Genomic DNA, 48990 nt, shown 5'->3' with positions numbered 1-48990 from the left:
CGACAGACTACATCCTTCGTGTAGATGCTACCAAATACTCCCTGGATGTTCCCGATGCTTTTTCACCCAATGGAGATGGCATTAACGATGAGATTTATCCGCAAGGATGGGGAGTGGAGTCCTACGAAGAGTTTAGAGTTTACAACCGCTACGGGGAGTTGGTATTTACCGGAACACCCGATAATCCTGCCTGGGATGGAACCGTTAACGGAGAACCTGCTGCGGTAGATACCTATTACTTTGTGGTAAGAGCCAAGATGTTTGATAAGCGCATAAGAGAAATCTTACACGGGGAGTTTAGGTTGATTAGATAAAAAAAGGGCGAAAGCCCTTTTTTGCTTATTGGCGAATTGGCTTATTGGCTAATTAGCACGCCCGATGCCCTGGTTTTTTCGTTGTAATCAAGGCGGTCATCCCGATTGCAGCGAAGCGGAAAGAGGGATCCCGTGTGCCATATTCGAATTCAGGGAAAAACCCTTCATCAATTTATCCATTCATCTTTTTCATCTCTTTCAGCAGTTCATCCATTCATCCCATTTCAGAATGCGAAGCAGAATGAGAATGAGGTATCTCGGAGTAGTCATCCCGACGTTAGGAGGGATCACGTTTGCCATATTCGAGGCTAGGAGAGCGCCCGCCAATTAGCCAATTAGCCAATACCTAATCAGCCATTAATCTCTATCGCAATTTCCGCCAGTTCTTGTTTGGTAAATTCCAACTTAGGTCTAGAGAAATCGATGTCCGCTACAGAGTTTATAGGAATCAAATGAATATGAGCATGTGGAACTTCTAAGCCAATAACGGCCACCCCAATACGGCGACAATTTACTTTAGCCTCCACCTTTTTTGCTACTTGCTTTGCAAAAACCATCATCCTTCCTAATAAATCATCTTCTACATCGAAAATGTAATCCACTTCCACCTTTGGGATAACCAAAGTATGGCCCTTTGCTAAGGGTTGAATGTCTAAAAAGGCCAGGAATTCTTCGTTTTCGGCTATTTTATGTGCTGGCAGTTCGCCATTTATGATTTTAGAAAAGATAGTTGCCATATAGGTAGTATTTGATTTTGCTTAAAAATAGAAGTAGATGCTAGATTTCCAAAAAATCTGTGTTTAGGATGCTCTTTAATTCTGACAACATCATTGCTGTTGCACCCCAAATAATTTTTCCTTGGAAGTTTATGCTCGGAGCGTTAATATAGGCCTTGTAGTAAGGCAAATAAATTCGTTCCGTAACAAAACTATCCTCATCGTACAACAAGCGCAAAGGAAAATGAAATGCCTCAGCAACTTCCTGCTCGTCTATCTTAAAACTTGGAGCCGCATTTAAAACACCCATTACAGGGGTTACTAAAAAATTGCTTGGAGGAATATATAAATCACTCATACGCCCAATAACCTCTATTTTACTGGGTTCAATTCCAACCTCTTCCTCTGTTTCGCGTAAAGCTGTAAACTCCAAATCAGGGTCTTCCTGTTCTTTTTTTCCACCTGGAAAAGCCACCTGACCACTGTGCGTTCCATCATAATCGGGACGTTGAATTAAACTGCAATGCAACAAACCAGATTTGTAATACATCCCTACCATTACAGCGGAAGCTCGTGCACCCAACCTTTTCCTCTTAACGGCATCAGCCGATGGACGCTTGTATGAAGCCATCTCCATATGAGCTTTTTCCCCCGGAAGTCCCGATTGTATTTGAGAAAGTAGAAATGATTTTAGTTCCTGTAATTCTTTCATCCGCTGTGAAAATAAGGAGGAATTGTTATTTTTCTAATATGATTTTAGACGCTCACAACATAAAAAATTGGGATTCCCACAGTATAAAATCCAAATGGCAGAGCTCTCTTTATTTAATGGAGAACGCGGCTTTATCACTTTCACAAATCATCCATGAAAATTACAGAAATAAAAACCTTGTTATTCTTTGTGGTTCGGGAAATAATGGGGGAGATGGCTACGCACTTGCACGAATGCTTTTTAAAGTGGGATGCAGGGTGGATGTAATCTCAGTTTTGGACCCAAAGAGGGGTAGCAATGAGTGCAATTCGAACTATCAAAAACTATTGGAAATTGGGGCGCCCATTAGCCAGAGAAATGAATGGTCTCCCGCAAAATTAAATCCCAAAACAATTATAGTAGACTGCATTTTTGGAACCGGTTTAAACCGGCCGTTGGAAGGTGAGTTACTTGCCTTTATCCAAGAAATTAATGATTTGCCTAATTATAAAATAGCGGTAGATCTTCCTTCGGGAATGCTTGCGGATGAATACCGCCAACCAGGCGTAGTTTTCAAAGCAGATAAAACCTTTACCCTACAGTGTTTTAAACGCTGCTTTTTGAACAGAGAAAACCTCTTATACACCGGAGAAATTTCTATGGTAGATATTGGATTGAGCAAGGATTTTAAACCAAGCCATATCGAAGGCCGTCTAATTACCGATTCCTACTTAAAAAACATGCTTTCTAAAAGGAATGTGAATAGCGAAAAAAGGGATTTTGGAAGCTGTTTAATTATCGGGGGAGCAAAAGGAATGGCCGGCGCGGTGATTATGGCAGGAAAAGCGGCCTGGAGAAGTGGATGTGGTTTACTTATGATATGTGCTGACGAGGATAACCGCCAAATAATACAGGCTGCATTACCCGAAGCAATGTTTATTTCTTTCGAGGAATTAACTCTTGAAACCATTCAAAAAGCAAGATCGATCGTAATTGGACCGGGGCTAGGTAAAAGCCAAAAAGCTAAGGAATTACTTATCACGACTTTAGAAAATGCCCCAGAAAACATTGTGGTAGATGCGGATGCTATAAACATATATTCAAGCTTGGAGGAGCCACCGAAACTACCAAGGAAATCTATAATAACTCCGCATAAGCGAGAATTGGAAAGATTAATTGGTCCAACCCATGGATATGAGGACTTATTGAATAAACAGAAAGCATTTTCAAAATTTCACGGGGTAATCCTGGTGTCAAAGGGGCCATACACTCAGATTACCGATAATTTGGGGTGTTTATTGGTAAACACTTCTGGAAATGCCTCATTGGCAAAAGGGGGGACAGGCGATGTGTTAGCCGGGATTATTGGAGGGCTTCTCTGTTTTGTCCCCAAAAATATAAGCGCCGCAGCTTTAGGTGTTTATATTCATGGTAAAGCTGCGGATGAATGGGTAAAATCAGGCTCCGATGGCAGTCTTTCACCATTAGACCTAATAAACCTTATTCCGACGCTATTAAAGACTTAACACGTTTTGATGGTTGTGTGGTGAAATCCAGGGAAACCGAGTTGATACAATAACGTAATCCTGTTGGAGCTGGCCCGTCGTTAAAAACATGTCCAAGATGGCCACCGCAAAAATTACACACTACCTCAGTTCGCATCATTCCATAGGAATTATCCTCTAATTCGCCTACAAACTCCTCTTTAATCGGCTCATAAAAGCTTGGCCAACCCGTTCCAGAATTAAACTTGGTTTTAGACGCGAATAGCGGGTTCTTACATGCATTGCACAAATAAATTCCCTTTTCCTTGCTGTTGTGATAATTACCTGTGAATGCTCTCTCAGTTCCTTTTTCTCGCAAAACGTAAAAGGCTTCAGGACTTAATTCCTTCTTCCATTCAGAATCGGTTTTAACTACCGTTAAACTGTCGGGTAGGGGGCTTATGAATTTAGACTCCTGAGATTGAGCACAGGAATTAAGTAATAAGGAGAGACAAAGAAAAATCGTTAACCGCATCTTTTTTTCTTCATAAACGAAGTGGTGGAAAGTCGGTTTTTAAAATCTTGTTAACGTTTCATAGCCCGATCCATTTCGCGCTTGGCATCTTTTTCTTTTAGGTCTTGTCTCTTATCGTGTAATTTTTTACCCTCCGCAATACCTATCTCAAGTTTGGCTAACCCTTTGTCATTTATAAACATCCGTAAAGGCACTATAGTAATACCCTTAACCTTTACCTGTTTATGAATTTTATCTAATTCGTTACGGTTTAAAAGAAGCTTACGAGGTCGAGTTGGTTCATGAGTTTTAAAGGAAGCTTTCTCATATTCTGCGATATGGGCATTTCTAAGAAATAACTCATCCTTTTCAAATCCACAGTACCCCTCGGTAATGCTGGCTTTGTTAAGGCGTATAGATTTTATCTCAGTTCCCTTTAATACAATCCCACAAACGTAGGTGTCAATTATGTTGAATTCGAAACGGGCCTTCTTATTCTTAATGTTAACCGAAGCTTGTAACTTCTTTTCTGCCATTTCTTTGTCGTTGCTTAAGTCTGGTAATAATTACGGTTGCAAATAAAATAAGTCCCGAAAAGGTAACCATAGAACCTGCTATCGAGACATTTAGTCTAATTGCCACCAAATAACCTAAAATCACAGCAGAAACCCCAAAAACGGAGGACCAAAGGATCATGGATTTTAAATTTTTTACAAACAAGTAGGCTGTGGATGCGGGGATAATCATAAATCCAACTACCATAATTGCTCCCACCAATTCAAAAGACATAACCGTGTACAACGAAGTTAGAGCCAATAAAATGCCTTGCCATCGCTTTACGGGCACCCCAATAGACATAGAAAACTCGGGATTAAAGGTGGATAGAAATAATCCCTTTTTACCAAATCCAACAAGAAGAGTGGTTAGAATAAAGGTGGGGACCTGGAGTAAAAATGCCCTTGGAATTGAACCAAAAATTGATTCGCTAACATCAATGGGTACAAAGGCGATTTCGCCAAATAAGGCGCATTCTGCATCAAGGTCCACATCGTTTAAATAAACGCTTAGTAGAAGTAGCCCGAAGGCGAAAAAAGCTGTATAACTCAAGCCCAGCGCGGCATCTTTTTGCATTTTAACCTTCTCTTGCAACCAATAAATAAGTTGACTGAGAATTATACCAGAAATAGCTGCTCCCAGTAACAAATAGATGGAAGCTTTACTTCCAGAAATTAAAAACGCAATAACGATTCCCGGTAAAACAGCATGGGAAATTGCATCTCCCAAAAGGGCGTTTTTCTGTAATAAAAGATAGCAACCAATCCATGCGCCATTCAAGGCTACCAAAGATCCAGCTAATATGATTAATAAGTCACTATTCATTGGGGATGGGGCTGTTATGTGGATCTCGAACTGGATAATCTAGCTCCTTTAATAGGGCAGCTTCTAATTCTGGACTTAAAATATGTTCTATTTGTTCGGCATTGTCATGGACGTGATCTGCAGGTATCTCTAGGCGTTTCAATAAATACAACTCCCATAAGCGGTGAAGACGCACTATTTTATTTGCTTCCGATTTTCCCTTTTCGGTTATTGTAATGTCCGTGCCACTGGTTATTAGAAATCCCTTGCGAGCCAATCTTTTTAATATCCTATTCGATCTGCTTTTTCCGGATTCTGAAAAAACTTTTAGTTCCCTGATATGATAAGTTCCGGTTTCATTTCCCTGTTCATTTAGGTAGAATAATTCCTTTAGTATATGATCGGCCTGGATTTTAAATCGGTTGGATCTTTCTTTGAAAAATCGTCGCAAAAGTCCTTTTTCAATTCCAAAAAACATGGAGAAAAAAGCAACAAAAGTTAGAATTAATACAATAAGAGGCCCGGTAGGAACATGGTTAAAATAATACGAAAATAAAGCCCCTAAAACGCCTGACAAACAACCGATTATAGTAGAAATAATCTGTATCCTTCTTAATGATATACTCCAGTACTTAGCTGCAATAACAGGAGCAATTAAGCAGGAAGCCATAAGTACCACTCCTACAGCTTGTATTCCCGCGACAATGGTTAAAACTAAAAGTAGGCGCAGTAAAAACTCTAACCTAGCAACGGGCAAACCTATGCTCTTAGCAAAGTCTTTATTGAAACAAATTAAATTGAGTTCCTTTCCAAGAAAAAGGAGGGAAAGGGCTAAAAATAATCCCAAGGCTGAAAAAAAGAAGATATCACTCTGCTGCATGCTGGCGGCATTTCCAAGCAACAATTGGGTAAGACCGCTTTGTCCTCCATAATTTCCAGATTGGATATAGGTAAGTAAAACAACGCCCAATCCAAAAAACAAAGACAAGTTAATACCTATTGCTGCATCTTGGTTGAGTTTTGTTTTTGCTACAAGCCAATCGGTGAGGTAAGCAGAAATAAGTCCGCTAATTGTTGCTCCCAAAGAGATTAATACGGGGTCTTTCTCCTTGGTAATAAGAAATCCCAGCATAATACCTGGAAGCAAGCTGTGAGAGATAGAGTCGGCAAGCAATGACTTTTTTTGCAAAACGGCATAAGTCCCTATGGCTCCACTAACGATGCCAATTAAGCCACAACTAACCAATATGCTGATTACATAGAAAGACATACTAGTTGTGAATAGAATATCCTTTGTTTTTCATTTCCTGTCTTACGGCATCCAAAATACTCAGCTTGGCACCATAGGCTTTTGCGAGATTTTCTTCCGTTAAGACGTCCTCAGCTTTACCTGCTGCAATTAATCGTGTATTTAAAAGAACGGCATAGTCGAAATACTTTACAGCAGACCCAATATCGTGATGCACCATTACCACGGTTTTACCTTCCTTTATTAACGATTGCAACACTCCAATTAAAGTTTCTTCAGAAAGCGCATCTACTCCCGTAAATGGTTCATCTAAAAGAAATAAATCGGCCTTACGGCACAAGGCTCTTGCCAAGAACACCCTTTGCTGTTGTCCGCCAGAAAGCTGACCAATTTGGCGATTGGAAAATTCAGTCATTTTAACCCGCTCCAGCGCTTCATCGATTATCAAATAATCCTCCTTTGAAAGGCGTTTAAATAGCTTTTTTGCGCCATAGCGCCCAGATTTAACCACATCGTACACAGTAGCAGGGAAATTCCAATCTACACTCTCTCGTTGCGGAACATAACTTACTCGGCCTCTAACACTATCAATAGATTTCTCAAAAACTTTTACATAACCTAGATCGGGGGGAAGCAAATCCATTATGCTCTTAAGAAGGGTGGTTTTACCCGATCCATTTGGCCCTAAAATTCCACACATGGTTCCAGAGGGAATAGTGAAATCTACATTCCACAAGACCGGTAAACGCGTGTAACTAACCGTTAAATTATGTGCTTCTAATGCTGTTTCCATCCTAATTTAAACAGTTAGCAATTTGTTTAGCATTGTTTCTAAACATGCCCAAGTAGGTTTCCGAACTACTTTGAGGTGCGCCCAAAGCATCGCTGTATAATGTGCCTCCTAATCTCAAATTATGGCCCTTCTGCCTACAAACAGAAATTAGCGTATTGATCGATTTTTTGGGTACTGAGCTTTCTACAAATGCGCAAGGAACCTTTTTCTCTACTATAGAATTACTCAATTCCTCTATTGTTTTTATGCTAAAATCTACCTGAGTTGATAATCCCTGAATAGTTAGGAGCTCGAACTCGTAACGCTTTGCGAAATAACTAAACGCATCATGCGCAGTAACCAGAACCCTTTGCTCTGGGGGAATTGAAAAAATAATATCCTCGGTAGCACTTATGGAGGTGAAGAATAACTTTTTGTAGGTATTTAGCTTATCATCAAATTTCTGTGCGTCTTCAGGGAAATACTCCTTTAATTTATTTGCTGTATACTCAATTCCTTGCCACCAAATGCAGGGATCGAACCATAAATGTGGATCTACGCCATCCTGAAATTCAGAGGTCGTTATGTAAGAAGAGTCTGAAATACCTTCGGCTACAGAAATAATCATTTTTTCTGCCCCCAAATTTTCCAAAATCTCACTCATTTTCCCTTCAAGGTGCAGTCCGTTTTTTACAATCACATCTGCGTCTTGTAAATCTCTGATATCCGAGGGTTTTGGTTTATAAATATGTGGATCAACTCCGGGGCCCATCATACAAACCACCTTGTAGTTATCGGGGCAAATTTGTTGCAGCAAATCCCCTATAATATTTGTCGTACAAACAATAGTGGTGTAGTCTTCTTGTTTCTGGTTATTACAAGAAATTTGAATGGCACAAAATAATAGCGAAAGGATGGTAATCTTCCTGGTCATAAATGCAGAAATATTGGCGAAAATATCAAAATTAATGGTGCTCTAAAACAAAATGTTAGACACGTCTAACTTCTTTAAGTGAAGCAAAATCGCTTCTTTTGTCAAAAAATTGCGGATGTACCCATTATTCAAGTCTTTCATATTTAGATTTCAACCTGAAAAAGCCCATTACATAACCTTTGATTTATTGCGAATAGTAAGAAAACTGGGCTTGGGATTCTTATTGAAAGTGGGGAAAGAAAATCGAACCGAGTTTATCGGTTTGAAATTCAGAAATAGAGTGGGAATTGCAGCAGGTTTGGATAAAAACGCTGATTTTATTCACGAATTAGCATTATTAGGGTTTGGACATGTAGAGATTGGTACCGTAACCCCAAAACCACAGGACGGGAACCCTAAACCTCGACTCTTTCGCTTACCTGAAGATAAGGCGTTAATCAACCGCATGGGTTTTAATAATAAAGGAGTTAAACATGCAGTCGAAAATTTAAAAAATCGGCCAAAAAACTTGATCATCGGAGGAAACATTGGTAAAAACAAGGTAACGCCAAACGAAAATGCAGTTGACGATTATTTAATCTGCCACAAAGAACTGTATCCATATGTAGATTATTTCACTATCAACGTGAGTTCACCCAATACACCTGGCCTTCGGGAGCTTCAGGATAAAGAGCCTCTTAAGAATATTTTAAATGCGCTCAAAACTCAGAGAGAACAGTACAACGAACACAAGCCGCATTTGTTGAAGATTGCGCCGGACATTACTGATGGACAGATAGATGATATCGCTGAGATAGTTGCTGAGGGCTGTGTAGACGGCTTAATAGTGAGTAACACAACAATAGACCGTAGCGGTTTAAAAACTCCCCCTACAGATGTAGAAAATATAGGAGCAGGAGGATTGAGTGGAGCACCGGTTTTAGAAAAATCCAATCGAGTTCTTAAGCAGTTTAGAAATAAGTTACCCCATACACCCATAGTTGGTGTTGGTGGGATATGCGACAAAACTTCAGCACAATCGAAATTCGAAGCGGGTGCAGATATGATTCAGGTATATTCTGGATTTATATATGCTGGACCCAATTTATTGAAAGAAACAAGCACATTATAATGGATATTATCGTTACTGAATGCCCGAGAGATGCCATGCAAGGAATCTCAGAGTTTATTCCAACCGAAAAGAAGATTGCTTACTTAAACAAACTGCTTGACGTGGGTTTTCCCGTTTTAGATTTCGGGAGTTTTGTCTCTCCCAAAGCTATCCCTCAGTTAGCTGATACTGCTAAGGTTTTAGAGGGATTAAAACTAAACGATAAAACCAAACTTCTAGCCATAGTTGCCAACGAAAGAGGCTGTAACGACGCCGTTCAGCACGAAGAAATAAGCTTTATTGGGTATCCTTTCTCGGTTTCTGAAACGTTCCAAAAGAGGAATACAAATGCAGGCATTGAAGAGAGCTTAATTAGACTAGAAGCTATAAAGACAATTTGTGATAAGCATCAAAAGAAGTTGGTGGTTTATTTAAGCATGGCTTTTGGCAATCCCTATGGTGATAAATGGCATCCAGACATTGTAACGGATTGGGCCTTTAAACTGAAGGATAAAATGGAAATTGCTTACCTAGCGCCTTCAGATACCATCGGTTCTGCTGATGAAGCTTCCATTAAAGGGCTATTTACAACTATGATCACAGAACTTCCGACCGTTGAAATTGGAGCACATTTACACGCCACCCCAGACGATGTAGTTAAAAAGGTTGCTTGGGCATACGAAGCGGGTTGTAGAAAATTTGATGGCGCTTTAAAAGGGTATGGAGGTTGCCCTATGGCCAAGGATGATTTAACAGGAAACATGGATACTGAAAAGATGCTTTCGTATTTTGATGATTTAAATTTAGATTTGGGGCTAAACAAAGATGCTTTGCACGAAGCAGCATTAATGACCAACGAAATATTTTAACCACCTCTTGAGCACTAAACTCAAATATTCTGAAGAACAGCTGGTAGAAGGTTTGTTGAAAAAGGATGTTACCTTTTTTAACTACTTATACGATAATTACAGCGCAACCATTAATGGGGTTATCTACCGTATTGTGAATGATGTGGAGTTAGCAGAGGATTTAACCCAAGAGGTATTTGTTAAAATTTGGGATAAAATAAGCTATTACGATCCTTCTAAAGGTAGAATTTACACGTGGATGCTCAATTTAGCTCGGAATAAAGCTATCGACCAGCTAAGAAGTAAAGGACATAAAAAAAATAGGAAAACCGATTTCCTAGAAAACTTCGTAAATCCAAGTGACAATAGCTTAACAGAAACCCTCGAAATTGATCATATTGGAATTGAGGCCATCTTAAAAAAACTACCCAAGGAGCTTTTACAGCTTATAGACCTGATGTACTTTCAAGGCTATACGCAAGCTGAAATAGCTGAAGAGTTAGAAATGCCCCTTGGAACGGTAAAAACAAGATTGCGCAAAGCAATTCTAGAGCTTCGAAAACAAATTGTAGAAAAAAATTGAATAAGCAAGAACTCATAGCATCTGGTCTTTTGGAACTATACGCCTTGGACGCTTGTACTACCGAAGAAAAAGCTTTGGTAGAGAAACTTTTGTCCGACCCCGATGTGCAAAAGGAATATGATGAAATTCAAGATTCCTTGTTTGCTGTGGCGCAAAGCCAGGCTAAAGCACCTTCTGCCGATTTAAAGAATAGAATCCTTTCCCAAATAGCTGAAGCAACTCCAGAAAAGGAAAAAAAACAGACTAAAGAAACTCCAGTTATCGACCTAAATACTGCAAGGCCAAAGGAAAATAAATGGAAGGTTTGGTTTAGAGCTGCTGCCATAGCATTGGTATTCTCCATAGGAGGGAATCTGTTGCTTTTTAACGGATGGGAAACCGCGAAAAAGCAAATCGCGCAGCTTAGAACCGCGAATTTGGTGCTGGCTCAAGAAGCCCAGGCTTCCAAGACTTCGCTAAACCAAATGGCAGAAATAAATAACGTTTTTACAAAAGGTAAAATCCATACCATTCATCTTGAAAGTCCAGCACAAGAAAAGCAAAGCGCTGTAGTTTTCTGGGATGAAAAGTCTGGAACTACTTTAATTAACGTAGCAGAGTTGCCACAAATTCCTGAGGATAAATCCTACCAACTGTGGTGCCTAATTGATGGTAAACCAATGGACATGGGGGTAATCCCTAATGAAATGGTTGGTAAACCAGAATTAACAGAATTAAAAACATCTACTATGGTTCCTGATGCGTTCGCGATTACTGTAGAACCATTTGGAGGAAGACCAGAGCCAACACTAGAACAACTCAAAGTGTTAGGAAATCTTAAAACCTAACTCAAACAATCTAATATTCCATACGTTTATTGGGTATGATTGGAATTTCCTTTTCCGAATATCAAGCACCCAAAGACAATAGAACTCAATTCGAGAAACTTAAAGATTTGTTTCTCGAATTGCTGCTTCATGCGAGTGGAGATGTTGATGAAGCCTTGGATTGGATGACAATGCTCGACGAAGAACACGGGCTTTTTTCTGATGATTACACCTTTGAAGATTTCAAAAAAGACCTTTTTAAGGAGAATATAATTCAGACTACTGGCCAAGGAAATTCGCCAACTCCAAAAACAGAAAAGGCCATACGTAGCAAGGCATTGGAAGATGTTTTTGGTAAGATAAAAAGGGCAGGGGTAGGAGATCACAACTCCAAGCAGCTTGGTAAAGGCGACGAAGCCTTACCTGAAACTAGGCCTTACCAATTTGGAGACGCCCCCCAACTTATTGATTATTCCAGTTCTTTTAAAAATGCGCTCACTAGAAATTACAATCAAGGCGATTTTAATTTAACCGAGGAGGACCTGGAGGTTCGTCAAACGGCATTTAAAGCACAAATGTCTACCGTGGTGATGATAGACATCTCCCACAGCATGATTTTGTATGGAGAAGACAGAATTACACCTGCTAAAAAAGTTGCTTTGGCTCTCGCGGAATACATTAACAGACGTTACCCCAAAGACCATGTAGAGTTTGTAGTTTTTGGGAATGATGCCTGGAAAGTCTCCTTAAAGGATTTACCCTATTTACAAGTAGGCCCATATCACACCAACACAGTAGCAGGGCTAGAATTAGCTATGGATTTGTTGCGACGAAAGAAGGAGTCCAACAAACAAATATTCATGATTACCGATGGGAAACCAACCTGTTTAAAGGAAGGAGACCAATACTATAAAAATAGCATGGGGCACGATCCTAAAATTATTTCTAAATGCCTAAACCTAGCTATTCAATGTCGTAAACTAAAGATTCCTATTACCACCTTCATGATTGCCAATGACCCATATCTACAGTCATTTGTAGAAGAATTTACAGAAGCCAATAAGGGAAAGGCTTTCTTCTCAGGGTTAAATGGTCTTGCGGATATGGTTTTTAAAGATTACGAAAATAACCGAAAGAAAAATACACGCTTTTAAATGGATATCAATAAAATAAAGACGCTAGGCGAGCTTAAAAAAGCTGGATATCAATACAAATCCATAAGAGACGAAATAAGGGCTAACCTAATCGCTTGTTATCAGGACGGAAAACCAAAGTTTGAAGGAATTCATGGTTACGAGGATAGCGTACTACCACAAATCGAAAACGCTTTATTGGCTGGACATACCATTAACTTGTTAGGTCTTAGAGGACAAGCTAAAACCAAAATTGCAAGATCACTTACACAATTTTTAGATCCATATATCCCTGTAATTAAAGGGTCTCCATTAAATGAAGATCCGCTTAACCCAGTTACTCAGTGGGCTCAAAATCAAATACAGGAAAAAGGTGATAAGCTGGAAATACAGTGGTTGGAAGCTGAAAAGCGATATGTAGAGAAGCTAGCAACTCCTGACGTTACTATTGGCGACCTAATAGGGGATATCGACCCCATAAAAGCGGCCAATCTTAAATTATCTTTTGCAGATGAGGAGGCCATTCACTACGGACTGGTTCCCCAATCGAACAGATGTATTTTTGTAATTAATGAATTGCCAGATTTACAGGCTAGAATTCAGGTAGCGTTATTTAATGTCCTTCAGGAGAGCGATGTTCAAATCAGAGGTTTTTCCCTTCGGATACCTGTTGATGCCTTTTTTATTTTTACCGCCAATCCAGAAGACTACACTAATCGAGGGAGCATTATAACACCTTTAAAGGACAGAATTCAAAGCCAAATTTTAACACATTATCCAAACGATATTGAAATTGGCAAACGAATTACCCAACAGGAAGCAAAAATCCCAAAAGAAGTTGGCCAGAAAATATATGTAGGAAACCTTATCGCAGATCTCGTAGAACAAATAGCTGTTGAAGCTAGGCAAAGTGAATTTATTGACACGAAAAGTGGAGTATCTGCACGATTAACCATCTCCGCTTATGAAACCTCGGTGTTTAATGCATACAGAAGGTTAATATCCAATAAATCTAAAACAGGACTGGTTAGAGTATCGGACCTTTTTCTAATAACATCAGCCATAAATGGAAAGGTGGAATTAGTATATGAGGGAGAACAGGAGGGGGCTCAGGGAGTTTCCATTCAACTAATAGCGGCGGCCATCAGAACCATTGCACCGAAGTATTTTCCAGGATTAGAAAAGAAGAAAGGCCAGGAGTCTAAATATCAGAGTATTATCGACTGGTTTGGTTCCAATTCATTGGAGTTAAATTTTGAGGATGACGAAAAGTTATATCAAAGTAAATTAAACGCAGTAACTGGATTGAAAGAGGCGGTTTCTGATTTATTTGCAGATAGCGATAAAAACGAAAAGCTACTGCTGATGGAATTATTACTCCATGGCTTATCACAGTATTCACAGTTGGATGCCAAATTAATTGGAGCAAGTACGTTTAAATTCAGTGATATGCTTTCGGGCTATTTTAATCTTGATCAAGGGCAGGTGAATTAACCTACCTTCCTAGATTGCTGTTAGATTTTCTAGTGCTACCTTGGTTGCGAATCCACCGATTTCTACGAAGGCCTTTTTCCCTTCTATTTTTGTCACCCTTCCCTTTGTAGCACTGCCCAAAACACTTACCTTACTTCCTACCTTAATTTCTTTAGGCTTGGCTATCTCTGTAGGTTTTTCTGATTTGTTCTTGCGTGCTCGCTTTAATAAATGCCCAGAAAATTCTGTTTCCTTTTTAGTCTTTTCCTCTTTAGGAGGAGTTTTCGGCTTCTGACTCTTTAATTCTTGTTTAAGCTTTGCTTGCTCTTTTAGAATGTATTTTACCAAGGTTTCGTACCATTCGCCATCTTTGTTTGGCCCAGGATAGGTAGAAATATAGGTTTTGAGCCTTCTTCCAAGGGAAATTTCCTTATCAGACTTTTGAAGTAAATCTTGAAGCTGCTGGTATTGCTTTTCGTAATATTCCGACCTGTCCTCAAAATCTCTCGTAGCCTTAGATTTAATTTGAGTCGCTTCGGCATATTTCTTTTTAAGCTCCTTTAATTCGCTTTCGTATGCTTGCGCCTTGGCTAAACTTTCATCAAGTTCAATCTTTTTTCGGTTAACCTTCTGGCGCGCTTGATTAAGAATCTTTTTGTCCAAACCTAATTTTTCAGCCACTTCAAAGGTGAAAGAACTTCCTGCGTTACCAACAGACAACTTATAAGTAGGGCTCAACTCCTTTAAATCAAATATCATGGAGGCATTTCTTGCCTCAGGGAGCTGATCTACCAATACTTTTATATTCCCGTAGTGGGTTGTGATGACCGCATAAGATTTTCGCTTGTAAAGCTCTTTTAAACATACTTCTGCCAATGCACCACCGAGTTCTGGGTCAGAACCCGACCCAAACTCATCAATCAATACCAAAGATTTGCTATTTGCATTTTCCAAGAAATGCTTAATCTGCTTTAGGCGATATGAATAGGTACTAAGTTCGTTCTCAATGCTTTGATTATCACCTATATCTGTTAAAATTTCTCCGAACCAACCCAGTTTCGAGCCTTCATCAACCGGTATGGGGATGGCAGATTGTGCCATAATTTGGTTAAGACCAATAGTTTTCAAGCTGATACTTTTTCCACCAGCGTTAGGCCCACTGATAACCAAAAACCTATTTTTTTGATCCAGCTTTAAACTTTGGGGCACCACATTAGATTTACCCGATTTCATAAGTAATACGGGATGGTACACATTGCGTAAATCTATATCGCAAGATTTGAGATCTATATTCGGAAAAATGCCACCTATCTTTTTGCCTAGCCTAGCTTTAGAACAACATAAATCCAACCAAGACAGCAGTTTATGATAGCTTATTAAATCCTCTCTAAAGGGTCTTATGTCTTCGGATAGTTGAAATAAAATACGAGCAATTTCATTCTGCTCCTTGGCTTCTAGAAACCTAAGTTCGTTGGTAACCTCAATGGTTTCTTCGGGTTCTAAATAGGTAATTTTACCCGTTTTAGAAATCCCTTGGAACCTTCCTTTAACAAACTTCTTTTGTTCACTTTTAATAGCCAGCACACGCTTTCCATCCCAAATAGACTCTTTTGTTTCCGCAAGTGAGTCCGAACCTCCGGCCTTAAGCAAGGCTTGCTGAAACAACCGGTTGAATTCTTGTTTTTTAGAGGCAAGTAATTGTCTTATCCTTCCCAGTTCTTCACTTGCAGATGACTTTACCTCGCCAGATTTGTCAAAAACATTGTTAATCTGGTCAATAATGAATTTCTCAACCGAAATAGCACCTATTTTTTCGTGGAGATTGGGAAAGAAATCGACTCGGGACTTTATAAATTTTTGAGTTCGAAGCAGGGTAGAAGCCGTGTCGGCAAAACCTAGGAAATGTTCTGCAGAAACCTGATATTCAGGTATTTTAAGTTGGGCTAATCCTTCTTCTATTTCTCCAACAAAAAAGGAGGGGATAGATTGGCCTTGAATTTCAAAGGAAAGGATCTCCGAGCAACAGTCGAGCTCCTTTTTAAAGGCTACTTTATTTTTGAATGGTCTTAATTTTAAGGCTAAGTCCTTAGATCTTTGGAAGGAACAAATAGTAGAGATTTCCTTCTGGATGTTATCAAAACCGAGTTCTTGAAGTGCCTTATCGCTTATCTTCATTTAACGCCTTAAATTCTGCCCATTTGGCTTTGGAGCATCTTTATTTGATCGGATAGCAGCTTTTTCTCATCAAGTTTCTTAGCTTGATTTAAGTAGTTAAGCGCCTCTCTTTTTCTTCTTTTGGCTGCATAAATTCCAGCAAGGTTTAGCTTTGCCATCGCCTGGTCATGCTTCATTCTAAGCCCTGTATTTAACGCTTTCACAAAGTATTTCTCGGCCTTGCCTATACCTTTAGATTGCGAGTGCAGTAATCCTTGTAAAAAATAGTAATACGCTTCTTGAGACTTAACTAATTTCTCAGGGTGCTTAATTTTTTCAATCGATTGAGCGGCCTTGTCCATGTCGTTTTTACGCAAGTGATAAAAAGCCATTAGAATTCGCTCATTTCTAAAAATCAAAAGAATAACAATAGCAGCCGCTAGAACTAACAGAATACCATAACCAATGTTTCCCTCGGCAAATTGTGCAACTGCCCAAACAGTTAAAGCTATACTAATTACTAATTTGATTTCCTTGTTGAACTTCCCCATAATTACTTGAAATAGGGGGCAAAAATAACAAGAACTTTTAGCCTGCGGATTTTAGTTTTAAAATATCCGCCTCAGAATTACATAAACCCCCTCTTCCTTTATATAATGCTATGGGTGCTTTAAGTAATTTAGGGTTCTTTAAAATGTGATTAAACCACTCTTCGTTAGACATTTCCTTACCCCTTAGTTCCCGCTGGTAGTCTTCATTAGCCTTGTTAATAACTTCCTTGGCGGTCATCCCTAGCTGATCTAATGCTTTTTCAAAAAGAGTGGAAGAGACACGTACTGAAGATAATTCTTGTTTATTAACTTTGGGCGCCATGCTTGTTGCGTATGCCAAGGTTCTTTTATCTCGTGGATCTTCTCCATTGTATATTAGTACCAATTCATCGTGACTAAAATGCATATCAAATAAAATTTACCATTATGACCATTAATTTAAAAAAACTCTCTCTTTACAGCTTAATCGCACTAATAACTATCATAGTTTCTTGTGATAAAACCAATTTGGGCCCAAGCAGTACCAACCAGTCTGCTGGTAAATTCGCCAATGAAATTCTAAGCGATAGTAAATACAAAAAATTGGTTCTGGAAGTGCTTTATCCAGAAGGCTTTTCTCCTAACCAACAAAGTCTTAACAACCTTACAGACTTCATTAATCAGTTTGCGAACAAACCAGATGGCATTACGGTAAAAGAACGAGTTATTCCCGCTTTCAGTAAAAGTGAATTAACTGTTACGGATATCAAAAATTTCGAGGATAAACAACGTGGTGAATATCCTTCGGGAGATAAACTCAGCATTTTTGTATTGTTCACAAATACGGGTTACTCAGAAGACACCGAAAATGCAAAAGTACTTGGAATAGCCTACAGGTCTACCTCAATTTGCTTGTTCCAAAAGACAATTCAGGACAATAGCAGTTCTTCAGTACTAGATCAAAAACCGTCTAAAACCACACTTGAAACAACAGTTTTAAATCACGAGTTGGGCCATTTGTTTGGGCTGGTAAACAATGGAACGGACATGGTAGATGATCATCAGGATAGAGAGCATGGAGCTCATTGTACGACTGAAGACTGCCTCATGTTCTTCCAAGCAGAAACATCGGCAAACCTAGGCAACCTAATGGGAGGAAACATCCCACAATTAGATGCTTTTTGTAGAAACGACATTTCCGCAAACGGAGGTAAATAAACGCTTTAGGCCGCATTATTTAAGGTTCGCATCAATAGCCTTTCTGCAACCGGAAGTAATGTGGCTTTAAAGGGTAGCCTTCTTTTGGCCACAACTAAAAACGTTGCAGGATTGGGTAATTCCTTATTTGAAGCTAATAGGTTTAGCTTAATCTGATGATAATGGTTGGCCACACTTTTCTCCTCTGTTTTTACAAGCTGGGTGTGTAATGCAAAGAATTTGTCCTTATCATTTTTTATGGATGACATCTTGTATTGATAAATCATAACCTCAGCCAATCCGTCGTATGTTAAAAACAGGTAGCCTTCCTTATCATACAAAGGTCTCAACCCAATAGGGTCCACCTCTATGTTATCTTCAACCCAATCGAATAGCTCTTTCCCGTTTCTAATTTCATTTTCCACACGAGGAATAGAAAACTCCACAAGCTTTTCTAATTCCTTCATGTTATTGTCATCCAGATCCACTTCCTCATAAACTAATTTCAATTTTTTGAGGTCTATACGATCTAGCTTTTTTGGAACCTGCGAACTAAGGAAATTCTTATTCTCTTTGAGTCGTAAAAGATTGTTGTAGTGAAAAACTAAATCGGAAAGTACTGGATATAAACTTTTTCGCTTGAAGGATCGTGATACCTTCTGAAGGTAATCGAGCAAAATATATTGCTTGTATTCAAAATCAATGTAGCCTTCGGTTAACCAATTGGGATCTAGTTTCTTCATAGGTAGATATTTTAACTTAGATAACGAATGACTAGTTAAAATATATGCATAATTCGATAAATCCCAATTTAATTTGGTTGAAATGGATGCATAACTTAAATGCCTAGCGCATTTAAAAGATCCTTTTTGCTAAATTCTGTCGTAGTATTTACATCTTCGATTCTTAAATTTCCAATGGCAGATCTAATCAACCTCAGTGTTGGATGTCCCACTGCCGCTGTCATTCTTCTTACTTGCCGGTTTTTCCCCTGATTTAGTTCAATTTTAAGCCAGGAGGTGGGAATAGCTTTTCTGAATCTTACGGGTGGATTTCGTTCCCATATCCAATCGGGTTCTGAAGTAAGTTCTGCACCTTTGGCTGTAACCAAATATTCCCGACCCTTTATCCGGATAGTTACTCCTTTTTTTAGTAGGTTGACAGCATCATAGGTCATCGCTCCATCCACTTGCACAGTGTACTCTTTCTTGGGGGACTTTGGAGAATCCAATAACAATTTATTCAAACTAGGATCGTTGGTTAAAACAAGTAAACCTTCCGAATCTTTATCCAACCTGCCAACAGGATATACATCCTTAGGAAAATTGAATAACTCGCTTAAATTGCGCACACCTTTCTCGGAGGTAAATCCCGTTAAAACATCAAAGGGTTTATTTATCACGTAGTATTTGAACATGAGACAAAGTTACTTCTCCACCATCATTATAGGTTTTATTTTTTTGGTGCTATGCCCTTTTAAGACCATAAAGGGGCAGGAGAAAGGCTTAATGATTGATCGCATAGAGGATCTTGAATGTAATGTAGATGGAATAGACTCCATTATTAGCTACATGCATGCAGATGGTTACAATACGGCTTATTTATATGTTTCAAAATTTTGGTTCGAAAATTTCCCTGCATTAAACGATACCTTAATAAACAAGTTAAAACAAGCAGGAATTTCACCCCATGCAGTCGTTTCCCCTAGTTCTTATGAACCCATGTCCTTGTTGCTATATAAGGATCTTTTAGTTGGATATGATGGGATATTTATTGAGTTCGAATTCTGGGATAATGGAGATGATTTTAGGGAGTTTAAAAGGTTTTGTAAACAATTAAAATCCTACCTACCCGATAAAATCATTACGCATTACATAGGTTGGCCGGGAAAACACTTTGCGGAAGGAGTAAAACGACTGCGATTCATGGGGGAAATATCAAACAGAATAGCCGTTCACATGTACCGACACGAAGTGGATCTAGACTTTGTTAGAAACCGTATAAAGGCTATTGATGTTGCCGGTTATGAGGAAGAGTCACCATTCGAAATTTTCGTTTTGTACAGCACAGAACCTGCATTTATGGCTAATAAACTAAAGGAAGCTACTACAGATGAAATCCACTCGAAAGTAACTCAAGAAATCTATAACAACATCAACTTTTTAAGTGGTCGTATATCTGGACAAATTTGGTTTAAATCCAGTGATCTGATTGAGTATTAAAAGCTGTGGTTTATTTGAATTGAACCCCAGAAAAAGTCATCGTAGATCCCAGGAAAATCCTGCATTTCCTGCTGACCGGCACCAATAGTTAACCTTGCCCACCAACTCTTGTTAAACGGCTGCTGATAGGAAACCCCAATTCTTCGAGTTCTATTTAAGTATATAGGAAGTCCAGACTCCGGATCAATACCAATATTGGTTGTATTTTGGAAGGTGCCGATTTCAGGAACAAACCCAAATGCAACGGTTAGCCCCAACCATTGCTCTGGATTCTTATAATAGTGTCGGAATAAGAATACGTACGAACGTGTTACTTTCGGTACCCCCGTAAACCCTAGGAACATTCTACCGCTAATCCAATTGCTTCCGAAATACTTCCCCAATTGCCCAGTAAGTAGAACTGGTCTAATTTCTTGATTAAACTGAAGATATCTAAACCCGATAGACCCTTCCCAAGCTTTTTCGAAGTTGTAATAGTACTCTGCACCCAAGCGAAGTGGCGGAAATAGATCGGAGGCAGAAAATCCTGCATTTAAGTACAGATACGACCTTTTGGTTAGTCGTGGATACCAGTCGGCTTCTAATTGAAACCCTGTTTTTCCTTGACGAATTGCTTGATTTAAACGAATGGTAAGTGGACCTGTCCCAGTTTTTCGTGTGTAGTAGTAGGAGAGGGCATTGGCGTTTCCTAGTATATTCTCATAAGAATCTAAATTGTAGATTATCCCAGCGTCATTTCGTTTAATCTCCTTTTTTAAACTTGATCTTAGTTTCTGTCCCGTGTCATTACTTGGATCGTAATAAAGTAATTTTTCAGCCGTCTCTGCCGATTCTGCAGCCTGACCTAATTCGTACTCCAACAAAGCCTTTTTCTCTAAAAGCTCCACGTTTGACGCAGAGAAATAAAGGCCATTTTTAACGGTATTTAAAGCCTGGGGCTTATTATCAGCCCAAATAAAAAGGTCGGATAGACATAAGTATGCAGGTACATAGCGGTGATCATCTCGAAGCACACCCTTTGCTACTTCAATACCCTCATCAAAATTACCTGTGAAACCATGTAACCTAGCCTTAAAGGTTCGCATTTCAAGATTGCTAGGACTTAAGTTTAAAGCGCGATTGAGATATACAAAAGCCGAATCGTAAGTTTTGGCGTAGGCATAAGTTTTGGAAATCTCAAAATACCTATTGGCTAAACGGTCTTTTCCATCTTGCGCTTTAAGCCCAGTTAGTGCTAGGATTATAAAGCATAGCGTAAGTCCTACAGTTAGATTCCAAGATTTACTTATTGAGGAGGAAGGTCTTTTTGTCATACAGAGGTTCCGGATTATCTACGAATTTGATTCCGGAATCTAAAATATGAATTGCTTTTGGTTTATTTCCATTCCAATAATGAATATCAGCTAAAACCAAGTATGCATCGGTATAATTCGGGGCAAGCATTAATGTTTTTTCCCCTTGTTCAATGGCTTCTGCAAAGTTGTTTTGCCAGGCTAATATTTGGGTTAGATTTAAATTATAGTCTGCACTTTCCGACTCCCGATAAAGAAGATATCTCGCAAGCTTCTCGGCCTCAAAAAAGTTCTTGTCATAGGCCTTTTCCCTCGATAGTTTGTACAACGATCCTGAGGATTTTCCCGCCAAATTATTTTCCTTAACGTAAGCGATAATCTCGTTGTCAACTTCTCCTAAACTCCCTTTAATGCTTGGAGTTGGTAAGTCTTCAGTTTTATTCTCAGAAAAAACCGATAAATCTGAGAATCCATCTCCTAAACTTGCTTTCTGGGTAAGTAATTCCACTCCATTTTGTTTTGAAGTCTCAACAACCATGTGCAATGCTGTACCTGACTTCTCAACAAAGGCTACACCCTTGTTAGCGGCCATAGAATAGCTTGCCGCCCTAGAATTTAGGTTGTCTACCACAAACATTAGCACCACAGTCATCGCGCCATAGGTTAACAGTGCTTTACCGTTTCTAAAATTGCTTCTTCTGAGACTAAGCAAGGAAAAAACCGCAGTAGCAAAGAAAAAGATAACGAAGTTATAGAAGGTGAAAATTGGTTTAAAGAAATCGGCAATAGTTAAGGTCTCACCACCTAATTCTCTAATTTCTGTAAAGTGAATAAACTGGTGATTACGAATAAAATAGAATGTACAAAGAGAAACAACCAGTATTAATGAAACCCCTAAAAACCTAAGCACCTTAGAGCTTAACCTTGGGATCAATGATTCAACTAAAAATAGGGGTATTGCCATTAAGATCGTAGTTAACAAAACGAACAACAAATCATTCCAGAAACTCAGAATAAACAAGTTGAACACACTGCCAATTGCACCACTCTCGACAATAGAAATGGCTTCAAATAATCTAACAATGATTACAGCCGCCCACATGGCCAAAAACCAAATCGAAAGACTAGATGAATTGAGGAAATTACGCACTTTCATATATTAAAAATACCTAAGTGTTGCCCTCGTTTTCTCAGATTACGAACAATGACCATATTTGCCCCTTGATAAGCGAAAACAATTCGATTACTGTAAAATATGGCTGACCAAAATCACCTTTTTCCCATCTTAAGTTTAAAAGAGCTCCATGGATTGGAGAAGGAATTCATACAATATCTAGCAATGAGTGGCATAGAGGCAAAAGAGTGGGAGACTATTAAAAAGGAGCAGCCAAAAAAAATGGGGGAGATGCTTTTAGATTTCTCGCAAGGCGTCTGGAAATCACGCTTATCCAAAATAAATTACATCAACCACCTAGATGAAAACCTCATGTACGCTATTCATTTCCTTAAAGAAGAGGCAATAATAATTGGGCTAAGAGGTGAGGTGGATTTTAAGCAATGGATGGATTATAATTTTAAACAGCTCTCTACCGCAATTAAGGACAACCTAGATAAATTGAGTATTTTTAAGGAGCTTAAAAAATTCCAACCCGACAATAGAGCTTTGGAAATATACAAGCATCTTAAAGCGGGGGCGCGTATTTCTGTGGAGGGTGACCTTTACGAAATACTCAAAACTTTGAGTAATGGAAGCTAAAACGGCATTGGTAATAGGTGGGACAGGATTAGTGGGACGACAGCTCATTAAGTTGCTGATTAAGAACCCTACCTATCAGAAAATCAAATATTTCGGAAGAAATCAGGTGGATTTGGATAGTGATAAATTAGAGTTTATCCCTACCAACTTTCAAATGCTACACAGCATTAAGGAAGAAATTTCTGGAGACGTGCTTTTTTCCTGTCTTGGAACTACAATAAAGAAGGCTGGGTCCAAAGAAGAGCAGTATAAGGTGGATTTCGACTTCCAATTAAACTTTGCAAAACTTGCAGCTGAAAAAGGAGTAGAGAATTACGTACTTGTTTCTTCGCTGGGAGCACACCAAAATTCTCATGTTTTTTATACCCGTGTTAAGGGGCAGTTAGAACAAGCCATTAAAAAACTGAAGTTTAGGCATTGTGTTATAATTCGTCCCTCGTTGCTTTCTGGTAAGAGAAAAGAAAAGAGATTGGGAGAACAGTTTGCCGCAAAACTTAGTTGGCTAATCGCTTTTATACCCTATCTAAAAAAATACCGTGCAATTCCAGCCAAAACAGTTGCCAAATCAATGATAAAGGCTTCAGACTTGAATTGTGATACCGTTGTTTTTGAGGCCGACGAACTATTTGAACTCGCCAAGGATTACACGTCCGACTAAAGCGTAGTTTTTAAATTAATCCCCTTAGCTTTGCAGAAATTTTTTCAGATGAAAGCAACAATAAAGACCGAAAAAGGTGACATGAAAGTGGAGTTTTACGAAAAAGATGCCCCTAAAACAGTGGCCAACTTCGTGAAATTAAGCAAAGATGGATTCTACAACGGACTTACATTCCATAGAGTAATCCCAGATTTTGTAATCCAAGGGGGCTGTCCAGATGGTACTGGTGCAGGCGGACCTGGTTATAGCATTGACTGTGAATTAGACGGAGAAAATCAATACCACGATAGAGGAGTATTGAGCATGGCGCATGCGGGAAGAAACACCGGAGGTTCACAATTTTTCATTTGTCATTCAAGAACAAATACCGCACACCTAGATCGTAACCATACTTGTTTTGGAAAAGTGGTAGAAGGCGCCGACATTATTGATGACATTAGAATGGGAGATAAAATTCTCCAAATCGACATCCATGAGAATAACTAAAATAATATTCATTCTTCTGACGGGACTGCTTTGGTCCTGTCAGAATGGTGATGAAAGTACTGTTTCGTATTCGGACGAACAGACGGCCCGGCAAATTGCTTATTTAGATTCCACAATTAATAAATGGCATTTGGATGCAGCCAATGCAGACCTGGAGTCTTATTTTTCAGTTTGTAGCGAAGACTTTGTTTTCCTTGGAACTGATTCCTCGGAGAGATGGAGTAAGGAAATGTTTTATTCCTTCTCAAAGCCATATTTTGACCGTGGAAAGGCATGGGCTTTTGAACCTGTAGCACGTTACTGGAATTTTAATCAAGACCACACCATTGCATGGTTCGACGAACAATTGGATACCTGGATGAAAGATTGCAGGGGTAGCGGGGTTATGGAATATTCGGTTGACAACGGCTGGAAATTAAAACACTACAACCTTTCTATGACCATTTACAATGAAATTGTAGACGACGTTTTGGTCCTAAAAAGCAGCTTTAACCAACCCGATAGCACAATCCACCAATGAAAAAAAAGGAGTGCCCCTCATGTGCGATGGAAATTGACGCTAACCTAGATGTTTGTCCGATTTGTCAATATGAATTTGCTGTTAGCAAAAGCAATAAGTGGGGAACCACTGCAATTGCTATTTTATTGCTGCTCCTATTCTTGGCCTTTTTTATTCTTTAGGTAGAAATTAATTCAGCTCCTATTAGCGCTTTTTCTAGCTCGTCTGGTTGAACCGGCTTTCCAATAAAATCGGTAAACCCATGGGCCAAAGCCTTTTCTCTATCCGATAAAAATGCATTAGCTGTTACCGCAATAAGAGGAACCGGATTGGATTGGTATTTATTGTTTGACCTTATTTGGCTCACAGCTTCCCAGCCATCCATAACGGGCATTTGCAGGTCAATAAGTAGCAAATCGTAATTGCTGACCTCAAATTCTTTTACAGCTTCTTTACCGTTTTCCACCATTTTCACATCAAAGTTGTACTGATCCAACATGATGGAAATTACTTCTTGGTTGACAAAATTATCTTCAGCTACTAAGACCTTTAATTTTTCACCTCTGGTTTCCTTCTGAACCGCTTTTCTTATTTCAGTAATTTTCTTTGAGGCCGCCAATTCCAATTTTAAGTAGAATGAAAATTTTGAACCTTTCTCTGGTTCACTTTCAATTTGCAGCGAAGACCCCATTAACTCCAGTAACTGATTGGAAATGGTTAAACCCAGTCCAGTACCTCCAAATTTCCGGGTTGTTGATTTATCACTCTGTTCAAAGGCATCGAGAATTCCCGATATTTTGTGTTCCGGAATACCAATTCCTGTATCCTCAACGGAAATAAAAATGTTAGCGTGATTATCCACTATTTCCACCAAATTAATATTCAGCGCGACCCTACCTTCGTTAGTGAACTTTATTGCGTTGTTTATTAGGTTAATAAATACCTGATGTATTCTTATGTGATCACCACTTACCCAAAATTCATCTGATAAATTGTCGTTTAACTCTAGTTTTATTCCCTTTTCATTTGCTGTAGGCTGGAATATCCCCACCACTTGTTCCACATTCGATTTTAAATCAAAATCTACGTGGTCCAATTCCATTTTCCCTGCATCGATTTTGGAATAATCCAAAATCATATTTACCAACGAGAGCAAATGGTCCGCAGAAAAGGAAATAACATCCATATACCGTTGCTGTGATTCGGTAAGATTCTCCTTTTTCATTATGTGAACCATCCCAACTATTCCATTAAGAGGAGTTCTGATTTCGTGGCTCATGTTGGCCAGAAACATGGATTTATAATTCGAGACTTGCTCGGCTTTTTCCTTTGCCTCTTCTAATTCTTTCAACATTTGTTGAAATCGTTGAGCTAGTTGGTCGAACTTTTTATTGATTTTTTCAACTTCTAAAATTGTAGGATTGATAGGAGATTCACTCTCATCGTATTTGAACCCGTTGTCCACAAACCCCGACATTTTAAAACTCAGTCGATTTAAATCCTTGGAAAGGATATCAGACATGATAAAACTGAACAGTACCAATGCTGAAAGGCCCAGACCAATTACAAGAGCTAAAAGATTCTTGTTGATCTTATTCTTTTCCTCAATTTTACTTCGCGAGATCCCAATTACCTCCGCTAAATCTGCCCGCAGTGATTCTATGGTATTTACCACTCGGTGGTACACCCCTTGATTAAATTTAACGCCAAGTGCCATATCAAGAGCAACCACTTTATTAAAAAGCTCGGCATAGCGATTTACGGTAAGCGATGCTCTTTCCTCTAGAATGTATTTTTGATTTATGGATTCAATCAGTTTATTAAACTTGGTTTGGTATACCGTATCCCCGCGAAGTAGATAATCTTTTTCGTGTCTCCTGAGGGACAACAAATCTTTGGGAGATATATATGCGTTATCTTCAATTTGGTGGGCGTAATTACGCATTTCACCCACTAATCCGTTATCCTGAAATCCTCTTTGAAGCAGCAGCTCCTTTAAAATTTTTAAATCTTTGAATATCGAATCATTAAAGGCATTTAATTCCTCCAACTTATCCCCAATGTCCAGTCCTAATTCTAGATTTAGTTTTTCGATTTGAAAAATGCGTCGCTGCATTTTTTCATAATGTCTGTCCAAAATCCAGTTAAACTGACGCCCCTTTCCCTTGAAAAAATTCTCCTCAGTATAACCATTGAGCACCATATCCTGAATATCTCTACTAAAGGCCAGGTAGTCATTTTCTATGTATATGAGAGAATTCTCGTAGCGTTGAATTTCCGTCTTGTTGGTTTGAATAAGACCAAAGAAACCCACACAGGTTAAAAACACTATGATTAACAAAAAGTACGATCCAACTAACCGGCTACCAAGGGACCGGTAGCTTAGTCTACCCAACTTCATAAAACGGAAATATGCTACAAATTAAAGGCTCTTTATTTAACTGGAGGTTAACAAGGTCGCATTAGGCTCAATAAAGTGTAGAGTTGATTATATGACATAAATATTTTGGGTGAACTTTTTAGAGACATTTACACGCTTATTATTCACTTTTAATGACATACTGCCGTCAAAATCTCTTTTTTCAAGAATTTCTATCGGTGCACTCAACTCCAATCCTAGTTCCGTTAAATATTGTAGGAATTGAACAGAACCATCTTTTACGGAAACCAGCTTACATACTGCCCCAGCGGTCATTTCGGATAAGGTCTTTTTTACTGGGATTTTGTAGCTTCCATCAGCACCAGGAATTACATCACCATGCGGGTCTGTACCGGGAAACCCCAGAAAAGCGTCCAATTCTTTCATCAGTTTTTCACTTTGGATATGTTCTAGCTGCTCTGCAACCTCATGTACTTCATCCCAACCAAAATTTAGGTGATTATATAAAAAGGTTTCCCAAAGCCTGTGCTTTCTAATAAGGTTAACGGCAATTTTAAACCCGTCTTCACTCAATTCTAGCTTACCGTAACGTTCGTAATTAAGAAATCCTTTTCCCTTCAGTTTTTTAACCATGCTATTAACCGAAGCAGGGGATAATTCAAGAAACTCAGCTAGCTTATTGGTTCCGACCTTTTCTTCCTGCTGTTCAGCCGTTAAATAAAATATGGCTTTGAGATAATCCTCTTCGTTTTTTGTAAGTCTATCCTTTTTAATTTTGTTAGTCATGTCTAACTTTATAATTTTGCCTCAGTTAACAAATTTATGAAGACACAATTAACCAGCCTATTTTATTTACTCTTTTGTCCCATTATCCTAATGGGTCAGATAGATATAACAGGAAAAGTTCTTTCAAATGGCGAAGCAATAGTTGGTGCCAATATTTACAGTAAAAAATTTAAGACTGGGACCACAACCGATAAAAACGGAGAGTTTGTCCTTAAGTTTGGGGAAATCGAATACCCCGTTGAAATATTAGTAAGCTTTGTCGGTTTTAAACCAAAGGAGATAAGGCTTAATAAAAACCAGTATTTAAATATTAATCTTGAACCCAACCTTGAATTAAATGAGGTGGTAGTCACAGGAACCCTAAATCCGGTTAAAAAACTGGATAGCCCCGTTCCGGTAGAAGTGTATACAAAATCAATCCTTACCAAAAATCCAGCACCAAATATTTTCGAATCATTGGAGCGAATTAATGGAGTTAGACCTCAAATTAACTGCAATGTGTGCAATACTGGGGATATCCACATTAATGGGCTTGAAGGGCCTTACACCATGATTCTCATTGACGGAATGCCTATTGTTAGCGGTTTATCTACAGTTTATGGATTAAGCGGAATACCCAATGGTATTTTGGATCAAGTGGAGGTTGTAAAGGGACCATCATCTGCCTTGTATGGTTCCGAAGCTTTGGGAGGTGTAATTAACATCATAACCAAATTGCCCAACGCCAAGTTTGGTGGGGAACTAGACTTTTATGCCACTTCATGGCTAGAGACCAATACCGATTTATCTTTAAATACACCAATAGGAAAAGGAGTGAACTTACTTACTGGAATTAATCATTTTCAATACAACAACCCAAAGGATAACAACGGGGATAATTTCACCGATATAACCCTACAAAATCGCATATCTTTATTTAACAAACTTGCAGTTGATCGTAAAAACGGAAAGCACTTTTCTGTAGCTGCAAGGTATTTTTACGAGGATAGATGGGGTGGAGAAATGAATTGGACACCAGAATTTGCAGGCGGTGATTCTGTTTACGGAGAAACCATACAAACTGAACGTATTGAGCTAGTATCTCTGTACGATATTCCATCCATTAAAAACTTACAATTACAAACTTCCTATAACCGCCATGAACAAAGCTCGTTTTACGGAACTACATCGTACAATGCCACACAACAAATAGGATTTGGACAGTTGGTTCATAATACAAAAGTTAACTCCATTGGGATTACAAGTGGGTTAACCTATAGGTTTAACATATACGATGACAATACCACCGCTACCGAAAAAGATTTTGGAGGTACTGTTAGCAACAATCCATCTGCAACATATATTCCAGGAGTATTTGTACAGGTTCAACAAGAGTTATCCAAAAAATGGAGTTGGTTAGCAGGAGCTAGGTTAGACCATCAATCTAATCATGGAAATATTTTCACCCCTCGGTTTGCAGTTAAGTTTAATCCTACCGATCAAAGTACAATCCGCCTTAACGGTGGTACGGGTTTTAGAGTGGTAAACATTTTTACTGAAGACCATGCCGCATTAACAGGTGCCAGAGAAGTTGTAATTGCTCCTAATATTAAACCTGAGCAGAGTAAAAGCTTAAACCTTAATTATGAGCAGCATTTTTACAGCCTAACGGGAGATCGATTTGGAGTGGATTTCAATTCATGGTACACCCATTTTTCTAATCAAATCATACCAGATTACGAAAGCAATCCCAATGAAATTAGGTATGAAAATCTAGATAACTACTCGGTTTCTAGAGGGATTTCGGCAAACCTCAATGCCGTTTTAAAATCGGGGTTATCCATCTTAGCAGGAGTGAGCTATATAGATGTTTTTCTGATGGAGCAGGAGGGTAGCAGCATGGTTAAATCTCGTCCGTTATTAAGTGAAAACTGGACAGGAACTTGGACCATTTCTTACCCTATAAGAAGTTGGAAGATGGAAATAGATTATACCGGTAATTTATATGGCCCTATGTTATTACCAACTCTTGGAGAACTAGATCCAAGACCAAAAGAAAGCCCTTGGTGGAGCATCCAAAACCTAAACTTTTCCTACAAGGGATTTAAGAACATTGAATTATATGGAGGGATAAAAAACCTACTAAACTTTACACCGGCAGCTAACTCAATAGCTCGAGCTTTTGATCCATTTGACAAAGGAGTAACCTTTGATGGCGAAGGAAATGCGGTGGCAACCCCATCCAATCCCAATGCATTAACATTTGACCCTAGCTATGTATACGCGCCCAACCAGGGTCGTAGAACTTATTTAGGGCTTAAATGGATTTTTTAAACAAAGAATTAGTCAAAACATCCGTTCTAAGTCCTATTATTGTAAAAAACAGGAAATGCAGGACGCCGATATTCTAAGATCCAAAATATCTGAATTAGATAGTGTTTTAAATACCCTCCTAAAAAACACGGAAGCCTACATTACAGTTTTAAATACTGATGGAATAGTCCTATACATAAATAAAGTTGCTCCAGGTGTCGATAGGGCCTCATTCCTCGGGGCTAGGCTTTATGATTTTTTAGATACGAAAACGGCGGAGGAACTCAAATACAATCTCAATAAAACCCTTACAGAAAGTCGAACAAACAGGTACGAAACTATCTACACCGACCCGGAGGGAAACGTAAGGTATTTTAAAAATATCATGAGTCCTGTATCCTTTGATGATAAAGTTGATGGAGTTATTATTATATCGCATGAGCAAACCGATATAGAATTAACTAAAAAAGAGTTGGAGACTAAGAATAGCCAGCTAAAGCAGCAGTATAAAAGGCTCAAGGACATTTCTCAAATCATCGCTCATGATTTTAGAGCACCGATGGCAAATCTCCTTATGCTGAACGAGTTGATGGATGCAACTCAATCCATGCATAGGATTAAAGATTACCTAGAACTTCAGAAAAAAACCATCAATATTTTGGAAGGCATTTTCGAAAATTTAGTCATGGATGCCTCCGCCACTTTATCTTCTAACGACTTTACAGAACAGTTTTTTTCAACTACCATAGAAAAAGTATCTCATTTGCTACAAGCTGACATTATGAAAATGAAGGCGGAAATCACACAAAAATGTGAAGTTCCAGGCCTTAGAGCTATGGTGGGTTTTCTGGATAGCATTCTGCTGAACTTAATTAGTAACGCCCTAAAATTTTCCAAGGAGAATGAAGCCCCCCGAATTCATGTTTCCTCTAAAATAGAAGGAAAGGATTTAGTCATTAGGGTGTCCGATAATGGGAGAGGGATGGATTTAGAAAAAAATCCTAACAAACTGTTTGGGTTACATCAAACCTTTCATCAACTTCCAAATGAGCGTGGGCTAGGTCTTTTCTTAGTTAAAAACCAAGTTCTTGCCGTTGGTGGAAATATTGAGGCCACTAGTAGGATAGGGGTTGGAACCGAATTTAAAATTTCCTTACCTTGCCAACTGGCTATATGAGTGAATTGGGCAAAAAAATTTGGTTGGTAGACGATGACCCCGTTTACCAAAGTCTTACCATACATCTATTCGAAATGGAAGGTTCTAACTCTCAGTTAGAAGTTTATTCTAACGGATTAGAAGCTATTCAATGTTTAGAATCTAGATTGAAATCTGGAGAAGAATTACCCAAGGTTATTCTTCTAGATTTATTTATGCCGGTGATGGATGGCTGGGGGTTTCTAGAGGAGTTCGACAATCAAATCACGCAAAGTCTAAAAGACCAGAACATTATCATTTACGTTATCTCGTCCACCATTGATCCGGATGATATTTCCAGGGCCAAATCCAACAAATGTGTAAGAGATTTCTTCATAAAACCCATAAGGAGGGAAGAGTTATTCAAGGTTGCAAATTGTGCCTAGAATAGAAGTCTTTGTTGTAATTAACCTTTGTCATTTTTATCCCCTTGATTTTATTTGAAATTGTACTCAAAAAGTAATCTTATGAGTACAGAAAAAGTAGCAAACAGACTAGTTGAACTTTGCCGTAAAGGAGATTTTGAAACTGCAATGCAGGAATTATACAGTCCCGAAATTGTTTCAATTGAACCAGAAGGAAGCCAAGCACCAAATGCAGAGGGAATACAGCAAGTAATAGAAAAAGCCAAACACTTTGCTGACTCGGTGGAAGAATTTCACAAAAACGAAGTTTCTGACCCAGTTATAGCAGAAGACTTTTTCTCGGTCCAAATGAAAATGGATGTCACTTTTAAGGGTGTAGGTAGGACACAAATGGAAGAGATTTGTGTTTATGGAGTCAAAGATGGAAAAATTACCTACGAACAATTTTTCTATACTCCAGCTCCCGTAAATGCAGGATAAATTTTGGCCTTTCACCTTGGTTTGAATTTTTATAAAGCTCGCGAATTAGCGGAGGGCATTAACATTCGCTTAATAAATCGTATCTTTGTAGGCAAAGCGCAACAGTCAGTTCTAATTACCAGCGACTAAGTCAACTACCACAGGGAAACTTCTTACTGTAATAGAGAATCAAGAAAGGGGAGCTATCCCAACACTGGCGCAATAAAACGGATAATATTTTTTATGGGTAGATCACAAGAAACTTTCAGCAAAAAGGAGAGAGAGAAGAAAAGAGCTAAAAAAAGACAAGAAAAGCTCGCTAAGAAAGAGGAGAGAAAAGCTAATGCTACTGGAGGTAGTTTAGATGAAATGATAGCTTACGTAGATGTAAATGGTAACATCGTTGATACTCCACCAGATGAGTCTGAAAAAGAAGTGATCAAGGCGGAAAACATAGAGATTGGAGTACCCAAAGCATCTGAGCGTGTAAATCACCTAGAGAAGAAAGGTAGACTTGTTTTCTGGAATGATGAAAAAGGATATGGTTTTATCAAAGATTTATCGAGCGAGAATAAGTACTTCGTTCATCAAACAGAATGTTTAGAGGACATCAAAGTTCACGACAAAGTTGTTTTTGAACTTGAAAAAGGCCCTAAGGGGATGAGTGCAGTTAGAGTGAAGTTATCCACTGGTGGTTAATCCTATGGTGGATTTTCTTCCACCTATATATACTTAACATAATATTAATTATAAGACAATATTATTAGATGATTTGAAGTCTAGGGTTCTATAAGCGGTTTCTCCGGGTAAACTGAATCAAACTACAGTTTATGACTTTTTACTAATGCAGACCTTAACGAAGAAGCTTCAGCTTAAAAACAATATTTCATTTACATATAAAAAAACCAGAACTCTGTGTGTAAAATGAAATCCTGTATTCTAATTTCACCTTCCTGGTGCTTATATAATAATATGCAGTAAAAATCTCTTTTTTACTCCTATTGTCGAGTGATCATAATTAATTCAAATTCCCAGCTAAACACTAATAAGTTATGTTAAGTTGTATTTGCTAATAAAGCATAGCTTCGCCAAAAGAAAATTCATCATGACCATTCCACCTTGCCCCAAATGTTCAAGTCCTCACGTTTACCCTTTAGACGCTTTATTAATTTGTCCAGAATGTGCACATGAATGGAATCCAGACGAAGCTGTCGTGGCAAACGAGGATCAGCAACCAGAGGTATTAGATACTAATGGCAATACTTTAACCGATGGCGATGATGTAATCGTAATTAAGGACCTTAAAGTTAAAGGCGCCTCCAACCCAGTTAAAGCCGGCACCAAAGTAAAATCTATCAAACTGGTTGACGGTGACCACAACATCGATTGTAAAATACCTGGTTTCGGTGCAATGGGGTTAAAATCTGAGTTTGTAAAAAAGGCTTAGTATACCTTGTAAACCGGATATTGTAAATAGGCTGATTCGCTATATTCACTTCTTTCGTAAATCCATTGCAACTGTTGATAATGGCTATTCCTAAACTCAATATCATCATTGAGCTTTTGATTAAATTCCTTTTCTAAGCCCTGATTCGTGTTTAAGATTTCCGCCGCTTTTTTGTCCCATACGTAAGGGGAAAACCCCTCTTTTCTTTGTAGAATAGCATCGAAAGCATTCCACTTAAAATACGAGTCAAAGGCTGTTGGTTCAAGGGTTTCAGCCAAAATTCTATCGTACTTCCCTCCTGTTTTAATTATGAAATCGTTTTGTTCTATTAAAAGGGTGTCGAAGGCACTTTCAATCGACACATTATAATGAGGAAAGTGCTTCTCGTATACGCTACTACTCGTTTCCCAGGAGGTTATAACCGTTTTCTCTGCCCAAACCTTATATTTTTCGGTAACACGATTTACAGATACCCCATGGGCCTGTAACTTGCTTACTATTTGATGGTACCCCGCTTTTATAATATAGCATGATGGTTTCTTAACATAATCATTTGGGGTGTAGCTATTGTAATAGGGTATTTTACCATTCCACAGGCTGTCTCTATCATAGATTTTAAAGGGAAATTTACCGACCCTACTCTCAGCATTAACATACTGATATCCCGCGTAATAGACACTATCAGCTATTGTTTTATTTAACTCCCAGTTTACAGGTATGGAGTCGGCATTTGCGTAAAAATCAACTTGTTGTTTTTGTGCTTTTACTAGATCATCCCCAAAACTTGCCAATTTCCGCATGCACACGTGCATAAAAGCTTTGGTGGCTAAAACCCTTTCTTTAAATGGCTTCAGCATATGCGTTTCAACAGTATATCCAGGAATATGGTGCAACGCAGCCATTCCAGTAGTGTACCTTGGCCAATCAAAAAATTGTTCTATCCCCCCATCTTGTGGAGCGCGTCCCCATACATTTACATAGGGCACCATGGGATAACCGGCACTTTCCATCTCAGGATATAGAGATTTGGTAAACTCCGAATAAACTGACTCCAAAGGTCCGCCTAACTTTTGCTCCTGTGTAGTTAAAAGTGTAATTACATGCTGATAATCTGCTCCGTTTGAAACATGATTATCTATGAAAAGAGTTGGCATTATGGAATCAAGTAATACTGCTAATAGGGCAGCATTTTTGCTGTCCATCTTTATGTTATCTCGGTTAAGATCTAAGTTTTGAGCATTACCTCTAAATCCATAATCCCTAGGTCCGGCTTGATTGGCTCTACTTGTACTATTTCTGTTTAACGCCCCGCCAATGTTATAAACCGGAATAATGTAAAGGGCAATATCCTTAAACTCCTCAATTAACTGTTCGTTTTGTTCTATCTCCTTAATAAGAAGCTGGCAAGCATCTATTCCATCTGGTTCTCCTGCATGTATGCCATTGATGATAAAAATTTTCCTACCACTGCTTCCTCCCTCTTCATTCCATTTAACCAAATGAAGTGGAAATCCGCTATCGGTTTCTCCTAATGAATCTATTTGTAGTCTCTGGCATATCTTACTTGCAGCATTCCAAAAACTTATGGTCTCTCGATAATCAGAACTTTCGAGACCATAACTTTTTTCGAATTTCGTTTCAGGGAAACTCTTTTTTAACTCTATGGATTCACAACCAATGAAAAATAAGGATATCAAAGACAATACCAACCAGCGATAAAAGGTCATTTCATTTAGATTTTCGGCAAGATATGGAACCAATCATTAAGTATTGTAAATTAGATCTATGATAACCGATACCCTCAACTACGAATTTCTTGCCTTAAAATCCTGCACTTATCTTAACACACCAGCAACTGGATTAGTCTCCAAGGAAGCAAGAGAAGAACAACAGAATTACCTCCGCAATTTCGACAGGCAAGGCTCAACCTATATCGATGAACTTGAGTACCCTTTTAAATCTGATCTCAAAAACAAAATTGCAACTTATTTTGGGTGCCATTTTGGCCAAATAGGTCTAGTTCCTAGCTTTTCAGCAGGTATTAACTATTTACTTTCTGGTCTATACTCTCTGGAAAGCGTTGCCTATCTCAAAACCGATTACCCATCCCTAACACTACCACTTTCTTTAGGCACCTATAACTCAATAGAAATTGCACCCAATGAAGATGGTTTTTATTCAGAAGAAAAAATCATAACGCAATGTGTGGAGACAGGAGTTAGGTTCTTGTTCCTAAGTCACGTGCAATACAATTCCGGACAGAAGTTAGATATAGAATTCATTGGAGCGAAATTGAAGGCCCATGAAATATTCATAATTGTAGACAGCACCCAATCAGCGGGAAACTCCGATTTCAATTTTTCAAAAAGCAACATTTCCTGTGCTATCATGAGCTGCTATAAATGGTTAAATGCAGGTTTTGGCTCGGGAATTATCCTTGCCAAGGAATCATTTTTAAGTGCCTTAGATATTAAAACAGGTGGCTTTACTGCCGTACTCTGGAAAGAGAATTCCAATACCGTTGACAGAGGCTTGGCACAATTACAACCGGGACATGTGGCTCCTTTTGCTTTAACCGGCCTCAGCAGTGCACTGGACATGCATTTAAAGCTTAAAGAAAGTAACGCTCATCTAATAGGCAAAAATTTGCTTTCTCAGTTTTTTGAGAGCTTTCCTCAAATAGAAAATATTGTCGGGAACCCTGATAATGACTCCTATGCCAACTTTTGTTGTATCCGAGATAAAGAGAGAAAACTGTCAGGGAAATTAACCAACAAGAACATTGTTCATACCTACAGAAATGGTGTTGTTAGGTTAGGGTTTCATTTTTACAACACCGAAGAGGACGTGGAAATTCTGATTAATGCCATCTCGAGTTAGATTCTAGCGAGAAGATAATCGCAGAAGTATTTTCTACTATCTAAAAATCGTTCTTCAATGAGCAACTGAGTTCTCGTTAGTAGGGTTTTCAAAATTTGGTCATTGTATTTTCTAGAAACTTCCATGAATACCCTCTCCCCCTTTTGAAAGGATATTTGAACTCCTGGTTTGTTAAGGCTTACCACCTGATTTTCAGTACTCGTAAGATAACTTTTGGCAAGCCCTGAAACCTCATCATACTCTGGAGAATGAACAAATTTATCAAGCTGGAAGTCCCCTAACAGTTCCTTATTAATCCTTTTAAGAAGGTTTAAGTTAAATGCTGCAGTATATCCATTTTTGTCATTGTAGGCTGGAAGAACGATTTCTCTTGATTTTATCAGATCTAGCCCAAGCAAAACCCTATCCCCCGAATTTAGCACCTGAGACAGGGCCCCAAGAAAAGAGGCCGCTCTTTCATCCACCATATTCCCTAGGTTAGAGCCAAGAAACAGCACAAGTTTTGGGTGTTTTCCTCTAAGGCTCTCGAGCACCTTAAAGTATTCCCCTTGTTCAGGTTCACATCGAACTTGAGGTAATTCTCTTTTTAGTCGTTTAGAGAGTAGTTCTAGGGCGTTAGAGCTGATGTCCACGGGTTTATAAGTGAACTTTTTAGTATTTAACCCCCTGAGAAGTTCTACGGTTTTCTTGCCATTACCTGCTCCTAATTCTATAATTTCAAAGTATTCTAAACCTTCGAAGGGTGATAGTATATCTTTTGCTTGTTCAGAAAGAATTTCAAACTCACAATCGGTAAGGTAATACTCGGGTGAATTCATAATTTTTATAAAGAGTTCATCACCTTTATGATCATAAAAATATTTGGAGGGTAAATATTTGGGAGTTGCCTTTAGCCCCTGTAATACATCCAATTCAAAACTGCTCATTTTAAATCTCCTTTGCTAGTCTTATACCCGCTACTTGCCAACTGTATTGGGGATGAAAAAAATTTCGGTAGGTATTTCTGGAGTGCCCCTTTGCCGTTGCCACGGAAGCACCTCTTAACACCATTTGGTTTACCATAAATTTCCCGTTGTACTCACCTATGGCACCAGCTGGTTTTTTGTAATTAGGATAGGGTAAATAAGCACTTTGCGTCCACTCCCAAACCGTACCCCAGTTTAGTTCTTCACTGGCAACTTCCCATTCAAATTCCGTACATAATCTATGTCCTTTATAGTTGGCATATGCTACTGCCTCGAAATAGTTAATATGCATTAAGACGGCCTTAGGGTTTACTTCCTGTAAACCGTTTAGTGTGTACTGGAAATAGTTTCCATCCTCCTTTTTCCAGTATAAAGGGAGTTTACAACTATTTTCTTGGATAAAGGCCCACCCTTCATCCAGCCAAAACTCTGATTTATCATAACCTCCAGATTCAATAAATTCTATAAACTCTTGATTGGATACTAAATTCCCTGAAATCTCTACCGGATTGATGTACACTTTATGCTTACCATGTTCATTATCAAAGCTAAAGTCTTTACCTTCATATCCTATGTTATAAACACCTTCCTCTATCAATACATCTGGCTGACTCGGCTCCACTATTTTTTCCCAATAATAATCCTTGTGGTAGGTTGGATAAATTGGGTTCTGCGAAAAAATATACTTAAGGTCGGTAATTAACAGTTCTTGGTGCTGTTGCTCGTGTTGTAAACCAAGCTCAATTGTATTAATAAGTTCCTGTCTATCTGTATTTTGAAGAAGGCTGACTATTTCTTGATCTACGGATTTTCTGTAATCAAAAACCAACTCAAGTCTGGGGCGTGTTAGCAATCCCCTGTTGTCTCTTTCTAAGCGCTCACCTACCGAATTGTAATACGAGTTAAAAAGAAAAGCAAAGTCCTTGTGAAATCTCGTGTAACCTTTTTTAAACTTGCTTAGGACAAACTCTTCGAAAAACCAAGTTGTATGCGCTATGTGCCACTTTGCCGGGCTTACAAATACAGCGGGTTGCGGAATAAAATCCTCCACTCCAAGTGGAGAGCATAATTCCTCGGTTCTCGCCCTAACTTTTTTAAATCGCCTAATGATTTCGGTATTATCTGCAACTGTCACTGAGTCCATTGTGCTAGTATTTTGAGTTGATTTGGGTATCAATCTTAGAAACGGATTCTAAGGTTTTGTGCACAGGGCATTTATTGGCAATTTCTAGGAGTCGCTGTTTTTGGTCAAAATCCAACCCGGAATCAACATTAATATGCCTGCTGAAAAGGTCGTATTTATTGCCATTTTCGTCCTTTTTACTTTCATGGGTTACATCCACCTTAACCGAACTATACACCCACCCTTTTCTTTTGGCGTAAAGGTTTAAAGTCATGGCTGTACAAGAAGCAAGAGCCGCGGCTATTAACTCGTGGGGAGCCGGTCCAAAATTATTTCCTCCAACCCTTTCTGGCTCGTCGGTTACAATGCGATGATCACCTATTCCTACAAGGGTTTCTAAATCCTTGTATCTGTTTATAGCACTCGCATTTCCGCTTACTGTAACATCTTCCTTTTCAGCCTTTTCTACGTAGCGATTGGCCCAAGCAGCTATTACCAAACCAGCGTACTGTGCGTCTGCTTTAGTACTCAGTAAATGGTCCGAATTATCTAAAGAAACAAATGATTTTGGATGCCATGCTTTTTCGAAGTATTTACGGGCGTTTTCTATACCCACAATTTTGTCATTTGGTGAATGGAGAATTAAAAAAGGAAGTTTTAAGTCTTTAAGAATCTTACCACTGTCTTCCTGCTTTAAATCGTTTACAAATTGCCTAGAAATTTCGAAAGATCTCCCACCTATATTCACTTCAGCTTTACCCTCGGATTGGATTTTTTCGATATCCCCAGAAAAAAGGTTTGTAACGTGTTCGGGATCGTATGGAGCTCCAATAACAGCTATTGCCTTTAGGCCCTCTATTTCTTTGGCGGCGTGAATAACCGCAGCTCCACCTAGGGAGTGTCCGAGTATAATGCTTGGGGCTTTTCTATTCGTTTTAAGGTAGAATGCAGCGTCAATTAAATCGGATATATCAGAGGTGAACCCGGCTTGAGTAAATTCGCCTTCACTTTGGCCTAATCCTGTAAAATCAAAACGAAAAACTCCAAAACCCTTATCGCATAACGCTTCACTTAAATACTGAATTGCTTTTAAATTTTTACCACAGGTAAAACAATGCGCAAACAAGACAAAATTTTCGGTGGCTGAAAATTCTGGTAAATCCAATAGGGCTGCAAGTTCTACCCCTTTTCTATTTTTAAATTTTATGCGTTGGGTTTTCACGAAATAACTTTGTACTGGAAGAAACAAAAAACCACCTCAAAAGAGGTGGTTTAAACTATTATAAAACGTTAACCTGGAAAATTTGGTAACGAATTTCTTGCTATAATTTGGTGAACTTAGAACTTAACACTCCATTGTCGTGGTATACTTGAATTAAATAAACCCCGCTTACAACATCGTTCATAGGTACTGTAATTCTCCCGTCGGATTCTACGTAGTTAGTGCTAACAAGCTTACCATCCTGGCTCATAACTTTAATAGACTTAACCGAAGTTAAGTTGTGAGTAATGAAAACCTTTTCTTTTACTGGATTAGGAAATAGGCTCATTGCGTAACCTTTATGCTCATTGAGTCCCACAGGCACCGAGTAACTAACCATTTTACATCTAACATTTACACAACCATTGGTGTCTTCAACCGATAAACAAACTTCGTATTCACCAGACTCTTCGTACTGCATAGATGGTTTAACTTGCTGCGAAGATTGACCATTTCCAAATTGCCATGCGTAAGCAGTAAAATTAGTGTCACTGGGTATAAACTGCACATCTGCACCCGATACAACTGGCTGGAAATCTACAAATGGTAAATCCAATACAGAAAAAGTTAATGTATCACTCGTTGGGATTACAGGTGTTGGACATACCGAATTAGGATGCAGCTTAGCGTAGACCTTATCTCCATTTTTAAGAGAATCTAAGGCTATTTTGGTGAATTTTCTCTTGCGGATACTTAAATCATTTAGGAACCACTCAATATTCGGTTCTACTCCTCCACCTTCTAATAAATCTACTTCGATAAGTATACTTTCTCCTTTACAGAATGGTGTTTGCTCAAAATCTGAACGAATATTTATAGCCGTCGGAGTCAACTCAGAGACCTTTACTTCTATAGGACCACTAAAGGTTTGTTCAAAAGAAATACACTCTATGCTAGAGATTAACCTAGCATTTACCTCGTCCTGATTATTGAAATTAGCACCACTGTATGTCATTCCGGTTTCCCCGCTAATGGGATCACTATTAAGGAACCATTGAATTTCGGGAGCGCTGCCACCGTGTTTGATATTAGTTACCAGAAAATGGATGCTATCTCCATCACAAATCTTAGTTCGATCTGAAGTAATAGTAATTTCCGGCTCAACATCAGATCCGACTAAAAAAGATACCTGGTCTGTTACAAAAGTCGATTTGGTGCAACTACTATTCACATTGTATTCTGCTCTAATCACATGGTTTCCTACCGAAAAAGTATCCGTAGAGGTAGACAAGGTGGTTACATTTATTGGTTTCCCGTTGTGAAACCACGAAACACTCCCTTTTCCTCCGGAATTATTAAACGCGGTATCTACGGTAAACGTTATTTCTTTACCAATACAGGATAATTCTGGATTAACATCCGAGGTCATTTCCAAATTAGGATCCAGTTCGGTTGTGGTGGTAACTACAATGGTATCTGACAATTCGTTTACAGACACACATGCATAGTTAGCGTTAACCTTAACAACAACTACATCTCCATTATTCAAACCATTTCCTGAATATGTTTTACCTTGATTTTGAACACTGGTACCGTTAAGAAACCACTCAAAATTTGGATTGGGACCAAAATCCTTATCGTCCGCAGTAAAGTTTACGGTTGCTCCCTGGCAAATAGGCATTGGAGAACCGGAGTTTAAAGTTAAGCTTGGGGTTAAAAAATCATCGATTTCAACAATCACGGAATCAGTGCTGTAATACGTGCCACAAGCTGTAACTAGATTGAATTCGAATTTCACCTCATCTCCATCTGATAGGGTATTTGTGGTGAAATTCATCCCAGTTTCTCCTGTCACAGGTTGATCGTTTATATACCATTGCACTGGTGGATTAGCTATGTTATCAGATAATGCCGCATCAAACCTAATAGAACTTCCAGCACAAACACTTCCTGTTGGAGTTTGATCGGTAATAGAAGCAGTTATTGCCGTATTCCCAAGAACTGCCAAAGGAAGAGAATCGAGGGCCATGCAATACTTGTTGCTAAGACTTGCTATATACGTAGTACTACTTGTTGGATAGGCTTCAGGCGCATCGTCCGTAGTGCTAGAAATAGCCGAATTCGGACTCCAATTCACACCATCATTTACCCCAAAATGCAAAGAGAATTCCTCTACGGATCCATTTCCGTCAATGAAATCTATGAAAACCATAAGCTTCCATGTCCCATTGGGGTTATATCCGTTTAACCTTGAAAGAGGTTCCTGTGATTTATATTCTCCCGACAAACTTGCTGTTTCTCCAACAACCGATCTTGTTGCTTCGGTAGTAAAGCAAAACTTATTGGTAGCTCCAACATTGTTTAATCCATTCCCTCCACTTAACAACACTCTTTTCTGATCGTTAACATTTGGAGCATAGAGGTAATAATATAATTGAGCAGCGCCCACGTTCACTCCGCCAGTAATACATATCGAATCTAACATCACCTCATTTAACTTTACATTAGCAGGTAAGCCAGAAACATCAAGGGGGAACTCAGTAACCTGCATGCCCCTAACGGTTGAATTTGTAGCACCGAAGGTTGCGGTAAAAGACTCTGCATTGTATTCGTAAACAGCCTTTAATTTAGCGGTATCGTCGGCACATAATTGCGATTTATCAGACTCAATTCGATTAATCCCAGCATACATGATGTCAATAATATCAGATGACTTTAGTCCATTAGGGCATTCGGTCTTTGCATTAACTATTCTAAAGCTTGTGGTAGTATCAATTAATTGCGTTGTAAAAGAAGCTGAAGAAATATTCTGATAAAGATCCGTGAAATTTTCTCTATCGGTGGCATACTGAACCGTATAAGGTTGATTATTGGTATTTGACACATTGAATTGAACCGTGCCAGTTGTGCAAACAATTGGATCCGTGTTAATAAGGTTACCTGCCTTATTTAAATTATAGCCATAATCTTCTGTTTCACCATCTACGGAACCGGTACAAGGATAAGCACCCATATCTCTTGATACGGAAACACGCATAACAGACGCTCCTCCTTTTGCACTTTGTGGAGGTGTTATCTTGGCGGTAAAGGTTCCAGATTTAACCCCATCTATTAGGTATTGTCTGGTCATCTCATTCCCAACAAGGTAATGTTCATCCGCATCGTTAAAATCTCCATCTCTATTCCAATCGAAATAAGCATGCACAAAAAATGGAACGGAACCATCTATATAATTTACATCGGTATACCAATTGACCTTTAAGTCATATTCATTACCTACACAAAAATCAAAAGGGTTTACTGTTGGAACAAAAGATCTATAAATAGAATTTCCCGTATTGGAGTTAGATAGAGTACCTATTTCTACCTTCTGAATATGAGCGCCAGCCGCGTTTGCAGGGTTTGCAGGAGTGCAATAGGAATTTACAATCAAACGCTTTCCGTTAGGGTCCCCGTTAGGTACATTATAGATTATACCTGAAGCATTAAGAGTGTCTAGTGTTAACGAAAGGAGCTCACCATCTACATAATTATCAATATTGGCATTATTTGGAATATCGTAGGTAAGCCAAAACCAGTTATCCCCATCTGTAAGCCCACTAAGATTGTTGTCAATACCTGAAATGGTAAAGGATGCTCCGGGAGCTGTTGTACCTCCTACCTGGTTCGTAGTTGCAAAAGTGTTAGAACTTCCAGTATAGTATAGTCTTGCATTGGTTGCATCAGCAGTTATATTGTCAGAATCACCCTGCCCAAATTTTGCGGATTTCACTTTAACCTTTGTATCACAGCCTGCTACATTAATGTTAAAACCAATAATTTCAGCTCTATTCGAACCCTTTGGCGCCGCTGCCGTATTGTTTTGATTTACAGAAAGACTTTTAAAAGACATGGTGGTTCCATCACAAATTTCAATGGAGTAATCTTCGGCCTCTCCCCAGGTATCAGATTGACAGGCGGTAGGATCTTCGTTATACTCATCTACCACTCTAATTCTAGTTATTTTATTGGTAGCATTTCCAGGAACAACAATATTCCCACTAAAAACGTAGCCTGACGATTGACTTCCGAAATAAGAAGAATACTCAAAGGTTCCATTTCCATCCCAGTCCACAAAAACTCTTACATATTGAGTTCCTGTACCACTAACCCTTACTTCCATAGGGTATGATTTCCCCGGTTCTACGGTAGCACGGTATGCAATATTGTTTGAAAAATTCCCGTATCCATTTGCACTTTGACCTCCTGAGTTATTGGTCCAGCCATTGGGTGCGGAACCAGTTCCAAACTTCACCTGGGTAATGTAATCTGAAGTTGAGCTAAAGGAAATCCCGCAATAACTCTGACCAGAACTGTTCAATCCTGTCATTACCAAAAACAGGATAATTAGGAAAGTGATAAGGTTTAAAATATAGTTGTGCATAACACAAAAATATAAGTCGTTGTTTACCAACGCTTAATCGAAGCGCGATACCACCTTAACAATTTTTTAATCCCTTGTATTCTTAAATCAAAATTGACTCCCAGTAAATTATCAATGCAAAAAAAAAGGTCGACCTTCAGAGGTCGACCTTTCAACACAAGTACTAGTATTTTAAAGCTTTTCGAATCGGAAGTTCAATTTGGCATCCTTGGAAACCAAGTGTACCATATATAATCCACTACTTAATTCGTCGGTATCTAACCTATAAATAGTCTTACCATTTAATACCTCCTTCTTAAAACTAGGTTTGATAGTCTTTCCGTCTGCAGCAACAACGGTTATTTGAGTTTGAGATACTGTGGTATTTAACTCAATATTTAACTCGTTACCAACTGGGTTAGGGAAATAAGTGAAGGATAATTCACCAGCCTCTGCAATACTTGAAACAACCGTATAATTAACGTCTTTACATCTCGTATTTACACAGCCATTTTCATCTTGGATATCCAAACAAACCCTATAAACACCCGTATTCTCATACTGATAAACTGGAGTAATTTGATCGCTGGTTTGTCCTGTACCAAAACTCCAATTGTAATTTTCAAAAGCTTGTGAATTAGGGATAAACTGAAGACCGCCTTCCACCTGCACGGCTTGGAAATCCACAAATGGTGTTGGGTTAACCTCAAAAGTTAAGGTATCACTAGTTGGAAGAGCTGGTGTTGGGCAAACAGAATTAGGATGCAGTTTAGCATATACTCTGTCACCATGCTTAAGGCTATCCAAACTAATAAACTGGAACTTTCTTTTCTGTATACTTTTATCGTTTAGGAACCACTCAATATTTGGTTCAACTCCTCCACCAAAAAGCAGGTCTACTTCTACCCTAACATCTGTCCCTTCGCAAAATGGGGTCGATTCAAAAGGCGAGATGATATTAATTTCTGTCTGGGTTCTTTCAGAAATTTTAACCTCCTTAGATCCAGAAAACGCCTGTTCAAAAGAAACACATTCTATGCTGGAAATTAATCTTGCAGTAATCTCATCTTGATTTTTAAACGAATTGCTGCTGTATGTCATTCCAGTTTGTCCGGAAACAGGATCTCCATTTTTGAACCATTGAATTTCTGGAGCACTTCCTCCATTTTCAATTTGGTCTACCGAGAAGGTAACCAGTTCGCCTTTACAAACCTTATCTCTATCTACTTTGATAGTGATTCCAGGTACAACATCATCCCCTACCTCAAAAGCAATTTGATCGGTAACAAAGGTGCTTTTCGTACAACCAGAATTCACATTGTACTCTACTCTAATTAAGTGGTTCCCGGTACTAAACGTATCCGATGAAGTAGTCATGCTAGATATGTTTAACTGTGTACCATTGTGGAACCATGTAACGGTACCCTTTCCACCCGAATTATTGAAAACGGTATCTGCCACAAAATTAATGGTGTTACCAAGACAAGATAATTCTGGATTTACATCACTTGTTAACTCAATCTTAGGATCTAATTCTGTTGTGGTTTTTACCACAAGGGTGTCTCTTAAACTAGAAACGGAAACACAGGGATAAGTTGTGCTTACCTCTACCACAACGGTGTCGTTATTCACCAAAGTGTTTGAGCTATATGTTTTACCAGAATTTGACTGTTGTGTTCCGTTTAAGAACCATTTGTAAATTGGATTTGGTCCGAAATCTTTGTCATTCGCGGTAAAATTTACTGTTGCGCCCTCACAAACTGGAAGCTGACTTCCAATGTTCAAGGTTAAACTTGGCGCTAAAGAGTTTGAAATATTTACCACAACCGAATCTGCAGAACTGAACGTTCCACACTGCGTAAGAAGGTTAAAAGTTACTTTAACCTCATCGCCATCGCTAAGTGTGTTGGAATTAAAGGTTTCATTGGTCTCTCCACTTACTGGAAAATCATTAATAAACCATTGCAGTGGAGCATTTGCAACCGACTCGCTCAGCGAACTCTTAAAAGTAACAAGGTCTCCACTACAAATTATCCCTGTTGGCAGAACCTCTGTTATATCTACGGTAATAACCTTAGATGGATCTAAAACAGTAATCTCAACAGAGTCCATCGGGCTGCAAATGTCATTAGTCAGACTTGCTATGTACGTAGTGCTTGAAGTAGGGGTAACTTCCGGTGTGTCGGAATTTATATCGTCGATATTACTGTTTGGTGTCCAAGTAATTTCAGAATTAGTACCAAAATTGAGTGTAAACTCATTTATTTCCACAGCGCCATCTGTATAATCATTATACACCATTAAGGTCCAAGTACCATTTGGATTAGTCCCATTAAGTCTGGATAGAGGCTCCTCGGGACGGTAGTTACCGTTAAAGGCATTCGACTCTGAAGTTACAGCCGTGTTTGCTTTATCGGTAAAACAAAAAGTCTCACTAGTTCCTGCTGGATGCTCGGCTCCATTCCCCTCACTTAAAAGGACTTTCTTATTGGAATTAGGCGGGTATAAATAGAAAAAACTACGATCCGCCCCGCTCACCAGTGAGCCATTGATGCATACAGAGTTCAATGCCACCGTGTTTATGCCGTTGTATGGCAGTCCAGATACTGGTAATTGAAAAGTGGAAGCTCTTAATCCTATAACGGTAGTGTTTCCAGTCCCAGGAGTTTCAGTAAATTCCTGGGTTCGATATTCGTAATTTGCATTTAGGTTCGCACTGTCCCCTAAACACAATTGTGATTTATCGCTTGTAATACTGCTAACTCCTACAAAAGGAACATCCACAAGGTCAGATGAAAGGCCTCCATCAGGGCACCTCATGTCCGCTTCAAACAACCTAAATATCGTAGTGGTATCAATCACGCTACTGTACACCCCGCTATTAGCCGAGGCGGAAGAAATATCGGTGAAATTTATGCGGTCTGTTGAAAATTGGAAGGTATAGTTGCCCGTCGTTTTGGTTGCATCCAATAAAACAGAATCTTTTTTGCAAAGGATATCAGGGGTTGCCGAAAGCTCACCTAACTTTAATAAATTATACCCATAATCCTCTGTTTCGCCATCTATAGTTCCTAGGCAAGGGTTACTATCCGGCTCCCTTCCTACCTGAATTCTCATCACGGATGGGCCTGGCAAAGCACTTTGTGGAGGCGTTACTTTTATGGCAAAGTTACCCGTTTTAACCCCGTCTAAAGGGTATTGGCGCGTTCTTTCGTTGCCCACAAAATAATGCTCGTCTGGATCATTAAAATCACCATCCCTGTTCCAGTCGAAGTATGCATGAATAAAAAAGGGAACACTTCCGTTAATATAATTGACATCGGTGTGCCAATTAACTGTTAACGAGTGCTCGTTACCAACACAGAAGTCAAAGGCTGGAAGTGTTGCTACAAAAGAAGTGTAAAGCCCATTACTATTGGTTTGGTTATCTAGGTTGCTTATTCTTATGCGATCAATTCGCGCGCCTACTTCATTGGCTGGTGTGGGTGCACAATAAGAATTTACAATCAGCCTTTTCCCGGTTGGATCGGTATTTGATGTTGTAATAACCACATTGGAAGCATTAGTGGTATCCATATTAACTGACAAAAGCTCGGCATCTAGGTGATTATCAACTGTAGCTCCTGCTGGAACATCATAAGTAAGCCAAAACCAATTGTCACCACTCAGTAGTTCAGGCAGGCTACCATCGATTCCAGAAATGGTAAAAGTATTTGCTGGTGTTGCCACCCCTCCTACCTGTGAGTTAGTAGAAAAACTTGCTGATCCTCCAGTATAGAATAGTTTGGCGTTAGTTGCATCGGAAGGTAAATTCTCTGAATCACCTTTACCAAAATTCATGGAACGCACTTTTAGTGGATTGGTGCAATCAGCCGTTTTTACATTTATTCCAATTATTTCTGTATTGTTCGAGCCCTTTGGAGCTGGAGCTGTGGTGTTCTGAACTGCAGTAATGTTCTCGAATGTCATTAAATCAGCATCTCCCACTTTAATTCTGTAGTCTTCAGCTTCTCCCCAAGTATCATCTTCACATGGACCCGCATGATCATTGTAGTTCCCTGTATTTTCAAAATCAAGAACCACCCTCATTCTGGTATCTACATTTTTGGCACTGGGTGGTACCACAAACTGACCATTCCATACATAGGGATCCCCTGAACGAGTTCCAAGAGGTAATAATTCACCCGAATCATTGAAGTCTCCATCATCGTTCCAGTCAAAGTACACTTTTACGTGAAAATCCCTCGTAGCGCCGCTGTTAGACGTGATTCTTAAATCGTACTGCTTACAAGGTTCTACATCTGCTCTGTAGTTACTGTTCCCAGTAAAATTCCCGTATCCGTTGGAATTGTAACCTGTATTGTTCGTCCACCCGTTGGGGGCGGATCCCGTTCCAAATCTTACTTGAGAAATATAGTAAGATGCACTTGAATAAGAGGGACTGCAATAATTTTGTCCAAAGCCGAATTGAACAATAAAAAAGGTGAATAAGGTAAAGATCAGTTTCTTCATGAGGCAAAAATAATGCGTGTAATTAGTTTTCTTTTAGCCTTTGCAATTTTTACGTACCCAGCTTGTAGAAATTATTGTATTCTCAGGGGAGTGGGCACAAAAAAAGCGAGCCATTTCGGACTCGCTTTTTAGACGGAAATTATATAGATAGTTGCCTATAATTTGGCTTTCATTTCCTTGTATTTGTCGTTCATTTTTAGGCGCACATACAATTGAGTTAAGG

45 protein-coding genes (1 of these 45 cut by a window edge) are annotated in these 48990 nt (G+C 38.9%); 21 read left to right on the top strand and 24 right to left on the bottom strand.

The features are described from left to right. Window positions 1–314: T9SS type B sorting domain-containing protein (locus tag FRX97_RS03500; RefSeq protein ID WP_147013440.1), on the top strand; the 314-nt coding region annotated here is incomplete at its 5' end. Between the two features lie 350 nt (window positions 315–664). Here FRX97_RS03500 and FRX97_RS03495 read toward each other — a convergent pair. Continuing rightward, window positions 665–1051: an HIT family protein gene (locus FRX97_RS03495; protein ID WP_147013438.1), complete on the bottom strand. Its 387-nt coding sequence runs from the start codon at window positions 1049–1051 to the stop codon at window positions 665–667. Window positions 1052–1091: 40 nt separating this feature from the next. Further along, window positions 1092–1742 carry an NUDIX hydrolase gene (locus tag FRX97_RS03490; protein WP_147013436.1) on the bottom strand — a complete coding sequence of 217 codons (651 nt, stop codon included), beginning with the start codon at window positions 1740–1742 and terminating at the stop codon, window positions 1092–1094. Here FRX97_RS03490 and FRX97_RS03485 point away from each other — a divergent pair. After that, on the top strand, window positions 1640–3247 hold the full coding sequence (locus FRX97_RS03485; RefSeq protein ID WP_147013434.1) for an NAD(P)H-hydrate dehydratase: 1608 nt from the start codon (window positions 1640–1642) through the stop codon (window positions 3245–3247). The genes FRX97_RS03490 and FRX97_RS03485 overlap by 103 nt on opposite strands. On the opposite strand, the gene msrB is transcribed toward FRX97_RS03485, so the two are convergent. From msrB to FRX97_RS03455, 6 genes are read right to left on the bottom strand one after another with little or no spacing between them, the layout of a single operon-like run. After that, window positions 3222–3740: a peptide-methionine (R)-S-oxide reductase MsrB gene (gene msrB, locus FRX97_RS03480; protein ID WP_147013432.1), complete on the bottom strand. Its 519-nt coding sequence runs from the start codon at window positions 3738–3740 to the stop codon at window positions 3222–3224. The two genes, FRX97_RS03485 and msrB, sit on opposite strands and share 26 nt — an antisense overlap. Window positions 3741–3790: 50 nt before the next feature. After that, window positions 3791–4255, bottom strand: coding sequence for an SsrA-binding protein SmpB (gene smpB, locus FRX97_RS03475; protein ID WP_147013430.1), 465 nt, complete (start codon window positions 4253–4255; stop codon window positions 3791–3793). Then, window positions 4224–5099: a metal ABC transporter permease gene (locus FRX97_RS03470; RefSeq protein ID WP_147013428.1), complete on the bottom strand. Its 876-nt coding sequence runs from the start codon at window positions 5097–5099 to the stop codon at window positions 4224–4226. The genes smpB and FRX97_RS03470 overlap by 32 nt, the downstream gene beginning before the upstream one ends. Then, complete coding sequence (locus tag FRX97_RS03465) at window positions 5092–6348, bottom strand: metal ABC transporter permease (protein WP_147013426.1); 1257 nt, start codon at window positions 6346–6348, stop codon at window positions 5092–5094. Before FRX97_RS03465 ends, FRX97_RS03470 begins: the two co-directional genes overlap by 8 nt. A 1-nt stretch (window position 6349) precedes the next feature. Next, complete coding sequence (locus FRX97_RS03460; protein ID WP_147013424.1) at window positions 6350–7120, bottom strand: metal ABC transporter ATP-binding protein; 771 nt, start codon at window positions 7118–7120, stop codon at window positions 6350–6352. Window position 7121: 1 nt separating this feature from the next. Beyond that, window positions 7122–8033 carry a metal ABC transporter solute-binding protein, Zn/Mn family gene (locus FRX97_RS03455; RefSeq protein ID WP_147013422.1) on the bottom strand — a complete coding sequence of 304 codons (912 nt, stop codon included), beginning with the start codon at window positions 8031–8033 and terminating at the stop codon, window positions 7122–7124. A 115-nt stretch (window positions 8034–8148) separates the two neighbouring features. On the opposite strand from FRX97_RS03455, the gene FRX97_RS03450 reads away from it, so the two are divergent. From FRX97_RS03450 to FRX97_RS03425, 6 genes are read left to right on the top strand one after another with little or no spacing between them, the layout of a single operon-like run. Beyond that, window positions 8149–9144, top strand: coding sequence for a quinone-dependent dihydroorotate dehydrogenase (locus FRX97_RS03450; protein ID WP_147013420.1), 996 nt, complete (start codon window positions 8149–8151; stop codon window positions 9142–9144). Continuing rightward, a complete protein-coding gene (locus FRX97_RS03445) occupies window positions 9144–9992 on the top strand; it encodes a hydroxymethylglutaryl-CoA lyase (protein ID WP_147013418.1) in 849 nt (282 codons plus the stop codon). The genes FRX97_RS03450 and FRX97_RS03445 overlap by 1 nt, the downstream gene beginning before the upstream one ends. A gap of 7 nt (window positions 9993–9999) precedes the next feature. Next, entirely contained in the window at window positions 10000–10554 is a 555-nt protein-coding gene (locus tag FRX97_RS03440; RefSeq protein ID WP_223266550.1) for an RNA polymerase sigma factor, read from the top strand. Next, window positions 10551–11381: an anti-sigma factor gene (locus FRX97_RS03435; protein ID WP_170227005.1), complete on the top strand. Its 831-nt coding sequence runs from the start codon at window positions 10551–10553 to the stop codon at window positions 11379–11381. Before FRX97_RS03440 ends, FRX97_RS03435 begins: the two co-directional genes overlap by 4 nt. A gap of 35 nt (window positions 11382–11416) precedes the next feature. Beyond that, a complete protein-coding gene (locus tag FRX97_RS03430) occupies window positions 11417–12514 on the top strand; it encodes a vWA domain-containing protein (RefSeq protein WP_147013413.1) in 1098 nt (365 codons plus the stop codon). Continuing rightward, entirely contained in the window at window positions 12515–13987 is a 1473-nt protein-coding gene (locus FRX97_RS03425) for a sigma 54-interacting transcriptional regulator (protein ID WP_147013411.1), read from the top strand. Window positions 13988–13996: 9 nt separating this feature from the next. Here FRX97_RS03425 and FRX97_RS03420 read toward each other — a convergent pair whose 3' ends face one another. Genes FRX97_RS03420 through FRX97_RS03410 form a run of 3 tightly spaced genes read right to left on the bottom strand, consistent with a single transcriptional unit; the run spans window position 13997 to window position 17077 of the window. Further along, window positions 13997–16141 carry an endonuclease MutS2 gene (locus FRX97_RS03420; protein ID WP_147013409.1) on the bottom strand — a complete coding sequence of 715 codons (2145 nt, stop codon included), beginning with the start codon at window positions 16139–16141 and terminating at the stop codon, window positions 13997–13999. An 8-nt stretch (window positions 16142–16149) separates the two neighbouring features. After that, the gene (locus FRX97_RS03415) at window positions 16150–16671 is read right to left on the bottom strand and encodes a tetratricopeptide repeat protein (protein ID WP_147013407.1); all 522 of its coding nucleotides are present in this window, start codon (window positions 16669–16671) and stop codon (window positions 16150–16152) included. 37 nt (window positions 16672–16708) lie between these two features. Then, the gene (locus FRX97_RS03410) at window positions 16709–17077 is read right to left on the bottom strand and encodes an arsenate reductase family protein (RefSeq protein WP_147013405.1); all 369 of its coding nucleotides are present in this window, start codon (window positions 17075–17077) and stop codon (window positions 16709–16711) included. 20 nt (window positions 17078–17097) lie between these two features. Here FRX97_RS03410 and FRX97_RS03405 point away from each other — a divergent pair, with 20 nt between their 5' ends. Then, a complete protein-coding gene (locus FRX97_RS03405; protein WP_147013403.1) occupies window positions 17098–17868 on the top strand; it encodes a zinc metalloprotease in 771 nt (256 codons plus the stop codon). Window positions 17869–17873: 5 nt separating this feature from the next. On the opposite strand, the gene FRX97_RS03400 is transcribed toward FRX97_RS03405, so the two are convergent. Both FRX97_RS03400 and FRX97_RS03395 read right to left on the bottom strand, forming a co-directional pair. Further along, window positions 17874–18590: a hypothetical protein gene (locus tag FRX97_RS03400; RefSeq protein WP_147013401.1), complete on the bottom strand. Its 717-nt coding sequence runs from the start codon at window positions 18588–18590 to the stop codon at window positions 17874–17876. Between the two features lie 95 nt (window positions 18591–18685). After that, a complete protein-coding gene (locus tag FRX97_RS03395) occupies window positions 18686–19264 on the bottom strand; it encodes a pseudouridine synthase (protein ID WP_147013399.1) in 579 nt (192 codons plus the stop codon). On the opposite strand from FRX97_RS03395, the gene FRX97_RS03390 reads away from it, so the two are divergent. Beyond that, on the top strand, window positions 19263–20069 hold the full coding sequence (locus FRX97_RS03390; RefSeq protein ID WP_147013397.1) for a hypothetical protein: 807 nt from the start codon (window positions 19263–19265) through the stop codon (window positions 20067–20069). The genes FRX97_RS03395 and FRX97_RS03390 overlap by 2 nt on opposite strands. Here the strand turns inward: FRX97_RS03390 and FRX97_RS03385 are convergent. Further along, complete coding sequence (locus tag FRX97_RS03385) at window positions 20066–21382, bottom strand: YaiO family outer membrane beta-barrel protein (RefSeq protein ID WP_147013395.1); 1317 nt, start codon at window positions 21380–21382, stop codon at window positions 20066–20068. The two genes, FRX97_RS03390 and FRX97_RS03385, sit on opposite strands and share 4 nt — an antisense overlap. After that, window positions 21351–22517, bottom strand: coding sequence for a tetratricopeptide repeat protein (locus FRX97_RS03380; protein WP_147013393.1), 1167 nt, complete (start codon window positions 22515–22517; stop codon window positions 21351–21353). The genes FRX97_RS03385 and FRX97_RS03380 overlap by 32 nt, the downstream gene beginning before the upstream one ends. A 99-nt stretch (window positions 22518–22616) precedes the next feature. Between FRX97_RS03380 and FRX97_RS03375 the strand changes: the two genes are divergently transcribed. From FRX97_RS03375 to FRX97_RS03360, 4 genes are read left to right on the top strand one after another with little or no spacing between them, the layout of a single operon-like run. Continuing rightward, window positions 22617–23117: a DUF6495 family protein gene (locus FRX97_RS03375; RefSeq protein ID WP_147013391.1), complete on the top strand. Its 501-nt coding sequence runs from the start codon at window positions 22617–22619 to the stop codon at window positions 23115–23117. Then, window positions 23107–23775 (top strand): NAD(P)H-binding protein, encoded by a 669-nt coding sequence (locus tag FRX97_RS03370; RefSeq protein WP_147013389.1) that lies wholly within the window; start codon window positions 23107–23109, stop codon window positions 23773–23775. Before FRX97_RS03375 ends, FRX97_RS03370 begins: the two co-directional genes overlap by 11 nt. Window positions 23776–23823: 48 nt before the next feature. Beyond that, the gene (locus FRX97_RS03365) at window positions 23824–24261 is read left to right on the top strand and encodes a peptidylprolyl isomerase (protein WP_147013387.1); all 438 of its coding nucleotides are present in this window, start codon (window positions 23824–23826) and stop codon (window positions 24259–24261) included. After that, complete coding sequence (locus FRX97_RS03360; RefSeq protein ID WP_147013385.1) at window positions 24248–24781, top strand: nuclear transport factor 2 family protein; 534 nt, start codon at window positions 24248–24250, stop codon at window positions 24779–24781. The genes FRX97_RS03365 and FRX97_RS03360 overlap by 14 nt, the downstream gene beginning before the upstream one ends. Window positions 24782–24938: 157 nt before the next feature. On the opposite strand, the gene FRX97_RS03355 is transcribed toward FRX97_RS03360, so the two are convergent. Beyond that, window positions 24939–27161, bottom strand: a complete 2223-nt coding sequence (locus tag FRX97_RS03355) for an ATP-binding protein (RefSeq protein WP_147013383.1) — start codon at window positions 27159–27161, stop codon at window positions 24939–24941. A gap of 87 nt (window positions 27162–27248) precedes the next feature. Further along, window positions 27249–27926, bottom strand: a complete 678-nt coding sequence (locus FRX97_RS03350) for a metal-dependent transcriptional regulator (RefSeq protein WP_147013381.1) — start codon at window positions 27924–27926, stop codon at window positions 27249–27251. A gap of 36 nt (window positions 27927–27962) precedes the next feature. Between FRX97_RS03350 and FRX97_RS03345 the strand changes: the two genes are divergently transcribed. The 6 genes from FRX97_RS03345 to FRX97_RS03320 all read left to right on the top strand — a co-directional run bounded on the left by FRX97_RS03345 (window position 27963) and on the right by FRX97_RS03320 (window position 33684). After that, a complete protein-coding gene (locus FRX97_RS03345) occupies window positions 27963–30239 on the top strand; it encodes a TonB-dependent receptor (RefSeq protein ID WP_147013379.1) in 2277 nt (758 codons plus the stop codon). 55 nt (window positions 30240–30294) lie between these two features. Further along, the gene (locus FRX97_RS03340; protein ID WP_147013377.1) at window positions 30295–31395 is read left to right on the top strand and encodes a PAS domain-containing sensor histidine kinase; all 1101 of its coding nucleotides are present in this window, start codon (window positions 30295–30297) and stop codon (window positions 31393–31395) included. Next, window positions 31392–31799 (top strand): response regulator, encoded by a 408-nt coding sequence (locus tag FRX97_RS03335; protein ID WP_147013375.1) that lies wholly within the window; start codon window positions 31392–31394, stop codon window positions 31797–31799. Before FRX97_RS03340 ends, FRX97_RS03335 begins: the two co-directional genes overlap by 4 nt. A gap of 81 nt (window positions 31800–31880) precedes the next feature. Beyond that, the gene (locus FRX97_RS03330) at window positions 31881–32258 is read left to right on the top strand and encodes a nuclear transport factor 2 family protein (RefSeq protein WP_147013373.1); all 378 of its coding nucleotides are present in this window, start codon (window positions 31881–31883) and stop codon (window positions 32256–32258) included. A 222-nt stretch (window positions 32259–32480) separates the two neighbouring features. After that, entirely contained in the window at window positions 32481–32936 is a 456-nt protein-coding gene (locus FRX97_RS03325; RefSeq protein ID WP_147013371.1) for a cold-shock protein, read from the top strand. A gap of 406 nt (window positions 32937–33342) precedes the next feature. Beyond that, entirely contained in the window at window positions 33343–33684 is a 342-nt protein-coding gene (locus FRX97_RS03320) for a zinc ribbon domain-containing protein YjdM (RefSeq protein ID WP_223266549.1), read from the top strand. Here the strand turns inward: FRX97_RS03320 and FRX97_RS03315 are convergent. Next, a complete protein-coding gene (locus FRX97_RS03315; protein ID WP_147013369.1) occupies window positions 33681–35444 on the bottom strand; it encodes a M14 family zinc carboxypeptidase in 1764 nt (587 codons plus the stop codon). The two genes, FRX97_RS03320 and FRX97_RS03315, sit on opposite strands and share 4 nt — an antisense overlap. Before the next feature lie 25 nt (window positions 35445–35469). Between FRX97_RS03315 and FRX97_RS03310 the strand changes: the two genes are divergently transcribed. Then, entirely contained in the window at window positions 35470–36564 is a 1095-nt protein-coding gene (locus tag FRX97_RS03310) for an aminotransferase class V-fold PLP-dependent enzyme (protein WP_147013367.1), read from the top strand. On the opposite strand, the gene FRX97_RS03305 is transcribed toward FRX97_RS03310, so the two are convergent. The 6 genes from FRX97_RS03305 to FRX97_RS03280 form a co-directional block, all read right to left on the bottom strand. Beyond that, window positions 36561–37490: an L-histidine N(alpha)-methyltransferase gene (locus tag FRX97_RS03305; RefSeq protein WP_147013365.1), complete on the bottom strand. Its 930-nt coding sequence runs from the start codon at window positions 37488–37490 to the stop codon at window positions 36561–36563. The two genes, FRX97_RS03310 and FRX97_RS03305, sit on opposite strands and share 4 nt — an antisense overlap. Window position 37491: 1 nt before the next feature. Further along, window positions 37492–38673 carry an ergothioneine biosynthesis protein EgtB gene (gene egtB, locus FRX97_RS03300; protein ID WP_147013362.1) on the bottom strand — a complete coding sequence of 394 codons (1182 nt, stop codon included), beginning with the start codon at window positions 38671–38673 and terminating at the stop codon, window positions 37492–37494. A gap of 4 nt (window positions 38674–38677) precedes the next feature. Further along, window positions 38678–39874, bottom strand: coding sequence for a bifunctional alpha/beta hydrolase/OsmC family protein (locus tag FRX97_RS03295; RefSeq protein ID WP_147013360.1), 1197 nt, complete (start codon window positions 39872–39874; stop codon window positions 38678–38680). Between the two features lie 100 nt (window positions 39875–39974). Continuing rightward, the gene (locus tag FRX97_RS03290; RefSeq protein ID WP_147013358.1) at window positions 39975–44276 is read right to left on the bottom strand and encodes a GEVED domain-containing protein; all 4302 of its coding nucleotides are present in this window, start codon (window positions 44274–44276) and stop codon (window positions 39975–39977) included. Between the two features lie 171 nt (window positions 44277–44447). Next, window positions 44448–48767, bottom strand: coding sequence for a GEVED domain-containing protein (locus FRX97_RS03285; RefSeq protein ID WP_147013355.1), 4320 nt, complete (start codon window positions 48765–48767; stop codon window positions 44448–44450). A 155-nt stretch (window positions 48768–48922) separates the two neighbouring features. Beyond that, a protein-coding gene (locus FRX97_RS03280; protein WP_170227004.1) for a tetratricopeptide repeat protein crosses the window boundary here: on the bottom strand, window positions 48923–48990 show its 3' portion. 1069 nt of this gene lie beyond the right edge of the window; 68 of the gene's 1137 nt are visible here — the last part of the coding sequence; the start codon falls outside the window, past its right edge; the stop codon is at window positions 48923–48925.

The sequence above is a fragment of the Luteibaculum oceani genome (assembly GCF_007995015.1).
GTDB lineage: Bacteria > Bacteroidota > Bacteroidia > Flavobacteriales_D > Luteibaculaceae > Luteibaculum > Luteibaculum oceani.
This window is presented reverse-complemented; position numbering and strand designations above follow the sequence as displayed.

What these genes read in the sequence shown, in the direction of transcription:
- FRX97_RS03410 (WP_147013405.1), bottom strand. Translation starts at nt 17,077, where the DNA reads ATGCATTTTAGTCACGATGAATTGGTACTAATATACAATGGAGAAGAT.
- FRX97_RS03370 (WP_147013389.1), top strand. Translation starts at nt 23,107, where the DNA reads ATGGAAGCTAAAACGGCATTGGTAATAGGTGGGACAGGATTAGTGGGA.
- FRX97_RS03400 (WP_147013401.1), bottom strand. Translation starts at nt 18,590, where the DNA reads ATGAAGAAACTAGATCCCAATTGGTTAACCGAAGGCTACATTGATTTT.
- FRX97_RS03425 (WP_147013411.1), top strand. Translation starts at nt 12,515, where the DNA reads ATGGATATCAATAAAATAAAGACGCTAGGCGAGCTTAAAAAAGCTGGA.
- FRX97_RS03355 (WP_147013383.1), bottom strand. Translation starts at nt 27,161, where the DNA reads ATGAAGTTGGGTAGACTAAGCTACCGGTCCCTTGGTAGCCGGTTAGTT.
- egtB (WP_147013362.1), bottom strand. Translation starts at nt 38,673, where the DNA reads ATGGACTCAGTGACAGTTGCAGATAATACCGAAATCATTAGGCGATTT.
- FRX97_RS03320 (WP_223266549.1), top strand. Translation starts at nt 33,343, where the DNA reads ATGACCATTCCACCTTGCCCCAAATGTTCAAGTCCTCACGTTTACCCT.
- FRX97_RS03450 (WP_147013420.1), top strand. Translation starts at nt 8,149, where the DNA reads ATGTACCCATTATTCAAGTCTTTCATATTTAGATTTCAACCTGAAAAA.
- FRX97_RS03340 (WP_147013377.1), top strand. Translation starts at nt 30,295, where the DNA reads ATGCAGGACGCCGATATTCTAAGATCCAAAATATCTGAATTAGATAGT.
- msrB (WP_147013432.1), bottom strand. Translation starts at nt 3,740, where the DNA reads ATGCGGTTAACGATTTTTCTTTGTCTCTCCTTATTACTTAATTCCTGT.
- FRX97_RS03430 (WP_147013413.1), top strand. Translation starts at nt 11,417, where the DNA reads ATGATTGGAATTTCCTTTTCCGAATATCAAGCACCCAAAGACAATAGA.
- FRX97_RS03490 (WP_147013436.1), bottom strand. Translation starts at nt 1,742, where the DNA reads ATGAAAGAATTACAGGAACTAAAATCATTTCTACTTTCTCAAATACAA.
- FRX97_RS03325 (WP_147013371.1), top strand. Translation starts at nt 32,481, where the DNA reads ATGGGTAGATCACAAGAAACTTTCAGCAAAAAGGAGAGAGAGAAGAAA.
- FRX97_RS03485 (WP_147013434.1), top strand. Translation starts at nt 1,640, where the DNA reads ATGGACGCTTGTATGAAGCCATCTCCATATGAGCTTTTTCCCCCGGAA.
- FRX97_RS03445 (WP_147013418.1), top strand. Translation starts at nt 9,144, where the DNA reads ATGGATATTATCGTTACTGAATGCCCGAGAGATGCCATGCAAGGAATC.
- FRX97_RS03420 (WP_147013409.1), bottom strand. Translation starts at nt 16,141, where the DNA reads ATGAAGATAAGCGATAAGGCACTTCAAGAACTCGGTTTTGATAACATC.
- FRX97_RS03360 (WP_147013385.1), top strand. Translation starts at nt 24,248, where the DNA reads ATGAGAATAACTAAAATAATATTCATTCTTCTGACGGGACTGCTTTGG.
- FRX97_RS03335 (WP_147013375.1), top strand. Translation starts at nt 31,392, where the DNA reads ATGAGTGAATTGGGCAAAAAAATTTGGTTGGTAGACGATGACCCCGTT.
- FRX97_RS03330 (WP_147013373.1), top strand. Translation starts at nt 31,881, where the DNA reads ATGAGTACAGAAAAAGTAGCAAACAGACTAGTTGAACTTTGCCGTAAA.
- FRX97_RS03470 (WP_147013428.1), bottom strand. Translation starts at nt 5,099, where the DNA reads ATGAATAGTGACTTATTAATCATATTAGCTGGATCTTTGGTAGCCTTG.
- FRX97_RS03415 (WP_147013407.1), bottom strand. Translation starts at nt 16,671, where the DNA reads ATGGGGAAGTTCAACAAGGAAATCAAATTAGTAATTAGTATAGCTTTA.
- FRX97_RS03350 (WP_147013381.1), bottom strand. Translation starts at nt 27,926, where the DNA reads ATGACTAACAAAATTAAAAAGGATAGACTTACAAAAAACGAAGAGGAT.
- FRX97_RS03380 (WP_147013393.1), bottom strand. Translation starts at nt 22,517, where the DNA reads ATGAAAGTGCGTAATTTCCTCAATTCATCTAGTCTTTCGATTTGGTTT.
- FRX97_RS03460 (WP_147013424.1), bottom strand. Translation starts at nt 7,120, where the DNA reads ATGGAAACAGCATTAGAAGCACATAATTTAACGGTTAGTTACACGCGT.
- FRX97_RS03455 (WP_147013422.1), bottom strand. Translation starts at nt 8,033, where the DNA reads ATGACCAGGAAGATTACCATCCTTTCGCTATTATTTTGTGCCATTCAA.
- smpB (WP_147013430.1), bottom strand. Translation starts at nt 4,255, where the DNA reads ATGGCAGAAAAGAAGTTACAAGCTTCGGTTAACATTAAGAATAAGAAG.
- FRX97_RS03385 (WP_147013395.1), bottom strand. Translation starts at nt 21,382, where the DNA reads ATGACAAAAAGACCTTCCTCCTCAATAAGTAAATCTTGGAATCTAACT.
- FRX97_RS03305 (WP_147013365.1), bottom strand. Translation starts at nt 37,490, where the DNA reads ATGAGCAGTTTTGAATTGGATGTATTACAGGGGCTAAAGGCAACTCCC.
- FRX97_RS03365 (WP_147013387.1), top strand. Translation starts at nt 23,824, where the DNA reads ATGAAAGCAACAATAAAGACCGAAAAAGGTGACATGAAAGTGGAGTTT.
- FRX97_RS03495 (WP_147013438.1), bottom strand. Translation starts at nt 1,051, where the DNA reads ATGGCAACTATCTTTTCTAAAATCATAAATGGCGAACTGCCAGCACAT.
- FRX97_RS03390 (WP_147013397.1), top strand. Translation starts at nt 19,263, where the DNA reads ATGAGACAAAGTTACTTCTCCACCATCATTATAGGTTTTATTTTTTTG.
- FRX97_RS03465 (WP_147013426.1), bottom strand. Translation starts at nt 6,348, where the DNA reads ATGTCTTTCTATGTAATCAGCATATTGGTTAGTTGTGGCTTAATTGGC.
- FRX97_RS03375 (WP_147013391.1), top strand. Translation starts at nt 22,617, where the DNA reads ATGGCTGACCAAAATCACCTTTTTCCCATCTTAAGTTTAAAAGAGCTC.
- FRX97_RS03285 (WP_147013355.1), bottom strand. Translation starts at nt 48,767, where the DNA reads ATGAAGAAACTGATCTTTACCTTATTCACCTTTTTTATTGTTCAATTC.
- FRX97_RS03290 (WP_147013358.1), bottom strand. Translation starts at nt 44,276, where the DNA reads ATGCACAACTATATTTTAAACCTTATCACTTTCCTAATTATCCTGTTT.
- FRX97_RS03345 (WP_147013379.1), top strand. Translation starts at nt 27,963, where the DNA reads ATGAAGACACAATTAACCAGCCTATTTTATTTACTCTTTTGTCCCATT.
- FRX97_RS03395 (WP_147013399.1), bottom strand. Translation starts at nt 19,264, where the DNA reads ATGTTCAAATACTACGTGATAAATAAACCCTTTGATGTTTTAACGGGA.
- FRX97_RS03405 (WP_147013403.1), top strand. Translation starts at nt 17,098, where the DNA reads ATGACCATTAATTTAAAAAAACTCTCTCTTTACAGCTTAATCGCACTA.
- FRX97_RS03310 (WP_147013367.1), top strand. Translation starts at nt 35,470, where the DNA reads ATGATAACCGATACCCTCAACTACGAATTTCTTGCCTTAAAATCCTGC.